Below are 57,671 nucleotides of genomic sequence, written 5' to 3' on the forward strand. Positions count from 1 at the left end.
ACTAATCCTTTTACAAAAGGAACTAAATTTGTCTTATCACTAACACTGACCAATGCACGTTTCACTTTATTGCCTCGTTTCATTCTTGTTTGAATAACTTCACTAACTGCCATTGGAAAAAGCTCATGCTCTGTTTCATGAACCCTCGTCTCTAATGTTTCTTCTGTGTCATCAGGATAAATAGGAACTGCTTTTTGAGCAATAATCGGGCCATGATCAAGACGTGCATCAATAAAATGAACGGTTACTCCCGTCTTATCAATTAACCCCCTTTGATAATCTGCAAAAGCTCTCGCAATGGAATTTAATCCTGGATATTTAGGCAAAAGAGCAGGATGAAGATTCACAATTGAGTCAGGATATTCATTCAAAATAGTTGAACCAACAACTCTTAAATAACCAGAAAGAATAATGAAATCAATCTTGTATTCTTTTAAAACTTTAAGAAGACGAGCTTCATAAGCTTGCTTACTACCGCATTCTTTTACTGAAAATGTTTCATAAGGAATACCTAGTCTTTGTGCTCTTTTAATTACAGGAGCATTAGAATGGTTACAAAACATTAATGCTTCAGTTCCAGGAATTTCTCCTGCTTGAAATTTTTTAGTTAAAACTTCAAAATTGGTTCCATTTCCTGAAGCTAAAATTGCAATTTCCATTTGAAGCTCCCATTAAAAACAATTTTTTTCTCTCCAATTGGTCTCTTTCTTAATTTCCCAATTTCATAATATTGTTCATTTTTTTGTTTTAGTTGCTCTTTTACTTGTAAGACATTTGCTTTTGGTACAAGCAACACTAAACCGATACCCATATTGAAGGTATTTAAACAATCCTGCTCTTTAAGCTGCCCTTTATTTTGTAAATATCTAAAAATTGCTTGCACTGGCCAAGCTCCTAAATTCACTTCAGCTTGTAAGTCATCATTATATGTCCTAGGTAAATTTTCAATTAGACCACCACCGGTAATATGAGCAATACCATGTAATAAATGCCTTTTAACTAATGATAAAACTGCTTGAACATATATCTTAGTTGGAGTTAGTAATATTTCTCCGATGCTTTTACCTTCTAATGCTTCTGGACGATCTGTTACTTTTAAGTGATGATCCTTAAATAAAACCTGTCTAATTAAGCTAAAACCATTAGAATGTACTCCTGTTGAAGGTAACCCAATTAATATATCGCCTTCCTTAGCCAAATCTTGGGTAAGAATATCTTCCTTATTAGCAATTCCAGTTGAAAAACCAGCTAAATCGTATTCATTTTTAGGATACATGTCTGGCATTTCTGCAGTTTCTCCACCAATTAAGGCAGAACCACTTTGCCTGCATCCTTCAGCTACACCATGAACCACTTGTGCCAACTTAGCAGGATCATTGTGACCAGTCGCAATATAATCTAAGAAAAACAACGGTTCAGCACCTTGAGCTAGAACATCATTCACGCACATGGCTACACAATCGATGCCAATCGTATCATTAATTCCCATCTCTTGTGCAATCATTAACTTTGTACCAACTCCATCTGTTCCAGAAACTAAAACTGGATGTTGGTAGCCAAGTTTTTCCAAATCAAACATGCCACCAAAACTGCCAATAGTTCCACTGGTTTCTGGACGACTAGTAGCTGCAATATCCTTTTTTATTCTTTTAACCAAATCATAGCCGGCTTCAACGTCAACTCCAGCATCTTTATATCGATTCATTTTATTTTTATCCTAGTTCTAACTTCTATTGTTCATTTAATGAGGCTAGGTAACCCTGTTCATAATCATCCAGTTTAGTTGGATATTGACCATTGAAATAGGCTACAGTTAAACCACCATAAGGTGATTCACCAGCATCTGGAATATCAATTGCTTTGATCAAACTTTCTACACTTAAAAATCTCAAACTATCGACACCTAATATTTTTTGCATTTCTTCAACTGAATGATGAGCTGCAATTAATTCTGTTCTCGTAGAAATATCAATCCCATAAAAACAAGGAAACCTAAATGGTGGACTAGCAATTCGTAGATGTATTTCTTTAGCACCAGCTTTTTTTAACATCCTACAAATTTGTTTAGATGTTGTTCCGCGCACAATTGAATCATCAACTACAGCGATTTTTTTACCTTGTACTACACCGCGAACTGCAGAAAGTTTTAATTTAACCGCATTTTCCCGTAATTCTTTAGTTGGCTCAATAAAAGTACGTGCCACATATTGATTTTTAACTAATCCCATCTCATAAGGAAGACCTAGCTCTTCAGCATAACCAGATGCCGCAGATAAAGATGAATTTGGCACGCCAATAACGATATCTACATCTGCTGGCTGCTCCTGAGCCAATAATTTACCCATCCGTTTTCTAGCATTATGAACGGTTACGCCATGAATAATAGAATCTGGTCTAGCAAAATAAATATATTCCATCGAACATACAGCTAACTGTGTTTGGGTGGTGAAATGATCAATATGCATTCCTTCTTGATCAAAAATTATCAATTCTCCTGGCTGTACATCCCTTACAAATTCAGCTTGAACAATATCTAATGCACATGTTTCACTGGCTACAACATAAGCACCATTTGTTAATCTACCAATACATAAAGGTCTAATCCCATTCGGATCAAGTGCCGCAATCATGCGATCTTTTTGTAAAAGTAAGAAAGCAAAACCGCCATGTACCTCGTTCAAACTCTTTTTTAAGGCAGGAATAAAACCATCTTTAATATGATTACGAATTAAATGAATCAAAATTTCTGTATCAGAATCAGATTGAAAAATAGCTCCATGCTTTTCTAAGCGATTCCTTAAAGAACGAGCATTTACCAAATTACCATTATGCGCTAGTGCAACATCCCCATCTAGAAAGTGGTACAAAAATGGTTGAACATTCTGAATTGAATTACGGCCAGTCGTACTATAACGCACATGTCCAATTGCACTATCACCAATCAATTTTTTTAAATCATTTGGATCTGCAAATGCTTCTGAAAGCAAACCACGATCTCGATGTTGGTACAGCTGTCGTCCATCGCTAGACACGATTCCAGCTCCCTCTTGACCACGATGCTGTAAATTATGAAGACCTAAATAAGTTAACTGACTAGCATTTTCTGAATTATATATTCCAAAAATTCCGCATTCTTCATTTAAGCTTTTGATTTCATTAAACAAGAAATACTCTCCTTCCAGATTTTTTCTAAACTAGCCACGTCAGTATTTAATTCATCGTTAGCTAATTTAATAGACAATTTTCTCTGATCAGTAACTCGACCAATTTCTTGAACAGCAGATCCTAAAAGACTTTCAAAAGCACTCTTATTTTCTGGCTTAACTGAAACAATCAATCTTCCTGGTGTTTCACTAAAAAGCAGAGTTTTGTCGAATTCACTTAAATTAATATTCAGACCAAATTCAGTGTCAAAAACACTTTCAGCGAGGCTAACAGCTAAGCCACCTTCACTTAAATCGTGCGCGCTTGTTACAAGTCCTTGAGTCATAGCTTTATGCAAGTTCTTTAAATAATCATGAATCACCTCTAAATTAGGTGCTTCTGGTAAACCGCTAATCTTACCTTGCAACATTTTTTGAACTTCAGATCCAGCAAAATCCGCAGTGGTTTTACCTACTAAGTAAACAATGTCGTCAGCTTCTTGCACGTGCATCGGAATAACATAATCAGTATTCTTAATTAAACCAACCATCCCGATCATTGGTGAAGGATAAATAGCTTGACCATCGTTTTCGTTATAAAGGGATACGTTCCCTGACACGACGGGCGTCTCAAATATGCGACAAGCATCTGCAATTCCTTGACAAGATTCACGCAAACCCCAAAAAATTTCTGGATCATTGGGATCACCATAGTTAAGACAGTCAGTAATAGCTAAGGGTTTTGCACCACTAGCCACGATATTGCATACACTTTCAATAACTGATCTCTGGCCGCCAATTTTGGGATTTAAATAAACAAAACGTCCATTAGTGTCAGTGCACATTGCAACAGCTTTTTTAGTATGTCGAATTCGCAACACACCTGCATCTGAACCAGGTTTAACAATTGTATTAGTTCTAACTTGAGAATCATATTGTTGGGTGATAAATTGATCATTAGCAATCGTTGGTTGATTTAATAATCGCTTCAAAGTTTCACCAGATGATTCAAAACTAGGTCGCCATGCTGGCATCTTTTCCGCATCAATAATATATTGTGGCTTAATTTCTTTGCTAGGTTCTTCGAGCACATCCTCAGTTAATGATCGAACCGGAATATCACAAACTTGTTCTCCTTCATGATAAAGAACATAGTTTTCACCTTCAATAACGCGACCAATGGTTACTGCGTCAAGATTGTAGTCCTTAAAGATTTTCTTAACATCTTCTTCATGTCCTTTTTTAACGCAGAGCAACATTCTTTCCTGTGATTCACTCAACATGATCTCATAAGCTGACATATTAGGTTCTCTTTGTGGGACTAAATCCAGATTGAGTTTCATTCCTGCATTGCCTTCAGTCGCCATTTCAGCACTTGAAGATACGATACCAGCTGCTCCCATGTCTTGAATACCAACTAACCAATCGCGGTGTTTTAAAATTAGTTTTAAACATGCCTCCATTAATAATTTTTCCATAAATGGGTCGCCCACTTGAACCGCTGAGCGCTGAGTTTCATGTTCTTTTGAAAAGTCAGCTGAAGCGAAAGTTGCCCCATGAATACCATCACGTCCAGTTTTGGCACCAACGTACATGATTGAATTACCTAATCCAACGGCTTTACCATGTTCCATATCCTTAATGTTCATTAAGCCAACACACATAGCATTAAGCAAAATATTTCCATTGTAGCAAGAATCAAAAGTGGTTTCACCACCCAAATTAGGAATTCCCATACAGTTACCATAATCTCCAACTCCACGAATGGTTTCTTCCATCTTGTAGCGCATGGTTGGATTATTTTTTAATTCACCAAAATGAAGAGAATCAAGAATTGCGACTGGGCGAGCTCCCATACTAAAAACATCACGCAGAATACCGCCAACTCCGGTAGCTGCTCCTTGATATGGTTCAACAGTTGTAGGATGATTGTGGCTTTCTGCTTTAAACACAACTGCTTGCCCGTCATCAATGTCAACTACCCCTGCACCTTCACCAGGACCTTGAACAACGCGCTTTCCTTTTGTCGGAAATAGTCGTAAAACTGGCTTTGATTTTTTATAAGAACAATGTTCGCTCCACATTGCTGAAAAAAGACCAATTTCAGTGTAATTGGGTAATCTCTTTAATAACTTGTCACAAATATAATCATATTCATGTTCAGTTAAGCTCCAATCAAGATATGGCTTTTCTTCTTTAATTTCTTCTGGCGTCATTGCTTGTTTCATGCAAGTACTCCTGATTTCAAAAATGATTTAAATAATGGCAATCCATCAGTTCCACCTAGAACTTCTTCAACAGCTCTTTCTGGGTGAGGCATCATCCCTAAAACATTGCCTTCTTTGTTACAAATACCAGCAATATTTTTGACGCTCCCATTAGGATTGTGTTGGTAGTATTCAAAAACGATTTGATTATTTTTCTCTAATTCGGCTAAAGTAGCATCATCTGCATAATAATTGCCTTCACCATGAGCAATTGGAATATCAATAATTTGATCTTGATCATATTCAGTGGTAAAAGGTATTTGATTGTTTTTAACCTGCAACTTTACTGTCTCACAAATAAATTGCAAGCTATTATTTTGCTTTAAAGCTCCAGGTAAAAGCCCCATTTCAGTTAAAATTTGAAATCCATTGCAGACGCCAAGAACTAGTTTGCCATCCTGCGCCATCTTTCTAATAGCTGGAATCACTGGAGCAAACTGTGCAATTGCACCAGCTCTTAAGTAATCACCATAAGAAAATCCACCAGGTAAAATTACTGCATCAAAGCCATCTAATTTCTTTGTCCGATATGAAACATATTCTGCTTCAGCATGACATACTGTATTGAGCGCTTCATACATGTCAATATCACAATTAGATCCGGGGAAAACAACAATTGCAATTTTCATTAATTTTCCTCCAAAACTTTAAGGCGATATGTTTCCATATTGAAGTTAACCAACAAGGCTTCTGCAATTTCTTTTACGTCTTGCTTAGCCTTGTCTTGATCGTCCTCATCAAGTTTAATATCAAAGAATTTACCAACAACGATATTTTTAACTTCTTGATGACCTAATGAATTAACAGAATCAGTAATTGCAGCACCTTGTGGATCAAAAACAGATGGCTTGTAGGTAACGTAGATTCTAATAGTCGTCATTAATCTTCCTCCAAGACTTCTTCAATTCTTGCCAGTACTTTTTTATAGACGGCAGTTAAGTCACCAATATCGCGACGATATACATCTTTGTCCATATGAGATTTTGTTTTCTTATCCCACAAGCGACAGTTATCTGGTGAAAATTCATCAGCTAAGACTATTTGACCATTATGGAGTTTTCCAAATTCAAGTTTAAAATCAACTAGATCCATGCCAGCTTCGTCAAATAAATTAATCAATAATTGGTTGACTTGACGGGACAAGCTCCACATCTGTTCTTGCTCTGACTTGGTCGCAACATTTAAAGCAACAGCATCAGATGAGTTCAAAATTGGATCATCTAGTTCATCGCTTTTGAAAAATAATTCTTCAACTGGGATGGCGAATCTCATCCCTTCATCCAAGCCATATCTACTTGAAAAATGCCCAGCAGCAATATTTCTGGTAACAACTTCAAGCGGAAACATTTCACACTTTTTAACCAACTCTTCTTTGTCGGAAATTTTTTTAATGAAGTGAGTTGGAACGCCATTCTTTTCCAAATACTGAAAAATCAAAGTAGAAATTTGATTGTTTAATTCTGCCTTGTCTTTGAAATTGTCTTTCTTTTTTCCATTACCGGCAGTTGCCTGATCGGTATAAACAACTCGTAAAACTTCAGGGTCATTAGTTGACCACATTTGCTTAACTTTACCGGTATATAAGAGCTTGTCCATTTTGTTTCTCCTCATTTGCTAAAAGACGAACAATTATTAACTCACTAGTAATATTTGTTCACTGATTGAGTATAATTATAGCAAGCAATGTTCAGTAATGTCAACATATTCTTAAAAAATACTTCAAAATTACTAGCTTTTAGCCAGTGAAAGACGAACAATACTAAAAAGAGCAGACTGATTGTCTGCCCTTCTATCATCTATCCCAAATGTGCGTTGCATTAATATCGCTAATCGTTTTAGCAATATTATCAGTTAAAATTGTTACATGACCCATTTTTCGATTATGACGTATTTCAGCTTTACCATAATCATGGAAATGCCAGTCACGCTTTTCCGCAATAATTTTATGAATCCCAGCAACATGCTGCCCTAAGACGTTTACCATCACAACTTTAGACATGAGTTTGATTTTTGGCAAAGGCCAATTACAAATAGCACGATCATGTAAATCAAATTGACTGAAATTGCATGCTTCAATCGAATAGTGTCCTGAATTATGAGGTCGTGGTGCTAATTCATTAATATAAATTTCACCATTATTCAGTACGAACATCTCTACGCCCAAAATACCTCGCAAATCAATCGCTTCAGCAATCTGCACAGCGATTTTTTGTGCTTTTTGATATACATCAGGTGAAATTCTTGCTGGTACGATACTCATATGTAAAATTTCATCTTTATTATAATTTTCACTAACAGGAAAGACCGATACTTCCCCCATTGCATTACGAGCAACCATCACAGAAGCTTCAACCTTAAACGGCACCCAGCCTTCTAAAATACAGTCACCTGTTGACAGAATTTGTTTAATGTGGTCATTGGTCAGATCAGCATCTGAATGCAAAACTTCTTGACCATGGCCATCATAGCCGCCTTCACAAGTTTTAAGAACACAGTTGTAGCCTATTGTCTTTACAGCTGCTTGTAAATCTGACTTATTTTTAACCGGAATATATGGCGCAGTTTGACAGCCAGCAGAACGCAAAAAGTTCTTTTCTCTAATTCGATGCTTAGTAATATAAAGCAGCTTAGTTCCTTGAGGAATAGCAACTTTATCTTTAACATCTTCTAGAGCTTTTAAATCAACATTTTCAAATTCATAGGTTAATACATCACTACGTTCTGCTAGCTCCTCAATTGCGGAAGTATCAGAATAATTAGCTACAATCTGATCATCAGCTACTTGACCACAAGGGCAATTAGGTGTGGGATCTAATGTAATTACCTTCATGCCTGAGTATTTAGCTGAAATAGCCATCATTTGCCCTAATTGACCACCGCCGATAATACCAATTGTTTTTCCTTGTCCAATAAAGTCCGTTCTACTCAAGTTCGCTACTGCTTTCTTTTGCTAAATCATGCAATTTTTGACGATAATTCTTCAGGCGACCACGTAATTTTTCATCATTCGTGCCTAAAATTTCTAATGCAAGTAAAGCTGCATTGCTTGCACCAGCATTTCCTATTGCCGTCGTTGCCACAGGAATGCCCGTTGGCATTTGTACAATGGACAATAGTGAATCCATACCACCTAAGGCTTTAGTTTGTCCCGGTACACCAATCACTGGTAAAACTGTATTTGCGGCTGTCATCCCAGGTAAATGTGCGGCCATCCCAGCACCAGCAATAATAACCCTAATTCCGCGTTCTTCTGCTTTTTGAGCAAAATCATACATTTCTGTTGGCATTCGATGAGCAGAAATCACATGTTTTTCATAACCAACATTAAATTGATCAAGCAAATCACACGCATGTTTCATCGTTGGCCAATCAGACTTACTTCCCATAATTACTGCAATCTTGACGGTCATTTTTTACTCCTTAAAATAAGCCACTAATTTGGCCATTATCATCAATATCCATATTTTCTGCTGCAGGATGCTTAGCCAACCCTGGCATGGTCATAATGGTACCGGATAAAGCAACGATAAAGCCTGCTCCAAGTTTTGGAACTAAATCACGAATATGAAAATCAAAATCCGTTGGAGCACCTAACTTAGTTTGGTCGTCTGTAAATGAATATTGGGTTTTAGCGATACATACTGGTAATTTTTCCCAGCCAAATTTAGCAAATTGTTTCATTTGCTTTCTTGCTTTTTTAGAAAAAACAACACGTTTAGCACCATAAATTTTGGTAGCTATAGTAGTAATTTTTTCTTCTATTGAATCATTTTCATCATATAAGGGAATAAAATCATACGTTTTTTTAGTTAAGGCAATAACTTCTTTAGCTAAATCTTGTGTGCCGTTGCCGCCCTTAGCCCAAGCATCAACTCTAATACCCTTTATATCCATTTCTTGACAAGCATCTTTAATAGTTTGAATTTCGGCTTCAGTATCAGAATCAAAATGATTAATTGCCACAACAACTGGAATGCCATACTTTTGGATGTTGTGAACATGGCGAGCTAAATTCGCCATCCCTTTCTTCAAAGCAGAAATGTTTTCTTTAGTTAGATCTTTTTTATCTACGCCACCGTTATATTTCAAAGCTCTTGCCGTTGCTACAATGACCGCTGCATCGGGTATTTTCTTTAGCACCCTGCATTTAATATCTAAAAATTTTTCTGCACCAAGATCTGCGCCAAAACCTGATTCAGTAACGGTATAATCCGATCTAGCCATTGCAATTTGTGTTGCTAAAACAGAGTTACAACCATGAGCAATATTAGCAAATGGCCCACCATGAATAATCGCCGGGGTATGCCCAAGAGATTGGACTAAATTAGGTTTAATGGCATCTTTTAATAAGAGTGTAATTGCACCAGTAAAACCTAATTCATTAACAGTAACTGGCTTTTTTTCATAAGAATAGCCAACAACAATCCGCCCAATTCTTTGCTTCAAATCATGAAGACTTTCAGATAAACAAAGAATTGCCATCATTTCTGAAGCTGCAGTAATATCAAAGCCGGTCTCTCTAGGAACTCCTTGGCTCAAACCACCTAATCCTGTAACAACAGTCCTTAAAGCACGATCATTCACATCTTCAACCCTACGCCAAATAATCCTACGAGGATCAAGTCCCAACTTATTATCGCGCATAATGTAATTGTCAATTAGCGCAGCCAAAGTATTGTTGGCAGAGGTCAAAGCGTGTAAGTCGCCAGTAAAATGAAGGTTTATGTCCTCCATTGGGATAATCTGACTATAACCGCCACCAGTTGCACCGCCTTTAATTCCAAAAACAGGTCCCATCGATGGCTCACGCATAGCAATTGTAGTTTGATGGCCTAATTGATTCATCGCATCCCCTAAGCCAACTAGAACCGTGGACTTTCCTTCTCCAGCCGGAGTTGGATTAATTCCTGTTACTAAAATCAATTTATGTTTTTTACCTGAAATTTCTTTAACAGGGAAATTAATCTTAGCCTTATACTTACCGTATTGTTCAAAATCATCTTTTTTTAAGGCAAGTTTAGCAGCGATTTCAGTAATAGGTTGCATTTTGGCAGCATCAGCAATTTCAATGTCTGTCGACATGATTTTCTCCTTTATTAATATTAACAATAATTATCATATTTATGATAATTATTCCTATTTTTTACTTGTATTTATAGAATACTGGGTATTTTAGTAAAAGTAAATAGATAGAATACGAACTATATAAATAAAAGTCATTGCAACACTTAATTAAAAATATCGCAATGACTTTATGAAAAGGCAAGCAGAAAGATCTATTTACACAAAATATTTGATAATGTCAACGCAATGCATGATGATTCAATAAGAGCAAAGAAACCAATTAAAGCATAGAAAGTTTCTAGTAAAAAACTATTTGTGACCAAATATTAATCTGTTTAAAAAAGAAGCATCCCTGAATGAGAAAAAATTATTGGGATGCTTCTAATTCATAATGTTATTAACCTAGTAAAAACTCTAGGATGTATTTTATAGTTCTAATTTTGATAGTTAAAGATCTTACTAATCCAAATTCTTCTTAAAAAACGATTTTACTCGTTTATTTTTCAGCTTATTAATACCCTCATCCTTTTGTTCTATTGAATTACTCAAATAATACTGAATTTCTTTAGAGGTTGGCAAAGTATCTATGATGCGATCTAATGCTATATTTTCCTGCTCTTTCGTAGTAGCTCGATAGAAACGCATTAAGTTAACCATGAAGGCTGCATGTTCAATATTATCAAAAGGTAAAATCAGATAATCTTTCGAACCCCAAGTATTAAGAGCCGTATTGGCGGCAATTAAAGCCGTCCTTTTATTTCCATCTTGAAAAGGTTGCAATTTAGACAGTTCAGCAAATACTCTCCAAGCATCTTTAACAGATTGCTCAGATTACTTGAATTCATTTACTATATCATCTAAATCCTGCGAATAAACATTTTCAGGTGCATAATATGCTCCGTCTGTTGTATCATTAGGATCTGTTACAACTATAACTGCATCATCAGGATTAGAGCTAGCTTTTCTTAAGTGACCTGGAATATTGGGATCTTCATTTTGGTTATGAACGAAAGTCTTATTAATTTCAATAATACTTTTCGTAGAAAAGCCCATTTTTTGAGCAACTGTTATTCCGTCTAATGCGTCCTTTAGTAATCCACCATCATGATGCTGATTTTTAAGCTGGGATAAATTGTGAAAATCTAACGCAAGCTTAGTTTGTAGAACGGTACTACTATAGCCATTCATGCTACCAAAGGAAACTATGAAATTTGCTAAGCTTAAATTGTCATCCATCTTATCTCAACCTTCTTTACTAACTCAATTTTACAACTTGCAATCTGAACCAATTATTCCAGCAAAAATTTATACAGTGGTACTAATTGAATCGTCTTGCCCTCTTTTTCAATTGTTTCTTCCTCACCATGGGTGACAATCACGAGATTTTCCACTTCAGTAAAATTGTCAGCTAATTTGAGTAAATTTCCTATTTCACGCTCTTTCGAGGTGTCATTTACTTCCCATGCAACTTGAATAGCAGTTTTGCTAGCCGGTACATAGAAATCAATGTCAACTCCAGTCTTTTTAGACTTTAGATAAAATAGTTTTTCTTGATATTTGTTATGTAGTTTAATTGCCACTATGTTCTCCAGCAACGCTGGCAACTTATCAATATAAAATAAATTCAAAATACCATTATCTGTAAAATAGTATTTAGGACTGCTTTCACGCTCATTGAATTTTGCAAAATAATTTTTGGTCGAAAAAATTAAATACGCTTCCTTAGCATAATCTATATAATCAATAATCGCATTACGACTGACTGTATTAATCACTGATTTCACATTTTTGTACAAGTTTGCATACGAAACTATATGCATCACAGTATCAGCAATTTTTCTGATCAGTAGTGAGATGGTTTTCTCATTACGAATCTTATTACGCACGATTATGTCAGCCAAAAATACATTTTGATAAATATTAGTCAAATAGTTTCGCTTGTCTGATAACAAAATAGACTCTGGCAGTCCGCCATAGCGCAGGTACTCATTTGCGGCTGCACGAATTTGACCATTATTGACTGTATCCAAAAGAGCTAGCTTGTCATGAGAAATATTTTTAGCGGTTAAATATTCAGAGAAATTAAACGGTGCAATATATTTAGCCATATACCTGCCACCCAATCTCAAAACAATATCGTGACCTAAAACCTTGGAATTACTTCCAGTTAAATATACACTTTCACCTTGATCTGCCAAACGACGAGCAAACTTTTCCCAGCCTTCAATATTTTGAATCTCATCAAACAAAAAATAATGTTTCTTCGTCGTTAATTGATTAGCTGCAATCAAAATATTATTACAATCACTCAATTGAAAACCATCAAGACGTTCATCTTCAAAATTCAAATAAACAATTTGAGACCAATCTACGTTTTGCTTGTTTACCAGATCTTGGGCACGTTTAAATAGCAAAGTTGATTTACCAGATCGACGCAAACCAACTAAAACATAGTTCAAACTATCCTCAAAATGATAGTCTCTAGGTATGATACTAATATTTCTGATATTCTTTTGCCCTTCAATAATAATGGCAGCAAGTAGATCTGGATTCATTTAAGTTATCTCCCATTTTTATTAACACAGTAATTAAATTTATTATATTTTAGCTTATTATATTAATCAATAATTTAATATTTTGTATTATTATGGTGATAATATCACCCATGATTTTTTAAATACCCGATAGCAGATAACAATCTAGTTAGCTTTATAATTTACTAAAAAAACATCCCTGAATGAAAAAACTCATAAGGATGCTTTTAATTACAATATCATATAAAAATATTTTAAAACTTTCTCACTCCGTGTTGATAAACTTGCTTATCATCCTGCTCTACTGCCGAAACATTTTCAAGTGGATTTGCTTTTAATACTAAGAAGTCTGCATACTTCCCTTCTTCTAAAGAACCATATTCATTATCAATTTTCAATAATTCTGCTGAGCCCAATCCTGCTGCATGTAAAGTTTGATAGTTACTTGCGCCTGCTCGAACAAGTTCTGTTAATTCTTTAGCAGTATTTTTAAGTGGGTTCATAAATGTACCAGCATCTGTTCCAAGAGCAAGCTTTACTCCTGATTTAATGGCCTTTGCAACGTGCGCATAGAAGGCATCAACATGTTCGCACATCTTTTGATATGAAAAGTCTGTCATCTTTCCTTTACCGTAAACTGCAAGTTGGTGTCCAGCAATCAATGTTGGTGACAAAAATGTACCTTGTTTTTTCATTAATTCAATATCTTCATCACTTACATAAAAGCCATGTTCTACTGAATCTACATCTGCCACCACCGCATAATGGATTCCTAATCGTCCTTCTGCGTGAGCACATACTGTCATGTGTTTAGAGTGGGCTTCTTCTACAGCCATTTTCATCTCTTCTAGTGACAATTCAGTATCATCGATTTGATCACCTTGAGACATAATCCCCCCTGTAGCCATTAACTTGACGTTTTCAGCACCTTTTTTGAATTGCTCACGTACAGCTTTACGAACATCGTCCGGAGAATTAACTAAGTGAGCCGCATTTAATTCATGGTTTTCACCTAATGGTTGATCAGCGTGACCGCCTAAAATAGAGATTGGCATCCCTGCTGGTCTCATTCCAGGTCCTTCGAAAGGATAAGCATCTCTCATATTTTTGAGTTTTACGTCTACATCAAAGGGAACTCCACAACTTCTGATATATGTTACTCCTCCCTTTAACCCACTTTTCAAATCTTTCAACGCCTTATAAGTCACCAAAGCTTCAGTTTCTGGATAATGATCTTTAGCTGCATTTACTAATCCTACATGAGTATGTGCATTAATTAATCCAGACATTACATATTGGCCATTTAGGTCAACTGTCTGCTCAGCAGTAATAGTAACTTTTCCTGTACCCTTTGCAGTCAACTTGCCTGTCTCATTATCAACTACAAACCATGCGTTCTCTAACAATTCCTCACTATTACCAACAAATAAATTACAATTTACAAAAACTGTCTTAGTCATATTATCTTCCTCCTACTTTGTAACAAATGTATTTCTAAAATCAAAATTACTGTTAAAGACTAGATTATGAACATTTCCTCTAACCATCCAGGCTTGACCATCATGATAAAGTGGTGTTAATGGTTGCTGATTATCTAAAACCTGCTCTGCTTTAACTAAATCAGATAAACGCTTTTTTACATTCATCTCTTTGCTTGAAAGGGTTAGATATTGGTCATATTGCTTATTAGACCATTTACCAAAGTTATAATTTTCACCACTCATCATTACGCTCAACATTGAGTAAGGATCGTTATAATTAGTAGTTAACCCAGTAAAATCAACATCGTACTTTCCATTAAGCATATTGCTTACTCTAGTGGTCTTAGGCATTGATTGAACATGAACTTCAACTTTTTTACCAAAAGTACTCTCAAGTTGACTCTGAACATATTCCATAACCTTCTTGGAAAGGTCATCATCATCTCCACCTAGAGTAAATTCAACTTTAGACTTACCTAGTTCTTTCAAAGCTTTGTTGAATAAAACTCGGCCCTCTTTTTTATTAAAATCTGTGTATTTACTAGTAGCACCTTGTCTATCAAAATATTTATTAAAGTTCATACTATTAACAGTTTCTTGAGGCCCGGTAAAAGTTGTAGCTACCGTATTAGCTCAGCCAACAGTTGATGCAAGTTCTTTTCGGTTTAGAACCATTGAGAATGCTCTTCTTAAGTTAACATTAGCCATATCTCTATTCTTAGAAACGTTATAAGTTAAATATTCTGTCCTATCCGACTTAAATACTCTATAACCGTTTTGATGTTTTAATTGTTTAGATGCTTGAGTATCAAGAAAAGCACCGTCTAATTTTCCAGCTTGATACAAAGTATAGTCTGTAGCTGGGGTCTTCACTACTGTGTAATTAATAGTGTTCAATTTAACATCTTTCTTATCCCAGTAATAATTGTTTTTCTTTAATTTCCAGCTTAAGTTTGAACCCGTCCAACCGGTACTTACGAAAGGACCGTTATAAACCATGTACTTAGATGCAGTACCATATTTCTTGCCATATTTTTTAACAGTATGCTCATTAACCGGATTCCAGCTTGAAGCAGTTAATGTTTTAAAATACGGTACTGGATGGGTTAAATGAACAACTAAAGTATGCTTATCTTTAGCTTCTACACCCAATGAAGTTGGTGATTTCTTACCAGCTACTACTTCCGTAGCATTTTTAACTGCTTGATAATTATTTTGTTGCTGCGATTGCGTCTTAGGATCCATCACTCGCCTTAAAGAATAAACGAAATCATCAGCCGTAACTGGATTACCATTGCTCCACTTGGCATTATTTCTTAACTTAAATGTCCAAGTTAATCCATCTTTGCTTGCAATAGAAACGGTAGCAACACCAGGTTCGATTTTGCCGTTTTTTCCCACGCGATTTAGTCCTTCAAACACATTAGTTGCTTGCTCACTACTAGAAGTATCAACCATTTTGTTTTGATCAAGTGTTTGAATTTCTGATGTTGTCATCCAAGTTAAAGATTTTTCCAACCCTTTAGAATCGGCTTTACTATTAGAGCAAGCTGCTAACACTGTCGCAGCACTTGTCATTACTAATCCACCTGCTAAAACTTTTAACCATTTATTCATAACTTTCTCCTCCATTTATCTCTTTAGCTTGGATAAACAAAAAACGCCCTACCAGATCTACTTGATCTAATAGGGCGTCTATACGCGGTACCACCTATTCTTCGTCAATGACTTAATCATTGACCTCATGCACGTGCGGCCAATCAAGACTGATTAGCGATACGTCGCCGCTGTAAAGGGCGGACCCTGAAAACACTAATATCGTGTTTTCTGCTCAAAGGTGATTTTCGCGTAAAGCTTAATTATCTTCTTGCACCAACCGAAGACTCTCTGAAAATCTTACTTTATGTTACTTTCCTTATCAAAGCTAAAATATTTCTTCTTGTTGGAAATAATAATAGCAGGATTTAATTTTATGTTAATAGTTTTCTTAAATAAATTTAATTTAAAAAATAACATTCTACCTTACTTCAATGCATCAAAGACATAGTTATCAGGATAGAATTTCATCCGATATGCTCGGTAAACGTAGGTCTTATTCTTGGCTGAATTATAAGTTGTCAGATTGAAAACCTGCTGACCTGAAGGATCAACTTCAATGATATTGCTTTGGTTACCATTGTCCTTGTAACCAAAGTCAATCAAAGTATTGCCATTGGCTAATCTCTGAGAATAGCCAATGACATTGGTGAAGTTGGCTTTTCCTAATTGCTTACCATATGACCAAACTTGCTTAATTGACTTGGTTTTAGTATTAATCTCGTATTCAGCACCCTGGCTTGCTCTGCTTCTTATCACCGTTAGTCACGGCTACGTTATTGTCATAAAGCATGATCTTTAAGACATCGCTACTTTGACTCAGTTTGTACACACCGTGTTGACCACCAGTATATTTGGTACCCTTAGTTGGTTTTAACAAATATTTTCGGTAAGACTTAGGCCACTTGCTGGCTGGCTTACTAGTAAAAATCCAATTCAGCTTGTTAGTTCTATAATTCATCGACCACACCATATCTTGATTACGTGAAGACAAGATAACATTGTCAGTCTTAGCATCATAATCAATAGTGTTAAGGTGCATCCAGTCAATTAAACCTAGCCCAGCACTTGCTTTGTCAATTGCCTTCAAATGGCTCTTAGTATACATCGAAGATGGAAAAATTTTCTTAAAGTCAATTACTTTGACAATCTTGCAAGCCTTCGGATCCAATTCAGCAATGGTATCTTCAACATATTTGCTACCGTCATCTACCGTAATTAGCCAATGACCATTTGGCATTTCCGCCACGTCATGGTGCACAATTGAGACACCTTGCGTACCTGCTAGGCTGCCACCAAGCGTTTTATCTAAGCTAATTTGATGATAAACTCGACCCAAATAATCAGTCTCTACGAGCAAATTATACTTTCCATCACTGCTCTTGATCTTGCCATACATTAACAAGTGGCCATTGTGCAATTGTTCAAAAACGTGTTCATTCCAGTGTAAGTAGTACCAACGCACTTGCCCATTGGCATCAACGACATAGGTTTGCTTGGTGGTCCGATTTAAAACCGTAATTCATTTGAACCAATTTGCATTTTACTCTTATCATTTTTGGTAACATTTAATGGCGTAGTTCTAATCCATTTCGGCAATTTACTTGTTTTAATTTTAACGGTCTTAGTTTGAGTATTGCCTGCTTCATCGGTCATCGTTAGCGTTACCGTATTTTCAAAGCCAGCATGCAAGCCGACAATTGGAACTTGATGCTCAGTCTGGTAACCATCGACTTTATTAGAAATAGTTGTGTGATCACTAATTCCTTGCACTTGATAGCTAATCTTAGTTGGTTGATTAGTGTGGAAAATCATCAAAGCCGTTAATGGCGAGTTCTTGTAAGGATTGACCTTCAAGTATAGGTTTTCCCAAGTATATTTTTGCCCTCTAACTATCTCGGCATATTTTTGAGTTAGCTGGTCATTTTCTGGATTAGCAACTGCCTAACTCCCAGATTCTTAATGATTTGACCATCGCTCAATTTAGTCTTTTTAGCGTTGCCATTTCTCTTCTGCGCTAAAACTATTTGCGAATTAGTATTTACTGTTAGTGGTGTAGCTAATGCCAATGCTCCAATAATTAGGGTGATTGATAAGTTCTTTTTCCTCAATATGTGATCCTTTCTACTATCCCATTCGTCATTATAGTCTTCAGATTTTGCAGAATGATGACAGAACACGAATACTAATGGTAAAAAAGAACTACCTAAGTTTATCAATCTCCAACATCACTTACTCAAACAAATCCTTTTTAATTGCATCGAAATCGTAATGCTCCAATGCCGCTGCATTTTTTAACCTTTTTAGAAGATCCAACGCAGTAATAAATTCATCATATTCGTTAATATCAACTAAAGCATACTTAAGCTGACCATCTTGGTTAAGAAAAGTCGGCTTGCCCTTTTTGACCTTATCCAAAACAGTTTGATAGTTTTTCAACTCTGAAACAGGTTTAATTTGTGCCATTATAATCTACCTCCGATAATTACCTTATGGATTACGATAAATATATGTTCGTATTTGCGAGTTATTTACATTATACCCGAACTGATGATCTGCGGCAACATATGTTTTTTAATGATGACTTACTGACAATAAATCCACAGGCTAGCACGTTATGCGAAAACTGTTCAGAAGCCAATCGCAATAAACTAATTAGTACTTTAATAGACAATATTTTTATTCGGAATATAATTAAAACAACTAACATATTTCATGAGGTGAACAAGATGACTAAAGCATTACTAATAATTGATTACACCAATGACTTTGTAGCCGATGATGGTTCCTTGACCTGTGGCAAGCCAGCTCAAGCAATAGAAGACTATTTACTTTCTTTAGCAAATGATTTTTTTGACAATGGAGATTATGTAATCTTTCCGACTGATGGGCATACTGGTGACAAATTCAGTCCTGAATATAAACTTTTTCCGCCACACAACATTGTGGGGACACCAGGTCAAGAACTGTACGGTAAACTCAAAACTTGGTTCCAGGAACATAAGGATAGTAATCGCGTTTACCAGTTTAACAAAAATCGCTATTCTTCTTTCCAAAATACTAATTTAGATAATTATTTACGTGAGCGTAAGATTGATGATCTCTGGCTTACTGGTGTCTGCACTGACATCTGCGTTCTCCATACAGCAATTGCGGCTTATAATTTGAATTACAAAATTACTATTCCTAAAAAAGGTGTGGCTACTTTTACTAAGTATGGCAATGAGTGGGCTTTTGACCATTTTAGAAATTCATTAGGTGCAAAATTAATTTAGAATTAAATTTAAACACCACTGTATTCGATAGAAGATGATACAGCGGTGTTTTATACTAAATAATAGATTTTGATATATTAAGAAAAGCCATCCATTCATTTTATGAATAGTAGCTTACAAAAAATAAATATTTAATACCTATAAAGTTCAATACCAAACTGAAATTGAAAAAGGAGGACATAAATTATGAGTCTAACAGTCAATCTTTACTATACTGGTAAAAATGGTAGTGCACAAAAATTTGCTAAAGAAATAAAAGAAAGTGGTCTGGCTGATCAAATTCGTCAAGAAGCTGGCAATTTGCGCTATGATTATTTTCAACCATTAAGTGATCCCGACACAATTCTATTGATTCCTGGAAAGATCAAAAATCAATTGATCACCATCACCAAACTTCAATGATGGCAGACCTAGCTAAATTGCGTGATAAATATGATTTACATATGAAAATTGAACGCTTTACTTCTAATATAGTCCCAGAAAAAGATCAAAAGTATTTACGTAAATAACTGAAAAAAGTAGAAGTTGAATTCACAGAAAAGATTGTCAAAATAATTGAGCAATTTGTTTTAATATTGCCTAAGTTTATTCAAAAGATACTAAAAGAATTCGCCTAAAAACTAATTTAATAGCAAAACATACTAATTAAAAATAAAATTCACATTTTACATTAATTTATCACCACATGACTCATATTATTGTTAAGCAATATATATTTCACTTTTATTTAACGACAAAACAATTTATAAAATTCATTTTTTTACCCAACACTCTTCTGTATAATCAGCTGCAACTTTTCAGCTACCTTTTTAACCAAATCAGGGGAAGCAGCATTAATACTTATCCCCACGTCTAAATTAATAAGACTCTCTGGTAATTCCATCAAATTATAATTATGCTTATTTCCTAAATAAAGCAAAATATCACCTAATGTAATAGTAATTCCCATACCTTCAATTGCTAATAATCCGGCGCCAATAAAGTCATTGGTTCTAATTATCTTCTTGACCTTTAATCCATCATCTTCAAATACATGATCAACTATAGTTTGATATAAAGAATTGTCCGTCAATGCTACATAGTTACTTTTATTCAATTTAGCAAATAGTTCCGGAGTATAGGCAAGATATTTTTGGGATTGATCATACAAAGGATGATTAAACGGAATAATCACATAAGCTTTTGACCGATATAAGTACTGGGATGTAATTTGATCTTGATGCAAAAATGCACCCCAAAAGATATCAATCTTGTTGCTCTGAAGTAATGCTGGTGCATTCTCCGCTGTAAAAAAACGCTCAATCTGAAATTGTACTTCTGGAAACATAGCTTGTAAATCATGGATTACCTTAGCAGTTAAATTGGAAATCCAAATCGGGGTAATTGCTACGCGAATGACTCTGCCATTTTTAGAAGCAAAAAAAGATAAATCTCGTTTGGTTTTCTCATGCAATTTGATTTCATCATCTAAATCCTGCAACAATTTAATACCTGCTGCCGTTAAAGAAATTGGCTTTTCATTTCGATTCACCAATTTAGTTTCATATTTCTTCTCTGTTTTACTTATAATCTGACTAACATATGGCTGACTCAAATACAGTCCATTAGCTACATTACTAATCGTATTATTGGTAGAAACTGCTGTTAAAATTTTATAAATAAGTTTATTTTCCATCATATTATTACTAATCTACAATAACTTTCTTCTCAAAAAACTATTTTACTTGCTACAACATACTCAATATATTATACATGTAAACAATTACAAAATTCTTAATGATAATAACTAATTAATAATAATCGGAGGGCTAAAATAATGCTACCTAAATAAAATCAATATGATGTAGTAATTGTCGGTGCTGGATTAGCTGGTCAGTCAGCTGCAGCTGAAGCAGCTTCAAAGAATTTAAAAGCCCTAGTTGTCGAAAAAGGACGTACGACTGGTGGTTCAGGCAACTATGTTGAAGGCGTGTTTGCTGTTGGAACTGATATGCAAAAGAAGCAAGGTATCAATATAACTGGTAATGAAATACTCCATGATGAGCAAGAATTCTCTCATTATGAAGCTGATACCTTAATTTGGAAAGATTATATTAAGCAATCAGCCGAAAATGTGTCCTGGCTTAAAAATCTAGGTGTCAAATTCAAGGGTGTCGCTACCTTAGGTTCAGGACTTAATACCTGGCATATGTTTGATGGTTTAGGTCGTCATGCAATTCACGATGCACCTGAGCCTTACGCTAAAAAACACAATGTTGAATATATAACTTCAGCTACGGTAACTAAACTTAATCAAGATAGCTCTGACAAGATCACCGGTATAACTATTCAAGATTTTGAAACTAAAAAGGCGAAGAATATCGCAACTAAAGCAGTTATCCTGGCAACTGGTGGATATTTAAATAACCGTGAGATGCTAACTAAATATTTCAACTCTAATTCTAATCGAATTGTACCAATGAACTCTGGTAAAAGCGGTGGCTCAGGACTTAAACTTGCTTGGGCAACCGGTGCTAAAAAATTTAATTTAGGAATGGCTATGATGTTCGGTGGACAAATTAAAGAAGATAAGATTCCATCTTACAAATATTGGAAGACTGATAGGATCACCTCCACATACGTGGAGAACACCCGTTCTTATCATACATCCACACAATGATGTCAGGATCACCTCCACATACGTGGAGAACACGCCCTGTCCCTAAGGTTACTAAGACCGATGCTGGGATCACCTCCACATACGTGGAGAACACCCGGTACGTTGGACGCTGGGAAAATCAATGTTAGGATCACCTCCACATACGTGGAGAACACAGATGCAGACTAAGGGCTTAATTGCTCAGACTGGATCACCTCCACATACGTGGAGAACACAAAACTACTCGATTAATCATTTTTGAGCCTCCAGGATCACCTCCACATACGTGGAGAACACCTTGATTTATGAAAAATCGGAATGCACTGATTAGGATCACCTCCACATACGTGGAGAACACTCCTACCATGATTTAAACGGTGGAAGTCATTACGGGATCACCTCCACATACGTGGAGAACACTTGAGAAGTCCAGCTGCTGGGCCGCCATCACCGGGATCACCTCCACATACGTGGAGAACACAGGCAGTCCCCATGAAATAATTTTTCTGTCACGGGATCACCTCCACATACGTGGAGAACACTTACGGCCAGTAAGCTCAATTGCCTTAGCCATAGGATCACCTCCACATACGTGGAGAACACCTCATGTGAACTCAAGGAGTGGTGATTACTTAGGGATCACCTCCACATACGTGGAGAACACCATAGCGGGGCTACCTAAAGATAAGGGTCGGGAGGATCACCTCCACATACGTGGAGAACACTTATGAAATCCTTTATTATGCTTATAAAGTGAGGGATCACCTCCACATACGTGGAGAACACCCTTCATTAGTTCGCGACGAGCTGATGGAGGTAGGATCACCTCCACATACGTGGAGAACACTTGACTTCTAAACACTTGTTCTTGGAAATGTAAGGATCACCTCCACATACGTGGAGAACACTTTCTACTTGAAAGGAAAGACCTTAACTTCACGGGATCACCTCCACATACGTGGAGAACACCTTGCTTGTATCGTCTCGTGATACATGCTTTTTAGGATCACCTCCACATACGTGGAGAACACAACCTTCATTAGTTCATCGAGCTGATGGAGGTAGGATCACCTCCACATACGTGGAGAACACTTGGAGAAACTATTGCAAGAGAAATCAAGATTAGGATCACCTCCACATACGTGGAGAACACTTGGATTAAATCTAATTCATCTGGATTCCTTAAGGATCACCTCCACATACGTGGAGAACACGCAGCAACTCCAGTTGAACCACTGCCCATCGTAGGATCACCTCCACATACGTGGAGAACACACTAAAAGGTCCTTGATCCATCAACATTTCTAAATTCTTAGAAGCTCATTTTTATTCAGTTTAGTCAGAATAAAATGAATCCTAGCATTTTCCCCTTTAATTATATCATGCTACCATCATGTACTTAACATCCAAAAAAGGATACCCATCAGGAAAATACATTCCTAATTGAATATCCTTCAATCCTTTTAATTTTTTATCCTGCGAAGCAATTTTATCTAATCAAAGATCCTCACCATTTGAAAGGTAATCCAATAATTTACCTCGTCTTTATAACGAATAAAAATGCAAGAAAAAAGCCTATTGATCTTAGAACTATCAATAGGCAAGCTCAAAAATTTAGTGACTATCTAACCATCCTTTAATACTTTAGCTATGAAATTCAATTTTTGATAAATTGAAGAAACTTTTCCATTTAGAGCAAAAAACATCAAAGTTTAGTTCGATAAATTTTTCTAGCTTTTTTAATTCTTTATCAGAAATATCTGTACGATTGTAGGCTAATTTACATGTTCCATCTTCTAAAAGCCATAATTTTACTGAAGCTTTAGAGGGTCTGCCTTCTGTAATATGCACGTGAATCGGCTCAATACCATCCCCAGCATAAAAATACAGCACGAAATTGTTAAATCTAAAGTAATTAGGCACTAGTTTTTTTCTCTTTAGCACATTCAATAATTAATGGCGCATTTCTTTTCAAGATATCAAGATTTTTCTTTGTTTCCGAAGGCGTGAAGTCATAATTATAAACTTCTTTAAACCCAGGAAGAATATACCTTGCTTCTTTGAATCCAAAATCAGTTGGTTTCTCAAAATGAACGAAAATTTTTTCTCCATTTTTCATCTCAGAATCTTTTATCACTTGTGAATAAGTAATTGAAAGCTCACCTGGAAATTCAGCATACGGATACAGCATGTGGAAGCCCCCTTTTTATATAAAATAAAACTCTATTTAATTATATCATGTCTACTCTTATATAGAAAAAGGGATAGTCATCATCGTAAGTGTCAATATTTTTGCGGTAGGCTATTAACCATTAGTCTGACCTTAATTTCTTAAATATTTATTTGATTTATTTTTCTGCCGAAATCATCCAAATAGCTATGTCCTGCTGTTAAGCTTTCAATGGCGCCGTGATGAATGCCTAGATGAGCTTCATGCGTCTTTCTTAGGCTGGCACGAACTGCACCTTTCAATTCTCCCTGATCACCAATATCGAGCTGTCCACCTGCAAACTCACTGCTAAGCCAGTATTCCAGCTCTTTGTTTTTAATACAAGTCAGCACACGCAGAATTCCTTCGGCACCATCTTCTGACCAGTATTTTCCTTGCCCTTTGACGCGATAAGTATACTTGCGGTGATTGCTTTCACAGCAGCCAATTGCCTTAATTACGGACAAATGACGCATTTTGAACGGCTTAATATCCACCCAGCGACGATGAAGATAGCTGCGCAGCCGCTTTAGGTTTTCATGATTTTCTGGCGTATTCAGCTCATCAACCAGATTGCTTTCAATCGTGTCTAAAATCACATCAGTTAAGTGACGGTCATATTTAAACTCAACTGCACTGATCAATTTGCTTGGCATGGCTGGCATGAAGCTTAGACGATCTTTAATCTTTTTGTTCAAGTGGAAGACATCCAAGAAGTGTTCGTGCTGCCGGCAATAGCCAACTATTTCATCAAAGTCTTTCTTGGCATAGCCAGCACCACCATCGGCATTACTGATGATTAAAGTATTGCTTAAATTAATAATATCCTCGCAGACTTGATAGCGATGAAACTCTAGCCGCTTCTTGGTGCCCTTGATCACAACGCCATCGCCTTCAAGATAAAGCACTGGCACCTTTTTCTTTTGGGTAATGCCATCGTATCTTTCCTCAGACTGCTGCTGTGCTTTAATCTGTTTGCCTGCTTGCACAATCAGCTTGCCAACTTGACTATGGCTAATCTTGAAACAGGAGAGAGTATTAACAGCTAAAGCAGTATTGCGGTAAGTTGCCACGGCGCTAACCTGCAAAATATCCTTCACTGCCAAAACACTGTAACGCTTATATTTGTCATAGCCCATCAGCTTATCCAGTGGATATTGGGCCTTTTTGCCAGGACAAGCATATCTTCTGCGCCAATAGCTGATTTCACCAAAGGCAGTCACAACTGAACGCTTATTTTTCTTCTCGATCTGATAGCCTTGCTTTTTAGTTTCTTCAACTAGACCAGCATCAACTTCTTCTAGTGCTGCTGTCATCAATTCTCTAATCAAATCAAAGAAGTAGCACATTAATGCCTTTTCACGGGCAATAACATTATTTTCAGACTTAATAATTTTTACGATATCAGCTATAATAGATTCCATAAAAGACCAGCTTCTAATGTGTTTTTTGTTCTTAACATCAGACTACTGGTCTTTTTGTTTGAGCTCAAGTCCAAATTCAAAGGACTTGAGCTTTTTTAATTAATTATTCAGTTTACCGCAAAAAATTATACACTTAGCACTTGGTATTAGCCACCATACAAAAAATCCCCATTCAGTCCGAAAACTGATGAGGATCGTCACGCAAAACTTATTAATTTAACCATGATTACTTCTGTTGGCCTTTCAATACCGAATTCCAGAAAAGACGTGAATTCAAATCATCTTTCAAGGTTCCTGAACGGCGATTCTTTCTTTCAGTGGTTCTTGCAAATAAATTCTTCAAAGTCTTTGGCATAAAACATTCCTCCTTGGTCAATTCTATGAAGCTTATCAATCTTCTCTCTACTAAGTAGTATAGCGCTACTGTCGACCAGGGAGATAGTAATATGCTTATAAAATTTACCAAAGCAAAGCCCCGACACGGATGACTTTTTCCGCCTCGGGATGTTGCTTGAAGGATGTTGCAGCTTTTGCTTTCAATGATTTTCAGAAAGTTATTTACGTGTTAACCACCTCGCTTGTTCGGATGAACCCGTATAAATGACAGCTTAGCAGGTCACGGTAAATTTAGTGTAAAAATGGTGTAAAAAGGCTGTACATAATATCCAAAAGGTGATAAATCAGTTCGCAAATTTCACCATTTAAAAACGCCTCAAAATAATACTAGCCACCACACAAGATATGCCGTTTACCACCCTTGGCAACGATGATATACTGTTGGAAGGATTTACTAACCCTTAGAAAGTCGGGATTTTCCATGACACACACCCCAATCAAGATGACGTTTTTTTCGCAGCTTCATCCAGTAGCGCTCACGCTGTACTTTACTGAGCTGATCGTCTGCCTCCTGCTGTTTAATCACGTGGCGGTCGCGGTGGCTGAGTTCATCGCGCTCACGATCACAGCCACCTACTACCTTGGCGGCCGAAAGACGGCGCGCCAACTGAAATACGCCGTTTCATTTCTATTAATGATTCCATTTTTCAATACGCTCCTCAATCAAAAGTTTCCGCCGATTCTTTGGCATTTCAAATGGGGCATTCTGACGTTCAAATTTTCGTATCCGGCATTTCTGTACGGCATTGCGATGGCAATTGTCCTGATCGCAATGCAGTTTGTTTTTTCAGTCCTAAACGCGGTTCTGATCCCCAGCAAGCTGATCTACGTGTTCTCGCCGATTGCGCCCCGGCTGGCAGTACTGGTCACCATTTCGTTTACGCTGGTCACCAGCTTCACCGATAGGCTCAAACGGATTTTGCGCCTGCAAAAAACCCGCAACGTCGACGTGGTTAATGGATCATTGAAGACCCGCACCCAAAAGACGCTCCACATCTTCGAAATTCTTCTGCAGGACGCCCTGTCTTCTGCGATGGAAACCGCCAATTTAATGGACGCCCGCGGATTTGGCGCTGCCAAGCGGACCCACTACCGCTCGTATCACTGGCAGTTTAGTGACCTGCTGTTCATCACGATTGCCACCGTCATGCTAGTTGCAACTATCGGCGTCCGGATTCTTTCAATGGGCACCAGTCGTTCAGTCGCCAATTTCACCACCATTTTTACGCCGGGCGATACTTGGCCCATCGTCGTCACGGCACTCCTATTCTTACTACCATTAATCTCAGAGGGGGTCTATCGTTCATGCAAAAATTAGCTACCGTGACCCATCTCACGTTCACCTATCCCGATCAATCAACCCCCGTTCTGGACGACGTCAACTTCACCATTGACCCCGGCGATTTTATTGTGATTGCCGGTAATACCGGCAGTGGCAAGACGACCCTGCTTAACCATTTGAAAAAGGAGCTCATGCCCAAAGGAGCCCGAACTGGTGACGTTCAAATTGCCGAAACACCGGTTGCTGACATGCCGAAGTTGGTGAGTGCCCAAACCGTCGGCTATGTGGCCCAAGATCCACAAACCCAGTCGGTGATGGCAACGGTGATCGAAGAACTGGCCTTCCCATTAGAAAATATTGGCTGTCCCAGCAATGAAATCGAACGCCGGATTACCGAACTGGCAAATTTCTTAGGTTTTGATCAAAACCTCGATCGCCAAATACATCAATTATCCGGCGGCCAGCTTCAGTTGGTAAACCTGGCTTCGGTTCTCATCTTGCGCCCAAAATTAATTTTACTGGACGAACCCACGTCCCAGTTGGATCCGCTGACCGCTCAGCATTTTCTCACCGTTTTAGGGCGGATTAATCAAGAATTAGGGATTACAATTATGTTGACTGAACACCGGCTGAGCACGGTAGCAGCCATGGCCAACCGGATGATTCTCCTGCAGGATCACCACCTGACCTTTGACGGTGATCCCCACAGCGGCTTGGCAAAAATGGCCACTGATGCCCACTTGACCTATTTCGTACCGTCAATTCCCAAGCTCTTCTTAGATCAACAGATTCGAACCTCCCAATTGCCGATTTCAGTAGCCGATGCCCAGTCGGCGATTCGGACTCACCATCTTCAATTTCAATCAGTGACGACCGGCGGCAAGGTTGCGCAATTACCCCCAGCCGAAAAACCAATTCTAACCGTCAATAACATTTCCTTTAGCTTCGACGGCCAACATAACGTCCTCCATCACCTGAACCTGGCGATTAATCCCGGTACGTGGTTGGCAATTATCGGCAAAAACGGCTCCGGCAAATCAACCCTGTTAACGCTGATTTGTGGACTAATGACGCCGCAGCACGGCAAAATTCGTTTCGTCCACCAGTTAGTTTGGAAAATGGCCATTAACCAGCGAATGGCCAAACTGGCATTTCTGTCGCAAACTCCCCGTCTCCAATTTACAGCCGATACCGTTCGTGAGGAGCTGGAAGTTCAGGCGGCTGAATTACGGTTGCCAGACGCTAAGGCCCAAGTTGACCATATGATTAATCAATTTCATTTGAACCGTATTGAGAAACAAAATCCATTTGACATTAGTGGCGGCCAACAACAGCTGGTTGGATTAGCAATCGCACTGATGGCGACCCCTGATCTGTTGGTTCTGGACGAGCCAACCAAGGGACTGGATCCCTACACCAAAATTCAGGTGGGCAACCTGCTGAAACAGTACCAACAAGCCGGTATGACCATTGTGATTGCCAGCCACGACATGGAATTCTGTGCTAAATTTGCCGACAAATGCACGTTTATGTTTGATGGCCATTTCAACACGCTGCTTGCCACGCAATCATTTTTTGCCGATAACTTTTTCTTCACCACGCCAATTAACCGGATTGCCCGTGATCAGGTTAAGGACGCCCTACTGCCAGTCGATCTGAAGCTGGCGAACCATCCAGAAAGGGGGTGAGTGTTACTTGAAACAATCTTCGTTACTCAACCGGTATCGGTTATTAATTGCGTTACTGTTAATGTTTATTTTTCTGCTATTCATTGTCTTATTGAAGGGAAAGCACTACCTATTATTTAGCTTTATGTGCCTAATCTGTAGCCTTTTACCCGCGTACTGGCGCTTCGAACACGATCCAATCAGCACCCAAACGTTGATGTTTGTCGCCGTTTTGATCGCGTTGGCGGTTGCCACCCGGGTCCCACTGGGCGCCATTCCTGGTGTGCAGGGAGCCAGCTTCGTCGTAATTCTAAGCGGTGTCAGTCTCGGCCCGGAACTGGGCTTTATCACAGGATCTACCACGGCACTGGTTTCCAACATGTTTATGGGTCAAGGACCATGGACGCCTTGGCAGATGGTCGCCTGGGGCTTAATGGGGTTAACCGCTGGCCTCTTCATGAAGGCCCGATTGTCCCATAGTCTGATTTTTATGATCGTGTTTGCCTGCGTCTGGGGCTATTTGTTTGGCTGGATCATGGACCTCTGGTACGCCCTGGCCTACGTATCACCGCTGACCATCAAGAGTTTTATCTTGGCTTTTGCGGCCAGTTTCTTTCCATTTGACACGTTCCACGCAGCATCCAATGCCTTTCTCATCGCGCTATTTTACAAACCATGGGAGAAGCTGTTTCACCGCTTAGTCACCAAATACAATATTTTACCGGATAAAAACCAATAGAAAAAGGATGGATTAATCAATGAAATTAACATCAAAGCTACTCATGATCTCTGCTTCAACCCTATTAGGATTTGGCAGTATCGCACCAGCCTTCACCGCCAATGCAGCCAGCGTTGAGACCGCCAGTCGTGCTTATCAAAATAGCAAGATCAAAGCCAACTACCGTTACGCGAAGAATCTGATGATTAAAAACAAGACCGGATTGTCAGGCAAGACGACCGCTCTGTTTAGTAAAAAAGCCAACCCAACCATCGGTGCCGCTAGCGGTTACGCCGATTTGCTGGTTGGCTTAAAGGGCTGGGGGTACAAATTTACGACCACCCAGAAGAAGCGCATCGCGGCCAATCTGGTGATCAATTCGAAGAGCACTGCTGCCGACTACGCCAACGCAATTCAGGGGCTAAAAGCCGTTGGCCTAAACCCAACCAAGTTTAAGCCAGCCGGCGCCAAGAAGGCCGTCAACCTGGTATCTGGGCTGTACCGCCAGTCAATGAGCAAGCAAACACCAAACGTCAAGAGCCAGGTTCTGCTTGCCCTGACCATGTCATCAACGTTTAAACGCCCATCAAACGCCAAGTTCTCCAAGACCAGTTTGGCAAAATCATTGGTTAAGGACCAGCAAAGTAATAATGGCTGGGCTTACAACAACACCGCTGCCAGCGTTGATAGTGATACCACTTCAATGGCAATCGCCGCGCTGGCCCACAGCAAATCCTCACTGAGTGCCGTTAAAACCGCATTGGTGAAGGGCCAGTCCTACTTGAAGAGTAACATCACCGCTTCAGGTGCTTATGGCTACGTCTTCAATGGCAAGACCGTCGCTAACTCAACAGCCGAAGCAATCATTGCCCTGTCATCAAAGCAAGCAACCGTCAAGTACGCCAATGGCTACTTCACCACCAAGCAAGCCGCCTCCCCACTGCGGGCAATGCTCGGCTACGTTAACAAGACCGGTTCAATTAAGGGTGCTACCAGTCAATTGATCGGCGTCGGTCAGGTGAACCTGGCAACGGCTGCTTATCGGCAGGCTTTGAAGGGGCATTCGGTTTATACGGTTAAATAACGCGAAGTGATAAGTAATTAATTTGGGGGAAAGATCAGTGAAAAAGGCAATGTTTATCGGGGCGATTGGTTGTGGCAAAACCTCCTTTATTCAGAAACTCAATGAACTACAGATGACTTACAACAAAACCCAAACCATTGAGTTTTATAATAATGTTATCGATACGCCCGGTGAATATGTTGAGCATCGTGCAATGTATTCTAACCTGATGACCACCGCCATTGAAGCCGACGTCATCGTCTTGATGCAAAGCGCTACTGATCCGCGAATTGTTTTACCAACAGGCTTCAGCACGATGTTCACTAAGGAAACGATTGGCGTCGTTACAAAAACAGATATCGCCACTAATCAGCAAATCGAGATGGTTACCGAACGGCTAAGGGATGCTGGGGCTGAGAAAATGTTTGAGATTTCGGCTAAAACTGGCGCAAATGTCCAGCAGTTGATCGATTATCTGAGAAATTAAAATAATGGGTACGAAATTCGTTATTGATTAACGATCTCGCACCCATTTTTATGTGCAGTCTAATGCTGTTTGTCTATCGATTCAACCAATTTTCTAATTGACCCATTTAGCTGAGCAGCAACTTGCTCATTTAAAAGTCTGTTCTGGGGATCAAACCGTTGGTGAACATTACTGATAGTGATAAATTCATTCAACACAGTCATCCCAATATACCGTAACAACTGTTGAATATGGATATTTGCATTTGCGCCACCGCGTTCACCAGAAGAATCAGTAATCACTAATGCCGGTTTATAAGCAATGTGAGGCTCTGGTGATGGAACCGACAAAACATCAATGGCATTTTTTAATCCACCTGGAATTGATAAATTATATTCTTGGGTGACAAAGAGTAAAGCGTCCATTTGGTCAATCACACTTCGAAATACTTGCCACTCTAATGGTGGCTCTTTTTCAAAATCAGGATTATACAATGGTAAAATTTCAAAATTCACCTGAACGAACCTTACCGATTGATACTCGTTCATTAAATAATTCGCAATCTTTTGACTGTAGGATCGTTCACTAAGACTTCCAACTAATACGCCAATATTTATCATCACTCACACCTTCCTCGTATTTTGAACTGATTCAATTGCTAAGAATCTATTTATGTACGCGGCTTTACAATCATATTTGCATCGTAAAATATAAAACGCGATGTCATTCCGGAATGCAAAACCACTTTTTGTCCTACCTTTAAAATTATTAAAGGGATAAATGGAATATCATTTACGCTAAGAATTTTTTCCTCATCCTTAATAAAAACGCGTCATCAAAACCTAACCGATCATGAAAATACGAATCAAAACTGCCATACCGGTCATTAATCATCGAAACGGCTTGTTGAAAGTAATCTTCCCGAACTGTCGAGAGATCAAAAATTGATTTTAGATAGGCTAAATTATCACTAACCAACTTGGCTTCATTTAATCGATTGTTGATTCTCACGGCAGAAAACCAGTTGCTGCACAGATAATCCGCCTTTACAACCTCTTCAGGAACCCCCAACATCACTAAAATCAAAATCGAAATAATCCCAGTTCGGTCTTTACCAGTTGAACAGTGAAATAAGATCCCGCCAGAATTGGCGTCAACTAATGTTAAAAAGAATTGCCGGTATGCCCGCTGTACTTCGTCACTGGCAATTAATTGATCGTAAATGCGCATCATCTGATGAAATCCCGCCCATTTATCAGTCAGCCAACCCGCTAAATTTCTAACATTAGTCATACTTTCAGTTAAATCCTGCTTTAGAATTGGAATTTTCAAATATTGCGTTCGACTGTCATAATGGTCAGGGTACTTTCTAACCTCCAGTGGAGATCTAAAATCAATAATTGTTCGAATGCCATAATTATAAAGAGCCTGCTGATCACTATTATCTAAATCAGATAGGTATCCGGATCGAATTAATTGCTTTGGCTGGACCATTAAACCGCTTCTAGTTTGATAGCCGCCCAAATCTCGACAATTAAAAGCGTTCTTCAAATTAATTTCTTGCATGTGGCGCATCGACACACCCCTTCCCGGGATCATAAGACAATATTTTTAGTCGGTTCCAAATAGCAAATTTAATTGAGGATGACGAGTCTTTTACATCAAATTGAAAAAAGAGCCGCGGTCAAAAGCCGAGCCCCTGGGTTGATTTAGGTTCTAGTAATTTTTGGAATGTCAAAACCTAAAAGATCGTGTAATTTACTAACGACGTCCTTTAAGGCCGATTCAACTTCCGCAACTTCACCCACGATTACGACGGAACCGCTAAACCGATCAATAAATCCAAGTGTCACATTACTGGATTTAGTAGCAATATCACCAGCAATAATCGCCGCCTCACTGGGCGTAATGGTCAAAATTCCCAATGCGTCTTTGGGAGTTTGAATTCCTAACTTCTCATAAATATCAGGAGTTGGGTTAGCCACAATGTGTGCTAACGTCACCTGTTTACCTGGAACATACTCTTGGATTGTTCGTTCGATATCACGGCTCATAGAACATCCCTCGCTAACCTAAACGATTCTTAACGTCCTTGGTAATGTCATCCAAAAGAGAAGAACTGTCTACCTCAGAATCTGAAGAACGAGTTTGAATTTTCTCCTGAACAGAGTCCCGCAATTCTCTCAGCAACGGCGAAATATCTCCATCATTTTGGGAAGTCTGCCCCGCTACGACTGGCTTCTGGCTTACATTATTTCCAACTTCTTGAGCAATAATGTTACGAATAACTTCCTCAATTTTTCCTTGATTCATATCCTAATCACACTCCCTCGTAAACATATCAACAGCAATCTCACAAATCGCCTGATCCTGCTTAACGGTCCCGCCACTGACGCCAATGGCACCAATGATATTGCCATCAACTTTAAGTGGGATGCCACCGCCAAAGGAATATATCCCTCCCTTTGGCAGCAGTCGCTTTGTTTGAATCAATATTAGCGGGATCTAATCAGTTAATACCCCTCCGTTGTAAAGTACCAACGAACGTTGTCCCCACTCTTAAGCTTCGTTAAGTTTGAAGCATGGTCAATAAATTTCTTGTTAACACTGAACATCCAACCGGAACCGGCCTTAACATCATTTTCCTTGAGGCCGTTAATGCCGTTCACGTAAACGGAGGGGCCCGGAATATAACTAATCTTCAGGTTCGTTTGCTTTAAAATCGAAAACGCGTTGGCGCCCTTTTTAACGCGCATCCGCTTCGAATAGAAAACTTTTTTGTATCCATCAACCGTTAAATGGATTTGAATTGTATTCTTAGCATTATACGACTTTTTAGCCGCATGATGCGTATCCTGAACCACCTTGGTTTCTGCTTTGTGGTTAATTTTACCCAGCTTATCAAATTTAGGGACATTTGACCGCTTAGTTTTAGCGACCTTGTTAGGACTTGCCTTTGCACTGGATCCAGTTGTCCGATTAGGGCTTGTGCTTGATTGAGAACTAGCAGTTTGGGGCTTGTTGGCTGTTTTTTGAGCCCGCCTATCTGCTTTTGGTTTTGCTTTGCTTGCACCCTTTGCTTTTTGCTGGTGACTTGGCTGTTTAAGATGACTTGAACTGGTCGAACTTGAACTTGAAGAAGTCACTTGTTTAGAAGTTGTCGGCTTAGGGGCTGCGTCTCTCGATGAAATCACCTGTTGGGCACCAAAAGCGATTCCAATTGTGAGAATGAACGCAAGAATGAAGCCAATTGCTTTTTTCATAGCTTTTTTCATAAGAGTTGCTAGACGAGGAAACTCGGTATTTTAATGCCGAGAGGAATCGGCGTCTTGAGCAACGCACCTCTTTTCTAAAATAGATTTGTGATGACTAATATTTCACTAATGCATGAGTATCACTGCCAGCATTGCGGCTATACCAGCAACGATGACCGGATTGGCGCCATGAATATTCAACTCCTTGGCACTAACTGGGTAACGAATAAAGAAACCGCCTTTAATCAATTGCAATTTAATCAAGAATAGCTACTGGATAAACTCTAGTAGTTAAACGGGTGCTGTCAATCACCCGATGATGTAACCACTTTGGTAGGAGTTGTCAGACATTTGCACTACGACCCCGTTAGGGGTGTGAGTTACAAGCTCGGTAATTTATTACCGAGTAATTGACATTGTTTTGTCACCTCTCACTCAAAATTTGGCGATTAATTAATTGTGTAAACTGAACGATTCTTTAAAGCAGCTTTATAAGCGGCAACCGCTAAATTTACCTGACCGACACCATAGAGCTGAGTAGCTGCGTTTTTAATTGAACCGGATTTATTGACATAGGTCAGCATTGCATAAAGCGGCGTCCTAGTTTGACTTGTTTTCATCGCCGTGTTATTCACATATTTCTTCATGCCAAAATCATTTGATAGGGTAATAATTGCTTCAGCGGTTGAATTGGCATTTGGCGTTGTTTTGCCATTAAACGTGTAGCCAAATGCACCACTAGGCTGCACAATACCAGTAAGAAATTTTTGCCCCTTCAGCAAGCTGTCCTTGACGTTAGTTGTATTAACCTTTCCTCGAGCCAGACCGGTTAGAACCATGCTGGTCGTGTCGGCATCCCTAACTCCTTGTTGGTTATTATACGTCCAACCGTGATTATTTAATTGAGCTTTCAATAGCCGAGCACTCAAGCTTGCTTTGCTAAACTTCGCTCCCTTTGGCTGCTTGAACTTTGAGCTCATCGAAATGGCAATCAGCACTTGTGCCTGGGCACTTGTCGTTTGTTTGGAAACACTTGTCCGGTACAACTTGGTTACCAGATTGATTCCCTTTTTGTGGCCATATGGCTTATAATCTCTAGCGTTGAGCCCCATCGCCTGAACGGCCATCACGGCATTGGCCATTGTTCCAGCAGGGGTTGTCTTTTTGATTACCAAGTTTTTTTGCAGCAACGTTTTTTCCTTGGTATTAAATTTATAACCGTTTCCCTTGAGCCCTAACAGAAAGTCAGAGTACCCCGCAGTCGCACCAGTATCAGGATTGAGTTTCTTACTAAAAATAGAACTGCTTTGACCGGAAAGTCCGGTCTTATTTTCTTTAATCATCTTTTTGGCATAGGAATAAGTACGGGCAATTCTGCTGTGAATGGTGCCGGTACTAGCCTTCCTAATTGATGCAGCGTTGGTAGTTGTTGAGAGCGTAAAAGCGGCGATAACCAAAGTTGCAGAAGTCAAGACTGATTTTATATATTTATTCATAGGTGTGATCTCCTTAGATAATGCATAAAAGTGTCTGGGGCCTCATTTTCCCCCAACCACTTTGATATTTGATTGTTAGATGAAGAATTACTTATTGTAGGTCATCGAAATTGAATCACCATCTTTCAAAGTATAAACACCCATCGATGAACCAGGTTCGGTGCCATTAACTGAATAAAGCCATCCAGTCATTGTCCCGGCTGGCCCAGCATTGTAACCATTAATTCCGGTAACGTATGCAGTAGCCCCCGATCCTGTATAAGTTAAAGCCAATCCTTGTTGCTGGGCAAATGCCTGCAAGGCATCCAATGCGCTGGCCCCACTGTTAACCTTGATACTGCCACTTGCGATGGTCGCCCCATCGGCATGAATACTAATAGTGGTTGTGATGGTTTTAGCATCGTTTGATGGCGTAACAGGATTTGTGGGTGCCACTGGCAAAGTTGGCGTGGCACTAGGTGAATTATTAGTAGTTGTGGTTGTCCCTGTGGTTGTGGCCGTAGGTGTGCTTGGCCGAGTATTTTGGGAGCTCTTCTTGATCTTAGTAGCCAAGATGAACTTCTTGTTAGCAGTGATGTAGCGGCCATTTGTAAGTTGCATCCGGTTGGAACGCCCATAGTTAACAACTTTTCTGACGTTTAATGACGCATTCTTTTTAACGTGGCGCTTCTTGCTCGTTAAGTTAACCTTACCATACTCGTTGATTCCCTTAGGATTGATGACTTTAATGCGGGTCACCTTTGCGGAATAGTAGGCGTGGGCAAAATACTTTGAACCAGAAAGCGTATAACCGGTTTTGCCTGAATTTATGTCCTTTACTCGATAGATCGCATGGCCCTGTTTGTTCGTTTGCTGGCTGATAACCAGGAACATTGGGCGGTTAATCCGGGCACGTTTCTTGTATGTCTTCGTCAGATTCGATTTAGTAAAGTTCGAACTTCTATATAGTTTGACAGTTGTCAGTGCATATACGATGGAACGATGAGTTGTCAGTGCATATACGATGGAACGATGACTTGCTTTTTTAACAGGCTTCCCGGAAACAGTCGGCGTACTTATTGGCACACTACTAGATGAAGAAGTGGATGTTGCTGATGATGAACTCGATGCACTGGAAGAGCTGGCCGGATTGTTGACAACCGTTACGTTATTGTTCGTAACAGTTGGTGGCGTTACGGGCGTTGCTGGTGCGGCATGAGAAACGGTTACATGATTAAAAGCCGTAACCCCAGCTGCTCGATCGGCGATTGCAGCACTGCTGGTTGAATCAGCGCTTAACTTCGAAACATACGTCGCTAGTATTTGATCTACCAGGTTAAGGGCGTCACTCTTGGCAGAGGCCGTTGCCTGAGGATCATTGATGATTGACTGCTTTTTGGTAATTGCGGCCGCCTTTATACTGACAATCTCACCAGGTTTCGCCGCATCCGTTTGATTGAAAGCGAAGATGGATCCTTTACCACCATTTCTGGTGAATCGGGCCTGTTCAAATGTCCAGGTTGCCTGTTGAATCAGCATTGCGGAATTCCCAGCGGAAACCGGATGTTGATCGAGAACTCTTTGAACAGGGGCAACATAATCAGTTTTCCCCTTTAATGGTACATAAACATTTACGCTGGCAGAGGCAAGGGCATTAGTCATTGTTACATCATCGTAGGCATTTTCAGCGCCAAACATTGTGTTACCACCAGCAAATCCGCCATTTTCTTGATAAAGATGATTACTTACCGCTTTAACTGCCGTGTTTAAAGCATCTGCAGCCCCTGGTTGATTCGTATTCATCGATAATGCTAATATTGCCCGAGCGGTATAATCAACTTTATCAAACCCGTTCCACAAACCTGTTTTTTGATCTTGCATCCCAATTAACTTCTTGGTTAAAGAAGTTCGGGCAGTTTCGCTTGCCTGACCATAACTACCAGTACTCAAAGCTTCCAAATCATTAACAATTGAATAATCACTGGCAGGATTATTTGCATCCTTTACAATGTCAGCAACTAAATTCTTACCATTCACATTAGTTGGATCTTTGCCGATTGCCACCAAACCATTGACGGCAGAAACATCAGAGATCCCGTTTAACCCTTGACTGCCACCACTGAGAAAGTCGTTATTCTTAAGAATTGATTTGTAAGCATATTGAGCCTGCAAATCAGTAATGCCGTTGTCCCCAAACACTAAACATGTGGCATCCCAAGCATCAATTTGGGACCCTTTTTGTGCGATCTCCGTTAACCCAGTGGAAATTGCCGAATTGACGTCTGATGCTGTATCAGCCCTGGAATCAATTTGGGACCCTTGTTGCGCGATCTCCGTTAACCCAGTGGAAATTGCCGAATTGACGTCTGATGCTGTATCAGCCCTGGATGAATTACCACCACTGAAAAATATCAGAAAAATCTCTAATACAATTGAAAACCAATATAGAAATTGTTTTCTTTTCACTACAAATTGTTTTCTTTTCACTACTGAACGCTCCTCAAAACAAATTTAACGGTCGTTAACCGCTATTAATGCTGGACTGGTTAGACTTTCTGCAACACAAAAAAGCCTAGCTAGAGCCATCTTCTATCATTAATAACTAACGTCCGACATTTTTAGGCAGACTAATCCCGGAAAGTTTATTATTAATTGACAAAGTCGACCCTAAGAAACTTTGCAATCAGTATAATAAGCGTCTCCTGACTTGATCTCATCCCCAAATGTCTTCTTCCCGGCTTTAGCCAGTGAGTTGCGACATTTCAGTCAATCTTACAGTAGCGAAGGGGCTGTAAAGGCTTTTCACCTTTTTCCGGTTCATTATACTTTTTAGCATTAATCATTATAGCATGGCGCGCGTTTGTTTAGAATGGGGCTACGAAGTCCGTAAGTGTCAATATTTTTGCGGTAGGCTATTAACCATTAGTCTGACCTTAATTTCTTAAATATTTATTTGATTTATTTTTCTGCTAAAATCGTTTAAATAGCTATGTCCTGCTGTTAAGCTTTCAATGGCGCCGTGATGAATGCCCAGATGAGCTTCATGCGTCTTTCTTAGGCTGGCACGAACTGCACCTTTCATCTCATTCAGTCTTATCCTTTACGCTGCCCGCGTTGCGGCCAATTAATGCTTAAAAATGGCTTCAAAATAGTTAACGTACTGGGACCAAGTCTACATTACCAACCAACTATTTGGTCGATTCGTAATCAAAAGTATCTTTGTAAACCTTCATCAGCTTGTCCATCAACGATTACGGAGTTGGCTAAGGTCAAGGACATTAAATATCGTCATCACATCAGCCAAGCAATTAAACAACAGGTGATGATACAACTAACTACCAATGAGTCCCAAATTGATATCGCCAAGGAACTGGGAATCTCTGACTGGACTGTTAGACGGGTTATCTTTAACCTGGATCAATTTTTCAAACCAAACTATCATTGGTTACCTCGCCATATTGCCTTTGATGATTTTAAATCTGGTCGCTTTACACCCAGTGGAATGAGTATGATCCTGATGAACATTGAAAATCATCGTACCATTGATATTATTCTGTCACGACGTAATCGCTACTTGCGTAATTACTTTCCGCGCTACGATCGTGCGGCTCGTCTGGCAGTGCGCACGGTTACGGTTGACCTGTATACGCCTTATCGTCATCTTATTCATGAACTATTTCCCCATGCCATAATTATTGCCGACCACTTTCATGTGGTCGCTCAAGCTTACCGGGCTTTGAATAAAATTCGGGTTAAAGCTATGAACCAAGCTGGCAATGGAAGCCATCAATGGCGGGCACTCAAGCATTTCTGGAAATTAATCCTAACGCCAGCGGGGTTACTCAAATATGATAACTATTGGTCACGTCGTAATTTTGGCTATACTCAGTTGACCGACGTTGAAGTTATTCAACGCTTACTGGCTTTCAATGATGATCTTAAACAAGCTTATCGTTATTATCAGGACCTTATTCTCGCGATCAATCATCGTAGTAAGGATGAACTCAATCATTTACTCGCGATTAAATGGACCCAGCTTCCCCAATCACTTCAAAAAGTTCAACGGACTCTCCAGAGGCATCTTAAAGAGATTATCACCAGCTTTAAATATGGTGACTACACGAATGGTCCAGTCGAAGGAACTAATAATAAGATCAAAGCTATTAAACGAACTGCTTATGGCTTTCGTAACTTCTTTAATTTTCGGGCTCGAATCCTGCTTGCCCTTCCTAACTCATACTTTGCCATCAACTGGAAGAATAAAAGAACAGCTCATGTCCAATCTCAGACACGAGCTGTTTGAAAAGTTATTCAAATTTTTCTATCAGTACTTCTTGACGAAGAGCCATAAAAAAGAACTGCTCCATCAAAAGCAGTTCTTCATAATATTAGACAAATTATTGTGGAACAACATTAATCGCTTTAGGTCCTCGACCGCTTTGTTCAACATCGTAACTAACTTTTTGCCCTTCCTCAAGACTCTTAAAACCGTCAGTTTTAATTGATGAAAAGTGTACGAATACATCTTTACCATCTGAACCAGTGATAAACCCAAAGCCCTTATCAGCATTAAACCATTTTACAGTACCATTTTGCATATATATATATATATCCTCCTAGGAATCAAACCAAAGTAACCAAATTGAATTAACATCTAAGAAAATAATAGATAGCAAAGATGAATGATACTTATAACTTCCGTACATGTCAACTTAACTAACTTTAACACTTTAATTCGCTGTATGCAACCCTAAATAATTCAAGGTAAGTGTCAATATTTTTGCGGTAGGCTATTAACCATTAGTCTGACCTTAATTTCTTAAATATTTATTTGATTTATTTTTCTGCCGAAATCATCCAAATAGCTATGACCTGCTGTTAAGCTTTCGATTGCTCCATGATGAATGCCTAGATGAGCTTCATGCGTCTTTCTTAGGCTGGCACGAACTGCACCTTTCAATTCTCCCTGCTCACCAATATCGAGCTGTCCACCTGCAAACTCACTGCTAAGCCAGTATTCCAGCTCTTTGTTTTTGATACAAGTCAGCACACGCAGAATTCCTTCGGCACCATTTTCTGACCAGTATTTTCCCTGCCCTTTGACGCGATAAGTATATTTACGGTGCTTGCTCTCACAGCAGCCAATTGCCTTAATTACGGACAAATGACGCATTTTGAATGGCTTAATATCCACCCAGCGACGATGAAGATAGCTGCGCAGCCGCTTTAGGTTTTCATGATTTTCTGGCGTATTCAGCTCATCAATCAGATTGCTTTCAATCGTGTCTAAAATCACATCAGTTAAGTGACGGTCATATTTAAACTCAACTGCACTGATCAATTTGCTTGGCATAGCCGGCATAAAGTCTAAACGGTCCTTGATCTTTTTATTCAAGTGAAAGACATCCAAGAAGTGTTCGTGCTGCCGGCAATAGCCAACTATTTCATCAAAATCTTTCTTGGCATAACCAGCACCGCCATCGGCATTACTGATGATTAAAGTATCGCTTAAGTCATAGGGATTGGCTAAATAAGCTTTAATTTCTGGTAAAGCATCCCAGCGGCTTAAAGAAACAAACTCTCTGGTAAAGCATCCCAGCGGCTTAAAGAAACAAACTCTTTGGCCTGTACTCTCTTTCTGCGCGTCTTGCTTAAATTAATAATATCCTCGCAGACTTGATAATTCCAGTCGCTTCTTGGTGCCTTTAATCACAACGCCATCGCCTTCAAGATAAAGCACTGGCACCTTTTTCTTTTGAGTAATACCATCGTATCTTTCCTCAGACTGCTGCTGTACTTTAATCTGTTTGCCTGCTTGCACAATCAGCTTGCCAACTTGACTATGGCTAATCTTGAAACAGGAGAGAGTATTAACAGCTAGAGCGGTATTGCGGTAAGTAGCCACAGCACTAACTTGCAAAACATCTTTTACTGCCAAAACGCTGTAACGCTTGTATTTGTCCTAACCCATTAGCTTATCCAGTGGGTATTGGGCCTTTTTGCCTGGACAAGCATATCTTCTGCGCCAATAGCTAATCTCACCAAAGGCAGTCACAACTGAGCGCTTATTTTTCTTTTCAATCTGATAGCCTTGCTTTTTAGTTTCTTCAACTAAGCCGGCATCAACTTCTTCTAGTGCTGCTGTCATCAATTCTCTAATCAGATCAAAGAAATAGCACATTAATGCCTTTTCACGGGCAATAACATTATTTTCAGACTTAATAATTTTTACGATATCAGCTATAATAGATTCCATAAAAGACCAGCTTCTAATGTGTTTTTTGTTCTTAACATCAGACTACTGGTCTTTTTGTTTGAGCTCAAGTCCAAATTCAAAGGACTTGAGCTTTTTTAATTAATTATTCAGCTTACCGCAAAAAATTATACACTTAGTTGACAAAATGGTCTATTCCATTTTATAATGGACTAGACCATTGAATGAGGAGGACTTAAATTATGAAAGTTATTGTTACTGAAAACAAAATTCAAGGTGGAGCAAAGGCATTTGAGATTTTTGAAAAAGGGATTAAGGACGGCGCAAAGACCTTAGGCTTGGCTACCGGTTCCACCCCTAAGACTCTTTACCAAAATTGGGTAAAAAGCGATCTTAACTGCGAGAATCTTACTAGCATCAACCTCGATGAATATGTTGGCTTAACACCAGACAATCCTCAAAGCTACCACTACTTCATGCAAAAACACTTATTTGATAAGAAGCCATTCAAGAAGACTTATGTTCCTGATGGCATGGCTAAGGACGTTGCTGCATATTGCAAGCAATACGACCAAATTATCAAGGAAAATCCGATCGACATTCAATTACTCGGCATCGGCCGCAACGGTCACATTGCCTTCAATGAACCAGGCACGCCATTTGACATTGGTACTCATGAAGTTAAATTAACCAAAAACACGATTAAGGCCAACTCTCGTTTCTTCGACAATGAAGACGAAGTACCAAAGAGTGCTATCTGTATGGGTACTGCCAACATCATGCAATCTAAGAAGATCGTTTTAATGGCCTTTGGTGAAAAGAAAGCTCATGCTGTCAAAGAAATGATTGAAGGCCCAATTACCGAAGATGTTCCTGCATCAATTTTGCAAAAGCACCCAGACGTAACGGTGATCGTCGACAAGGCTGCAGCCCAAGAATTAGATGACAAGTACAAGAACTAAAAACAAAATTTATTTTAACGAAAGAGGTTAAGCAAATTGCTTAGCCTTTTTTGATTTATCCGCTTGACTTTTAGGCGTGAAACAGATTTTAAAAATTGCTTGTGTGCCACAATATATTGTATTAAACTTATTAATTGTCTATATCTGGTATTTAAGAAGGAATGTGATTCAAGTTATTGTTTTAAGTGGGCCAATTGGAGCCGGTAAATCCAGTTTAACCAGTATTTTAGCCGAACATCTAGGTACGCAAGCGTTTTATGAAGGCGTCGATAACAACCCTGTTTTGCCGCTTTATTATAAAGACATGAAGCGTTATACCTTTCTGCTTAATACCTATTTGCTTAACCACCGTTTAGCGCAGATTAACCAAGCTATTCAAGATAAAAACAGTGTTTCTGACCGTTCAATTTATGAAGATGCGCTCTTTTTCAAGATGAACGCCGACAGCAAAGTCGCTGATCCAACCGAATTCAAGATCTACGATGACTTGCTTGAAAATATGATGGAAGATACTCCGGGCAACCCTAGCAAAAAGCCAGACCTGCTTATCTATATTCATGTTTCACTTGATACCATGCTTCACCGCATTAAGAAGCGTGGCCGCTCATTTGAACAGATTAGCACTGATCCGGGTTTGAAAGATTACTATGCCAGATTGCTCAAGTACTACGAGCCATGGTACGACGATTACGATGCTTCACCGAAGATGGAAATCAACGGTGACAAGCTGGATTTCGTCACTAACATGGATGCTCAAAAAGAAGTATTAAAAGAAATCGACGAGAAGCTGCACGAAGTTGGCAACTTATAAGAGAAAATAAAAAGAAGGAACGTGATGACAGTTATTGTTTTAAGCGGGCCAATTGGAGCCGGTAAATCCAGTTTAACAGGTATTTTAGCTAACTATTTAGGAACCAAGCCATTTTACGAAAGTGTCGATGACAATCCTGTCTTGCCACTTTTCTATGCCGATCCTAAAAAATACGCATTCTTATTGCAGGTATATTTCTTAAACACGCGCTTTCACAGCATTAAGGCGGCTTTAACCGAAGATAATAACGTGCTAGATCGTTCTATCTATGAAGATGCACTTTTCTTCCAAATGAACGCCGATATTGGCCGTGCAACCTCCGAAGAAGTCGACACTTATTATGAGCTTTTGCATAATATGATGGGCGAACTAAAACGGATGCCAAAGAAGAATCCTGATTTGTTGGTGCATATCAATGTTTCATATGACACAATGATTAAACGAATTCAAAAACGTGGTCGTCCTTATGAGCAGCTGAGCTATGATTCAACTCTAGAAGACTACTACAAGCGTTTGTTGCGCTACTACAAGCCTTGGTATGATAATTACGATTATTCCCCTAAGATGGAAATTGATGGCGATAAGCTTGATTTCATGGCCAATCCAGATGACAAGCAAGTTGTGCTTGATCAAATTACTGCTAAATTAAAAGAAATGGGCAAATTGCCAGAAGACTGGAACGGTTCTACCAATATCCAAGTCGAAGCATAATTTCCCGGAAAATATTAAAAGCATAGAAATTTCTATGCTTTTTTCTTTATTCTATTTTTGCTAAAACTTGAGCAATCCCGTCATGATTGTTATCGAGCGTGACATGCCCTGCGCCAAATTTCTCTTTTAATTCATCTGGTGCATTGCCCATCAAAAATGGCTGCCCCACTTCTTCTAGCATCTCTTCATCATTGTAGTTATCACCAAAGGCAATGCAGTTTTCTAACGGCACCTTGTATTCCTGGGCTAAAATTTTAACCGCACTCGCTTTGCTTACGCCTTTTAAAACCACTTCAAGCAGCGTCTTAGATGATCTAACAAAACTAAGATCAGGGAACTTTTCAGTCAATTCTTTTTGCATACGATCAAGCTCTTGCGGTTTACCCATAATTAATGCTTTATGTACGCCCTGTAATTTTTCGATTTGATCAATCTTCGCTGGCGTTGCCTTAACATTAACGATTTCTTCTTCATGTTTAATTAAGGAACTCTTCTCTTGTGCACAATACCACACATAGCCGCTATAAATGTTCCAGGCTGAACCATTCTGTTGTTTATCAACATAACGACAAATTTCAGCCGCTTTTTTTGCATCAAAGAAGCGCGTAATTAATGCTCTTCCTGTCTCATCCAGTGCTAGTGCGCCATTATAGGCAATCATCGGACAAACTCCCAGAATCTGTCCCACTGCCGTCATTATACCTTTAGGTAAACGTGCCGAAGCCGGAATAAAAATATTACCTTTGATAATCTGCTGGCGAATTGCATCTCGCGTCTTGGGCATTACCTGCAAATCATCGTTAATCAACGTACCATCGATATCTGAAAAAATAAGTTTTGCGGACATTTTTTCACCTTTATTCTTTTGATAATTAATATTTCTTACATTTTAGGATAATGCTAGTAAATTAATAATGAAAGCCAATTCAATTTTAGTAATTATTTACTTTTATCTGTAATTTAGACTGATTTACCTCCTAATTTTATTTATAATTCGCGTTTACAAATCTGTTTATGAATGATAAATTATAAGAGTTGTTCTAAGGGAGTAAAAACACGAACATTTCTATTGGAGAGAATAATGAATTTTATTAAAAACTATTTTCAACTAGATAAGTATAAGACCAGTGTTAAAGTCGAATTTATTGCTGGTTTAACTACTTTTATCAGTATGTCTTATATTTTATTTGTTAACCCCAGCGTTTTAGGTGCCAGTGGTATGGATACCGGTGCCGTCTTCACCGCCACTGCTTTAGCTAGTGCGTTGGGTACGGCAATCATGGGGATTGTCGCTAACTACCCAATCGGTGAAGCACCAGCTTTAGGGATTAACGCATTCTTCGCTTACACTGTCTGCGTCGGGATGCACGTTAAATGGCAAACCGCTTTAGCCAGCGTTTTCGTTGCTTCAATTATTTTCATTTTGATTACTTTATTCAAATTAAGAGAAAAGATCATTGATTCAATCCCCGCTGACTTGAAGTATGCTATTTCTTCAGGTATTGGTTTGTTCATTGCCTTCTTGGGCTTACAAAACGGTAAAATGATCGTGGCTAACAAATCAACCTTGGTCGGTTTAGGGTCATTGCATAATCCTTTGATTTGGGTAACAATCTTTGGGTTATTAGTCACTGTTATTTTGATGATCTTAAACGTACCTGGTGCTATCTTCATCGGCATGGTGTTAGCAGCCATCTTCGGCATTTGCACCGGTCAAATTGTTTTGCCACACAAGTTTATTTCTACCGCACCAAGTTTGGCTCCAACTTTTGGTCAAGCAGTCTTCCACATTAAAGATATCAATACTGTCCAAATGTGGGTTGTTGTTTTAACCTTCTTATTGGTTACCTTCTTCGATACTGCCGGTACCTTAATCGGTTTAGCTCAACAAGCCGGTTTCATGAAGAACAACAAGATGCCTCGTGTTGGTAAGGCTTTGGCCGCTGACTCAAGTGCAATGGCCGTTGGTTCTATTCTTGGTACCTCACCAGTTGGTGCATTCGTTGAATCTAGTGCTGGTATCGCTGTTGGTGGTCGTACCGGTTTGACTGCTGTCTTTGTAGCAATCTTCTTCTTGATCTCAATGATCTTCAGTCCACTGCTTGGCGTTTTCACTAGCCAAGTTACTGCTCCAGCTTTAATCATTGTTGGTGTCTTGATGGCTCAAAATACTGCACACATTCACTGGAACAAGTTAGAAATTGCGGTACCTGCATTCTTGATCATTTTAGGGATGCCACTTACTTACTCAATTTCTGATGGTTTATCATGGGGAATGATCACTTACCCAATTTGTATGCTTGCTGCTAAGCGTGGCAAGGAAATCACCCCAATGATGTGGGTACTGTTCGTAGTATTCTTGATCTTCTTATGGGTTTTGAATTTCTAAAAAATAAATCTTATAACTAAAAAGAACTAGTTTTGTCGACTAGTTTTTTTTATATTACCCAGGAAATATTAACGAGCAATTTCTAAACAATATGATTTATGATGCCAATTAGGACATTCTAATTTTCTAAACTTAGGCGTATGTGGTGAAAAAATGAATTTCCCTAAGCTAGGAATAAACTTGGTCTCACAGTTAGGACAAATATACTCCACCTGATTGTAGTAAAACTTGGTCACAAAAGCAGTTAGACCAAATACTAAAATTAGCATCACTATAATACTGGCGGTCATTGCGCTTAAGTTATCCAGTTCCTTAAATTGAAGGGCGCTAATAATACCTACCACTTCAATTAAAAGAATTCCTAAGCCAAATAACCACATTTTTCTTCTCAGACTAGTTAACCTTGCTTCTTTTCTCATAATTTGTGCAATGCCGATCATATTATCTGAACCTATTTTTCGCGCAACCACCGTATTGGCTAAACGTTTTAATTGCTTTTGATGTTGGCGCAATGTAGCAATTTCATTTTCATCTGCTCGAATCTGGTCTTGAATTAATAAATGAATTGATTCAGCGCTATTTTGATCGCTAAGCAGTTGTTTAATCTGCTTAATAGAGAAATTCAAGTAACGCAAATAGTTGATCAATTCTAACTTCTGCAGCTGCTTTTCTCCATAATAGCAATAACCATTTTCGCCAATTGAATCCGGATTTACTAGATTCTTTTGCTCATAAAAACGAATTGCACGCGGCGTCATATTCAGCTTTTTAGCTACCTCACCAATAGAATATTTTTCTGGCATTACTTTCACCTCCTACTGTCAATATACGGTTTTACGCAAGGTTAAGGTCAAGTGATTTTTGCAAAAATAAAATGATGCAGTGAATTTTACGCTACATCATTTATTTCCTGGGGAATTATTTTTCACCTGGTAAAATATCATCTATTTTCTTAGCGAAAGTTTCCAAGTTCAGACTTTGAATATATACCTCGCCGGTACCTTTGAAAGTGTTAACCACTCCTTCGCCAGTGCCGATCGATTGAACAAAGCCGCTCTCAAAATGGATATCATACTTCAAGTCAGTTGACCAAGCTACAACGTGATTATTGTCGATTGTAATTTCATCATCATTCAAATCGATTTTCTTAATTGAACCATAGGCGTTACATAGAACAACGCCATCGCCACTAGTCGTCATAACAAAAAAGCCACCCGTACCAGATAAAAGTGCGCGCCCTAGAGTCTGCTTCTTCATTGAATAGCTGGCTGAACCGTCCATAGAATAGCTGGCTGAACCGTCCATAGCTAAAAACTTCCCATCATTGATCCGGTATTGTTTTTCACCTAAATTTAAAGGCAGCACTTCACCTGGCAATCCAGGAGCAATCGCTAAATGTCCTAGTTCCTTATGTGCTTGCGCTTCAGTAATCCAAAAGCTTTCTCCTGATGAAATCGAACGTCCCATAGCGCGAACCAATTTGCCGATTCCTGAACCTGAAGCATTTACCTTAGTATTCAGCTTAATGCTTGGGGAATGATAAACCATGCTGCCACGTTGAATATATACCTTTTCACTTGGTTCAAGCTCAATATCGATCAACGGAAATTGCATTTGTTTGTCAATTGTATAATTCATTCGGTTATCATTCATCACAAAACCTCCATATTCTTTTTCAAGATCAAGACCAATCATATCATTATTCCAAATTTTTAACTAGTTTAACTCATTTTATCAAAAATGAATGCGCATTCATTAATAAAAATCGAACAAATTAACTATTTTCACTTGAAATAGTTAATTATTTCTTTATAATTTAAATTGATTATTCGGTATTTAGTAACTTTATTTCCCAAATTTCCTTAGTTTATAGAATATAAGCGGATATTTAGCGAACATTTATCTCAATCTGGAGGAATACATGAATTCTATCAGCAATTTTTTCCATTTAAATGAGAATAAGACTTCATTTAAGACGGAATTTCTAGCAGGCCTGACTACTTTTGTAAGTATGTCATACATCCTGTTTGTTAACCCCAACGTATTGGGCGCAAGTGGCATGGACAAGGGTGCGTTATTTACGGTCACGGCATTATCAGCAGCCTTTACCTGTATCGTCATGGGGCTAGTGGCCAACTACCCTATTGCTTCTGCACCAACTTTAGGATTGAACGCCTTCTTCACCTACACAGTTTGTCTGGGGATGAAGGTAAAATGGCAAACTGCTTTAGCTGCCGTTTTGGTTGCCTCAGTTTTGTTCATTTTGCTTACTGTATTTAAGGTACGTGAAATGATCATCGATGCCATTCCTGCCGATATCAAATATGCGATCTCAGCCGGGATTGGATTATTCATCGCCTTCATCGGTTTACAAGGTGGACATTTAATTCAAAACAGTGACTCAACCTTGGTTACTATTGGCAGTCTTAATAACCCAACTGTTTGGATCACCATTTTTGGTTTGATTGTCACCATCTTCTTGATGATTGCCCGCGTTCCAGGTGCCATTTTTATTGGTATGATTATTGCTGCGATCTTTGGTGTGGTTATTGGTCAAATTCCAATGCCTAAAGGTATCGTTTCATCTGTGCCAAGCATTGCCCCAACCTTTGGTCAAGCTGTCTTCCACATCAGTGACATCAATACCGTTCAGATGTGGGTGGTTGTCTTTACCTTCTTACTAGTTACCTTCTTTGATACTACCGGTACCTTGATCGGTTTAGTTCAGCAAGCTGGTCTGATGAAAAACAATAAAATGCCTCGTGCGGGTCAAGCCTTAGCTGCCGACTCATCTGGTATGCTGGTTGGTTCTGTTCTTGGTACCTCACCAGTTGGTGCCTTCGTTGAATCAAGCGCCGGCATCGCCGTTGGTGGACGTACCGGTTTAACCGCAGTTTGGGTCGGTATCTTCTTTATTATCTCCACTATCTTTTCACCAATTTTGAGCATCTTTACTACTCAAGTTACCGCTCCTGCCTTAATCATCGTCGGCGTATTGATGGCTGAAAACTTGGCTCATGTTCACTGGACTAACCTTGAAATTGCTATTCCATGTTTCTTAATTGCATTGGGAATGCCTCTTACATACTCCATCTCCGACGGTCTAGGCTGGGGAATTGTAGTTTACCCAATCTCGATGATTGCTGCTAAGAAGTTCAAGCAGATCACGCCAATGATGTGGATTCTGTTTATCGTCTTTGTAATCTACTTCTTTGTCTTGAATTTTAAATAGAATCAATTAAATAATTTATCGATAAGCAAGTAGTCTTAAAGCTACTTACTTTTTTATGTCCATTTGCGTATATGATAAATTTCTGCTAGAATATTTAACAATTAACTTATCTATATATCGTCGAAATAAGGTCGACAGTATCTACCCTGAACCATAAATTCAGGACTATAGGTGTTAGAGGTCATAATTTTAAAGGACATCTTTTACCCATAGTTTTGGGTAAACTGTGTCCTTTTTTCATTTATTAGGTTGGAGGAAAAATTGCAAGTCTTAAACAAATTTTTTCACTTAGAAGAAGCGCACACGAATGTGAAACGCGAATTAATCGCCGCACTGACCACATTCGTTTCACTATCATACATTCTTTTTGTTAACCCAAACATCTTACACGCAGCCGGCATCCCTAAAGGCGCAGCCTTCACCGTTACCGCAATCGCTACTGCAATTGGTTGTTTTTTGATGGGTTTCATCGCTAATTACCCAATCGCTTTAGCACCAACTTTAGGCTCTGGTGCCTTCTTTGCCTATAACGTTTGTGTCGGCATGAGAATTTCCTGGGAAACAGCCTTAGCTGCCGTTCTTGTGGCATCAATTTTATTTATTTTAATCACAATTTTTAAACTGCGTGAAATCGTGGTTGACGCTATTCCCCAGGACATGAAATATGCCATCTCTGCCGGGATCGGTTTGTTCATTGCCTTTATCGGTTTAAAAAATGGTCAGTTAATCGTCAACAGTGATTCCACTTTAGTTACTTTGGGCAAGTTCAGCAATTCAGCTGTTTGGATTACTCTTTTCGGTTTAATTCTTACCGTCATCTTAATGGCTTTGCGAGTACCTGGCTCCATCTTTATCGGCATGATTATCACTGCTATCTTTGGCATGGTCATCGGTCAAATTCCATTGCCACACGGCATCATCTCAGGTGCGCCAAGTATTGCACCAACCTTCGGTCAAGCTGTTTTTCATATTAAAGATATCAATACCGCTCAACTTTGGATGATCGTTTTAACCTTCCTGCTGGTTACCTTCTTTGATACTGCTGGTACCTTGATCGGGATGACTGAACAAGCTGGCATGGTTGATAAAAACGGTAAGATCCCACGGATTGGTCGTGCCTTCTTAGCCGACTCCACTGCCATGGTTGAAGGTGCCATGTTTGGTACTGCTCCTCTTGGTACTTCAGTTGAATCAAGTGCCGGCATCGCTATGGGTGGTCGTACTGGTTTGACTGCTATCTTTGTTGGTATTTTCTTCATTATTAGTATGATTTTCAGTCCATTATTGCAGGTTATTCCAACTACTGTTACGGCTCCAGCCTTGATTATCGTAGGCGTGCTCATGGCCAGCAACTTGAAGAAGATTGATTGGGAGAAGTTTGAGATTGCCTTCCCTGCATTTTTGACTGTGGTAGGGATGCCATTGACCTACTCAATTTCTGATGGTTTGGCATTAGGCTTGATTGCTTACCCAATTACGATGATCGCTTCTAAGCGTTACAAGGAAGTAACGCCGATGATGTACATCCTGTTTGTGGTGTTTATCGTTTTCTTCTTGGTGACGAATTTATAGCATAGAACTATGACTCATTCTTTTAGTTAAGAATGAGTTTTTTTCTTTATAATGAAATATAGGTAGTTTCACATGAAACACACTTTAAGAGGTACAATCATGAAATTAAATAAACAATCCCTTTGGATCATTGGAACTTTAATACTATCTGCTATTACGGGCATATTTTTCTATCTAAATGGACACAGTACATCTAGCACCACTATCGGAATTATCTTAGCTGGATTAACTTTATACTTTCTTTTTCAAACTGGTCAATTGTACAAAAAGATCTGGATTAAAATCCTAGTTTATCTGCTCGATGCTATTTGGATCATGATGGTATTGCTGCTGATTAGTTTGTTTGTCCATTAAATTCAATTCTTTTTCATCAAAATAGCCCAAGTTGACAAAAAGCAAACACCATTTGACAAGATTCAGCCAACATTTGCTCGACATTTTTAACTAAAAAAGCCAAGATTAAATTATGAATTTTCAAACGAGGAGTGAAAATGAATGATAGACATTCAAGCAATTGGTCAACGCATCAAAAGTTATCGTTAAAATGCAAACTTAACGCAGGATAGTCTTGCACAAAAATTAAATGTTTCTCGTCAATCAGTTTCTAAATGGGAAAAAGGCGGTTCTTTACCAGATATCGATCGCTTAGTAACCATGAGTGAGTTATTCGATATCTCTCTAGATAAGTTGATCTTAGGTAAAGAAAAGAATGTTCAGAAAGTTGTTCTAGAGAAATCACCTTCTACTCATCTGAACTTCTGGGACTTTTTAGCAAAATATTGGTGGATCATCCTTATCCTTTTACCATTAATCGGTGATGCTATTTCTAACATTATCGAATCTTTTTACTAGGAGTTAAAAATGAAAAAACGAAGCTTTTTAATCACCTTATTGTTCACAATATTAATTACCCTATCCGGTTGTCGATTCATCCCGCACCACTACACTAATTTAGGGCCAACGATTAAGGAAACCATGACTTGGCAAAACTTCAATAAAATTGATGCCAATGTAAATTTATTAGATTTCAACTTACAGGCAAGCAATCACCCTAAGGTTGTCTACCACGGCGGTAAAAAAATAAAGCCCCTAGTCAAAGTTAGAGACGGCAAACTAATCATTCGTAATCATCATCATTTTTCAATCAATATTAACAGTAGCGAAGATAATTATCTGACCATCTACCTGCCTAAAAAGCAATTAACTAAAATCAAAGTCAACACCGATGATGGAGATATTACTAGTTACGGAAAAGTGAACGCCAAGAAACTAGCCCTTCACAGTGACGATGGAGATATTAATGCTAACAGCTTTAATGTAGTAAATGGTTCTATTAGCTCTGACGATGGGGATGTACAAATCGATCAATTAAGCTCGGTCACCGGATTCAAAGCTACGTCTAGCGATGGAGATATTTCAATCAAAAAATGTAACGCTTCAGGCGTGGATTTGAATTCCGATGATGGAGATGTTACCTATCGCCGTCACAATTATAACGATGATGATGGTGGCTCCTATCAACACAATTTACATAGTAAAAATGTTTTAACTGCAAATAGTGATGATGGAGACATTAGAGTAAATAACTAATAGCCATAATCTCAAAATGAAAAGCATGGATAAAATGATATGAACCCCGAAATTCGGACAAGAATTTCGAGGTTTTTATTTATGTCTAAATTATCCAAACAAGATAAAATTGATATTTACAATAATTGGAAAAATTATAATATATCAGCTAACCAGGCAGCTAAGGAATATGGAGTAAATCGGGCAAACTTGTTTTATCTAATTACGTTAGTAGAACGCCATGGGATAGAGATTCTTGATACTGGTTATACAAACTACTCAGTTGAATTTAAGGAGAAAGCTATCAGAAGAGTTCTTTTTAATCACGAAGTAGCCGATCAAGTATCTTTAGAATTAGGATTGTCTAGTCGGGGCATGATTTATAATTGGATTCGCAAATATAAAGAAGATGGGTATAATGTCATTAATCATAAGAAAGGCAGACCTACCCATGAAGGACAAAGACAAACAGATTCAAGAGCTTCAAAAGCAAATAAAGGACCTCAAACGGAAGAACTTAAGACTTACTGTCGAGAACGAATTTGTAAAAAAATTGAACGCCTTAGTCTCACAAAGAACCAGAGACCAACAGCACAAGAAATAGTTTCTGTGGTTACACAGCTAAGGCAAGAATTATACGTAACCGTTAGTTTTGTGCTTGATACAATTAATTCCAATCCTGATCTGCCGCATTTATCACGCAGTAATTATTACTACACACTAGGCAAGGATGACAAAGATTTAAAGAACGAAAAAATCATGAAGCGGATTAAGAAAATATTCGAAGAGCACAAGCCTCGATATGGTTATCGCAGAATTACTGCTCAATTGCGTCGTGAAGGCATTATAGTCAATCATAAGCGTGTTAAGCGCTTAATGGTCAAAATGCATTTATATGCCATTTCGATTAGACGCAGATTTAAATATTCAAGCTATAAAGGAACTATTGGAAAAATCAAGCCCAATTTAATTAAACGTCATTTTGCGGCGATTATCCCAGATAGGCATTGGTACTCAGATATTACTGAATTTCACCTTAATGGAGAAAAGCTTTATCTATCACCTGTGATGGATGGCTGCAGTCAAGAGATTGTTGCTTATACATTAAGCCGTCATCCAGTATTGAAACAAGTAATGGACATGCTGGATCAAGCTTATCAAAAGCATCCAGCTCTTAATGGCTTAATTTTTCATACTGATCAGGGCTGGCAATATCAGCACGCAGCTTTTCAGGCATGGCTTAAAAATCATGGTGTTTCCCAGTCTATGTCACGCAAGGGCAATTCATTAGATGATGGCTTAATGGAGGGCTTCTTTGGCATTCTTAAACGAGAAATGTTCTATGGCTTTGAAAAGACATTCAAAACCATGAACGAATTAGAACAAGCAATCAAGGAATACATTCATTACTACAACCATGATAGAATTAAAACAGTACTAAAAAACCATACTCCGATAGAATATCGAAATATGGTTTTAAATAAAGCAGTTCAATAATATGTCCCAAATTTGGGGTTCATATCAAAAACATGCTTTTTTTATTGCATCAATGTTTACAAATGTAAATTTAAGTAGTATAGTTACAAATGTAAACGATAGGAGGAAGAAATGGTTAAACTGCAAGAAAAAGAAAGCACGATCTCCGACAGCGAATGGGAAATCATGCGCATTATTTGGACGCTTGAACCTGTCAGTTCTACTAAAATAATTCAAGAACTGCAGGCCAAGAAAGACTGGTCCGAATCAACTATTAAAACTTTATTGCGCCGCTTAGTTAATAAAAACTTGCTTAACACTACTGAGGAAGGTCGGCACTTCGTTTACTCGGCTAAGGTTAACCAAACGCAAGTAATGACCGAGGCAGCACAAGAATTGCTCGATCGCATGTGCAATATGCATAAAGGAGAAGTCATCCTGCAGTTGCTCGCTGACTCCCCTATTTCAAAAAGCGATTTAGCTAAGATGAAAGAGATTATTGCTCAAAAAGAGAAAACAACTCCTGATATGGTGCCATGCAACTGCCTACCAGGAAAAGAGCATCTGTGCTAAAAGGAGAGAAATAAAATGGGTATTTCGCAAATCATCACATTAGTCGTAGCTATTTTACTAATTGGTTTTATCCTTTGGTGGTTCTTTGGTAAACACCAAGAAGCTGTGGGTACTGCTGCTGTTGAACAAGGTTCACAAGAAGCAAATATTGTGGTCAAAGGTGGCTACTCCCCTTCAACCATTGTTTTAAAGCAAGGCGTTCCCGCCAAGGTCAACTTCGATATGAAGGACTCAACTGCATGTTTGTCCCATGTTGTTTTTGAACAACTTGGCGTTAACAAAGATTTAACCAAGCAAAAAGTTACTACAATTGATATTCCAACTGATAAAAAAGGCACCTACAATTTTGCCTGCGGAATGGATATGTTTCATGGAAAGGTTATTGTTAAATAATGAGTGTTTTTTCAAAGAATCAAACTAAAAAAGTTGTTGTTAATGCAGAAAATCATGGCTACAAACCAGATACGGTTACTTTCAAGCAGGGTAAAACTGCCCAATTAAAATTCATTCCCTCAGACAATATGGGCTGCATGAATGAAGTCGTTTCAAAAGACTTGAATTTTGATCAAAAATTAGATGACAAAAAAGAAGTCACCATTGATATCCCAACCGACAAGCCAGGTACTTATACCTACGCTTGCGGAATGGACATGTTCCATGGAAAGGTCGTCGTTAAGTAATGAATCTCTCTAATATTAAACGCTTCTGGATCTCATTTGTTTTAGCGATTCCCATGCTAATTCAGATGTTTGCCATGCCCTTTCACTGGATGATGCCAGGTTATAATTGGATCGCCTTTATCACGACCACAATCATCATGGCTATCTCTGCTGCACCTTATTGGAGCAGTGCCTGGGCCGCTTTTAAGCACCATAACGCTAACATGAATACGCTGGTTGCCGTCGGCACCTCTGTAGCGTACTTCTATAGTATCTTCGCCATGTTCACGGGACGCGAAGTCTACTTTGAAAGTGCTGCTTTCGTAACGGTCTTCGTTTTACTCGGGGATGCGATGGAAGAAAAGATGCACAACAACGCCTCTAACGCCTTAGCTAAATTAATTGACCTACAGGCTAAAGATGCCGAAGTAGAACGCAACGGCAAATTCGTTAAAGTCCCACTTGAACAAGTTAAGGTCGGCGATATCATCCGCGTTAAGCCAGGCGAAAAGGTTCCTGTAGATGGCGTAATTGTCGATGGCTCATCCACTCTTGATGAATCAATGGTTACTGGTGAAAGCATGCCAGTCACTAAGAAAAAAGGTGACGACGTCGTTGGTTCAACGATCAACACCAACGGCACTTTTACCTTTAAAGCAACCAAGGTTGGCAGCGATACAATGCTATCTCAGATTGTCGATCTAGTTAAAAAAGCCCAAACCAGTCATGCGCCAATCCAGAATTTAACTGATAAGATCTCTAATATTTTCGTACCAGCCGTTTTAATCATTGCGATTATCACCTTTGTGCTCTGGTACGTCTTCTTAGGCGCAACAGCCGTTAACGCTATGCTCTTTGCCGTTTCCGTAGTAGTGATCGCTTGTCCTTGTGCTCTTGGACTAGCTACTCCAACCGCTTTAATGGTAGGTACTGCTCGTAGCGCTAAGATGGGCGTTTTAATCAAGAACGGTGAAGTTTTGGAAGAAGTTAGCGACATTGACACAGTCGTTTTCGACAAAACTGGTACCATCACCGTTGGTAAGCCACAGGTTACCGATGTGGTTGGCGATCAAAATAAGGTCTTAACCATTGCGGCTAGCTTGGAAAATAATTCCGAACACCCACTAGCTACTGCCGTAGTTAAAAAGGCTAATGAAAATAATATTTCCCTAGCTAACGTGAAAAACTTTGCTGCAATTGAAGGTAAGGGTGTTAAAGCCAATTATGGTGACCAAGAGGCCTTTGTTGGTAGTGAACGCTTATTAGAAGATATTTCTATTTCCCGGGAAATGAAAGATCAAGCTGCTAAATTGCAAAAAGAAGCGAAGACCGTCGTTTACGTTGGTTTAGGTAAAGAAATTATTGGTTTAATTGCCATTCAAGACGTGCCTAAGCCTAGCTCTAAGGCAGCCATTGCGGAGCTTAAGAAGCGCGGCTTAAAAACTGTTATGCTTACTGGTGATAACGAAAATGTTGCTCAAGCAATCAGCGAAGAGATCGGAATTGATCAAGTAATCGCTGGCGTTTTGCCAACCGAAAAAGCCGCTGAAA

At 38.8% G+C, this 57,671-nt stretch carries 53 protein-coding genes, 10 pseudogenes, 1 CRISPR repeat array, 2 riboswitches and 1 other annotated feature (2 of these 67 cut by a window edge); of the genes and pseudogenes, 24 read left to right on the top strand and 39 right to left on the bottom strand.

Features of this window, described 5'->3' with window-relative positions:
* From purH to ICI50_RS10265, 20 genes and pseudogenes are all read right to left on the bottom strand, one after another.
* Positions 1–65, bottom strand: the 5' end (the start) of a protein-coding gene (gene purH / locus ICI50_RS10190) for a bifunctional phosphoribosylaminoimidazolecarboxamide formyltransferase/IMP cyclohydrolase (protein ID WP_244040315.1). The gene continues 1,477 nt to the left of window position 1, outside the view; the window shows 65 of its 1,542 coding nt (coding positions 1–65); its start codon is at positions 63–65; its stop codon lies off the left edge, out of view.
* A gap of 72 nt (positions 66–137) precedes the next feature.
* Positions 138–659, bottom strand: a pseudogene (purN, locus tag ICI50_RS10900) (phosphoribosylglycinamide formyltransferase); the annotation flags it as partial.
* Positions 641–1,705, bottom strand: a complete 1,065-nt coding sequence (purM, locus tag ICI50_RS10195; protein ID WP_188891667.1) for a phosphoribosylformylglycinamidine cyclo-ligase — start codon at positions 1,703–1,705, stop codon at positions 641–643. The pseudogene purN and the gene purM, both read right to left, overlap by 19 nt.
* Positions 1,706–1,730: 25 nt before the next feature.
* A complete protein-coding gene (gene purF / locus ICI50_RS10200) occupies positions 1,731–3,164 on the bottom strand; it encodes an amidophosphoribosyltransferase (RefSeq protein WP_013854994.1) in 1,434 nt (477 codons plus the stop codon).
* Complete coding sequence (gene purL, locus ICI50_RS10205; RefSeq protein ID WP_013854993.1) at positions 3,140–5,371, bottom strand: phosphoribosylformylglycinamidine synthase subunit PurL; 2,232 nt, start codon at positions 5,369–5,371, stop codon at positions 3,140–3,142. The genes purF and purL overlap by 25 nt, the downstream gene beginning before the upstream one ends.
* Positions 5,368–6,039, bottom strand: a complete 672-nt coding sequence (gene purQ, locus ICI50_RS10210) for a phosphoribosylformylglycinamidine synthase subunit PurQ (protein WP_188891669.1) — start codon at positions 6,037–6,039, stop codon at positions 5,368–5,370. Before purQ ends, purL begins: the two co-directional genes overlap by 4 nt.
* Complete coding sequence (gene purS, locus ICI50_RS10215; RefSeq protein ID WP_003627027.1) at positions 6,039–6,290, bottom strand: phosphoribosylformylglycinamidine synthase subunit PurS; 252 nt, start codon at positions 6,288–6,290, stop codon at positions 6,039–6,041. The genes purQ and purS overlap by 1 nt, the downstream gene beginning before the upstream one ends.
* Entirely contained in the window at positions 6,290–7,006 is a 717-nt protein-coding gene (gene purC / locus ICI50_RS10220; RefSeq protein ID WP_013854991.1) for a phosphoribosylaminoimidazolesuccinocarboxamide synthase, read from the bottom strand. Before purC ends, purS begins: the two co-directional genes overlap by 1 nt.
* 196 nt (positions 7,007–7,202) lie before the next feature.
* Entirely contained in the window at positions 7,203–8,339 is a 1,137-nt protein-coding gene (gene purK / locus ICI50_RS10225; protein ID WP_188891672.1) for a 5-(carboxyamino)imidazole ribonucleotide synthase, read from the bottom strand.
* Positions 8,332–8,820 (bottom strand): 5-(carboxyamino)imidazole ribonucleotide mutase, encoded by a 489-nt coding sequence (purE, locus tag ICI50_RS10230; protein ID WP_054640467.1) that lies wholly within the window; start codon positions 8,818–8,820, stop codon positions 8,332–8,334. The genes purK and purE overlap by 8 nt, the downstream gene beginning before the upstream one ends.
* Positions 8,821–8,830: 10 nt before the next feature.
* Positions 8,831–10,492: a formate--tetrahydrofolate ligase gene (locus ICI50_RS10235; RefSeq protein WP_188891674.1), complete on the bottom strand. Its 1,662-nt coding sequence runs from the start codon at positions 10,490–10,492 to the stop codon at positions 8,831–8,833.
* A gap of 441 nt (positions 10,493–10,933) precedes the next feature.
* Positions 10,934–11,710, bottom strand: a pseudogene (locus tag ICI50_RS10240) (Fic family protein).
* A 53-nt stretch (positions 11,711–11,763) separates the two neighbouring features.
* A complete protein-coding gene (locus tag ICI50_RS10245; RefSeq protein WP_188891676.1) occupies positions 11,764–13,029 on the bottom strand; it encodes an ATP-binding protein in 1,266 nt (421 codons plus the stop codon).
* Positions 13,030–13,262: 233 nt separating this feature from the next.
* Entirely contained in the window at positions 13,263–14,468 is a 1,206-nt protein-coding gene (locus ICI50_RS10250) for a metal-dependent hydrolase family protein (RefSeq protein WP_188891678.1), read from the bottom strand.
* A 12-nt stretch (positions 14,469–14,480) separates the two neighbouring features.
* Positions 14,481–16,106, bottom strand: a pseudogene (locus tag ICI50_RS10255) (peptide ABC transporter substrate-binding protein).
* A gap of 67 nt (positions 16,107–16,173) precedes the next feature.
* Positions 16,174–16,420: a binding site (T-box leader), on the bottom strand.
* 91 nt (positions 16,421–16,511) lie between these two features.
* Complete coding sequence (locus ICI50_RS10980; RefSeq protein ID WP_269079396.1) at positions 16,512–16,844, bottom strand: aryl-sulfate sulfotransferase; 333 nt, start codon at positions 16,842–16,844, stop codon at positions 16,512–16,514.
* Positions 16,813–17,550, bottom strand: a complete 738-nt coding sequence (locus ICI50_RS10905; protein ID WP_269079395.1) for an aryl-sulfate sulfotransferase — start codon at positions 17,548–17,550, stop codon at positions 16,813–16,815. Before ICI50_RS10905 ends, ICI50_RS10980 begins: the two co-directional genes overlap by 32 nt.
* 44 nt (positions 17,551–17,594) lie before the next feature.
* Entirely contained in the window at positions 17,595–17,942 is a 348-nt protein-coding gene (locus ICI50_RS10910) for an aryl-sulfate sulfotransferase N-terminal domain-containing protein (protein ID WP_013854985.1), read from the bottom strand.
* 56 nt (positions 17,943–17,998) lie between these two features.
* Complete coding sequence (locus ICI50_RS10915) at positions 17,999–18,196, bottom strand: hypothetical protein (RefSeq protein WP_013854984.1); 198 nt, start codon at positions 18,194–18,196, stop codon at positions 17,999–18,001.
* 121 nt (positions 18,197–18,317) lie between these two features.
* Positions 18,318–18,551 (bottom strand): prevent-host-death protein, encoded by a 234-nt coding sequence (locus ICI50_RS10265; RefSeq protein ID WP_013854983.1) that lies wholly within the window; start codon positions 18,549–18,551, stop codon positions 18,318–18,320.
* Between the two features lie 263 nt (positions 18,552–18,814).
* Between ICI50_RS10265 and ICI50_RS10270 the strand changes: the two genes are divergently transcribed.
* Entirely contained in the window at positions 18,815–19,360 is a 546-nt protein-coding gene (locus ICI50_RS10270; RefSeq protein ID WP_013854982.1) for a cysteine hydrolase family protein, read from the top strand.
* Positions 19,361–19,546: 186 nt separating this feature from the next.
* Positions 19,547–19,869: pseudogene (locus ICI50_RS10275) on the top strand (putative quinol monooxygenase).
* 251 nt (positions 19,870–20,120) lie between these two features.
* Here the strand turns inward: ICI50_RS10275 and ICI50_RS10280 are convergent.
* A complete protein-coding gene (locus tag ICI50_RS10280) occupies positions 20,121–21,038 on the bottom strand; it encodes a LysR family transcriptional regulator (protein WP_056940952.1) in 918 nt (305 codons plus the stop codon).
* 171 nt (positions 21,039–21,209) lie between these two features.
* Here ICI50_RS10280 and ICI50_RS11080 point away from each other — a divergent pair.
* Positions 21,210–21,872 (top strand): annotated as a pseudogene (locus ICI50_RS11080) (FAD-binding protein); the annotation flags it as partial.
* A 91-nt stretch (positions 21,873–21,963) separates the two neighbouring features.
* Positions 21,964–23,273: a CRISPR direct-repeat array (repeat unit 28 nt; unit sequence GGATCACCTCCACATACGTGGAGAACAC).
* A gap of 369 nt (positions 23,274–23,642) precedes the next feature.
* Here ICI50_RS11080 and ICI50_RS10290 read toward each other — a convergent pair.
* The 4 genes from ICI50_RS10290 to ICI50_RS10985 form a co-directional block, all read right to left on the bottom strand.
* Complete coding sequence (locus ICI50_RS10290; RefSeq protein ID WP_054640469.1) at positions 23,643–23,921, bottom strand: DUF4160 domain-containing protein; 279 nt, start codon at positions 23,919–23,921, stop codon at positions 23,643–23,645.
* Positions 23,914–24,189: a hypothetical protein gene (locus tag ICI50_RS10295; protein ID WP_013854977.1), complete on the bottom strand. Its 276-nt coding sequence runs from the start codon at positions 24,187–24,189 to the stop codon at positions 23,914–23,916. Before ICI50_RS10295 ends, ICI50_RS10290 begins: the two co-directional genes overlap by 8 nt.
* A 140-nt stretch (positions 24,190–24,329) precedes the next feature.
* Positions 24,330–25,631 (bottom strand): UPF0236 family transposase-like protein, encoded by a 1,302-nt coding sequence (locus ICI50_RS10300; protein WP_188891680.1) that lies wholly within the window; start codon positions 25,629–25,631, stop codon positions 24,330–24,332.
* Between the two features lie 226 nt (positions 25,632–25,857).
* Entirely contained in the window at positions 25,858–25,986 is a 129-nt protein-coding gene (locus tag ICI50_RS10985) for a hypothetical protein (protein WP_013854969.1), read from the bottom strand.
* Between the two features lie 462 nt (positions 25,987–26,448).
* Between ICI50_RS10985 and ICI50_RS10305 the strand changes: the two genes are divergently transcribed.
* From ICI50_RS10305 to ICI50_RS10325, 5 genes are read left to right on the top strand one after another with little or no spacing between them, the layout of a single operon-like run.
* The gene (locus ICI50_RS10305; protein ID WP_013854968.1) at positions 26,449–27,345 is read left to right on the top strand and encodes an energy-coupling factor transporter transmembrane component T; all 897 of its coding nucleotides are present in this window, start codon (positions 26,449–26,451) and stop codon (positions 27,343–27,345) included.
* Positions 27,333–28,997, top strand: coding sequence for an ABC transporter ATP-binding protein (locus ICI50_RS10310; RefSeq protein WP_188891682.1), 1,665 nt, complete (start codon positions 27,333–27,335; stop codon positions 28,995–28,997). The genes ICI50_RS10305 and ICI50_RS10310 overlap by 13 nt, the downstream gene beginning before the upstream one ends.
* 7 nt (positions 28,998–29,004) lie before the next feature.
* Positions 29,005–29,715: an ECF transporter S component gene (locus ICI50_RS10315; protein WP_003636323.1), complete on the top strand. Its 711-nt coding sequence runs from the start codon at positions 29,005–29,007 to the stop codon at positions 29,713–29,715.
* A 19-nt stretch (positions 29,716–29,734) separates the two neighbouring features.
* Positions 29,735–30,778, top strand: coding sequence for a hypothetical protein (locus ICI50_RS10320; protein ID WP_013854966.1), 1,044 nt, complete (start codon positions 29,735–29,737; stop codon positions 30,776–30,778).
* Positions 30,779–30,815: 37 nt separating this feature from the next.
* Positions 30,816–31,244, top strand: coding sequence for a EutP/PduV family microcompartment system protein (locus tag ICI50_RS10325; RefSeq protein ID WP_013854965.1), 429 nt, complete (start codon positions 30,816–30,818; stop codon positions 31,242–31,244).
* 59 nt (positions 31,245–31,303) lie between these two features.
* On the opposite strand, the gene ICI50_RS10330 is transcribed toward ICI50_RS10325, so the two are convergent.
* The 6 genes from ICI50_RS10330 to ICI50_RS10355 form a co-directional block, all read right to left on the bottom strand.
* A complete protein-coding gene (locus ICI50_RS10330) occupies positions 31,304–31,843 on the bottom strand; it encodes an NADPH-dependent FMN reductase (protein WP_013854964.1) in 540 nt (179 codons plus the stop codon).
* 172 nt (positions 31,844–32,015) lie between these two features.
* The gene (locus ICI50_RS10335) at positions 32,016–32,798 is read right to left on the bottom strand and encodes a tyrosine-protein phosphatase (protein ID WP_013854963.1); all 783 of its coding nucleotides are present in this window, start codon (positions 32,796–32,798) and stop codon (positions 32,016–32,018) included.
* Positions 32,799–32,932: 134 nt separating this feature from the next.
* Positions 32,933–33,277: a BMC domain-containing protein gene (locus tag ICI50_RS10340; protein WP_013854962.1), complete on the bottom strand. Its 345-nt coding sequence runs from the start codon at positions 33,275–33,277 to the stop codon at positions 32,933–32,935.
* A gap of 13 nt (positions 33,278–33,290) precedes the next feature.
* Complete coding sequence (locus ICI50_RS10345; RefSeq protein WP_013854961.1) at positions 33,291–33,536, bottom strand: hypothetical protein; 246 nt, start codon at positions 33,534–33,536, stop codon at positions 33,291–33,293.
* Positions 33,537–33,539: 3 nt separating this feature from the next.
* On the bottom strand, positions 33,540–33,716 hold the full coding sequence (locus ICI50_RS10350; protein ID WP_013854960.1) for a GlcG/HbpS family heme-binding protein: 177 nt from the start codon (positions 33,714–33,716) through the stop codon (positions 33,540–33,542).
* Between the two features lie 20 nt (positions 33,717–33,736).
* Positions 33,737–34,486 (bottom strand): DUF4430 domain-containing protein, encoded by a 750-nt coding sequence (locus ICI50_RS10355; RefSeq protein WP_025084277.1) that lies wholly within the window; start codon positions 34,484–34,486, stop codon positions 33,737–33,739.
* A gap of 123 nt (positions 34,487–34,609) precedes the next feature.
* On the opposite strand from ICI50_RS10355, the pseudogene ICI50_RS10360 reads away from it, so the two are divergent.
* A pseudogene (locus ICI50_RS10360) lies at positions 34,610–34,747 on the top strand (RNA-guided endonuclease TnpB family protein); the annotation flags it as partial.
* 179 nt (positions 34,748–34,926) lie between these two features.
* Here ICI50_RS10360 and ICI50_RS10365 read toward each other — a convergent pair.
* The 3 genes and pseudogenes from ICI50_RS10365 to ICI50_RS10375 form a co-directional block, all read right to left on the bottom strand.
* Positions 34,927–35,973, bottom strand: coding sequence for a prenyltransferase/squalene oxidase repeat-containing protein (locus tag ICI50_RS10365; protein WP_188891684.1), 1,047 nt, complete (start codon positions 35,971–35,973; stop codon positions 34,927–34,929).
* An 87-nt stretch (positions 35,974–36,060) separates the two neighbouring features.
* Positions 36,061–38,418: a DUF5776 domain-containing protein gene (locus ICI50_RS10370; RefSeq protein ID WP_188892125.1), complete on the bottom strand. Its 2,358-nt coding sequence runs from the start codon at positions 38,416–38,418 to the stop codon at positions 36,061–36,063.
* A 209-nt stretch (positions 38,419–38,627) separates the two neighbouring features.
* Positions 38,628–38,812, bottom strand: a riboswitch (cobalamin riboswitch).
* A gap of 81 nt (positions 38,813–38,893) precedes the next feature.
* Positions 38,894–39,037, bottom strand: a pseudogene (locus ICI50_RS10375) (ISLre2 family transposase); the annotation flags it as partial.
* Here ICI50_RS10375 and ICI50_RS10380 point away from each other — a divergent pair.
* Positions 39,032–40,255: pseudogene (locus ICI50_RS10380) on the top strand (ISL3 family transposase); the annotation flags it as partial. The pseudogenes ICI50_RS10375 and ICI50_RS10380 overlap by 6 nt on opposite strands.
* Positions 40,256–40,349: 94 nt before the next feature.
* Here the strand turns inward: ICI50_RS10380 and ICI50_RS10385 are convergent.
* Together ICI50_RS10385 and ICI50_RS10390 are read right to left on the bottom strand one after the other, a co-directional pair.
* Positions 40,350–40,550, bottom strand: coding sequence for a cold-shock protein (locus tag ICI50_RS10385; protein WP_188891685.1), 201 nt, complete (start codon positions 40,548–40,550; stop codon positions 40,350–40,352).
* Between the two features lie 221 nt (positions 40,551–40,771).
* Positions 40,772–42,208, bottom strand: a pseudogene (locus ICI50_RS10390) (ISLre2 family transposase).
* A gap of 200 nt (positions 42,209–42,408) precedes the next feature.
* Between ICI50_RS10390 and nagB the strand changes: the two are divergent.
* The 3 genes from nagB to ICI50_RS10405 all read left to right on the top strand — a co-directional run bounded on the left by nagB (position 42,409) and on the right by ICI50_RS10405 (position 44,650).
* Positions 42,409–43,128, top strand: a complete 720-nt coding sequence (nagB, locus tag ICI50_RS10395; RefSeq protein WP_188891687.1) for a glucosamine-6-phosphate deaminase — start codon at positions 42,409–42,411, stop codon at positions 43,126–43,128.
* A 163-nt stretch (positions 43,129–43,291) separates the two neighbouring features.
* Positions 43,292–43,939, top strand: coding sequence for a deoxynucleoside kinase (locus ICI50_RS10400; RefSeq protein WP_013854953.1), 648 nt, complete (start codon positions 43,292–43,294; stop codon positions 43,937–43,939).
* Between the two features lie 24 nt (positions 43,940–43,963).
* Positions 43,964–44,650 carry a deoxynucleoside kinase gene (locus tag ICI50_RS10405; RefSeq protein ID WP_013854952.1) on the top strand — a complete coding sequence of 229 codons (687 nt, stop codon included), beginning with the start codon at positions 43,964–43,966 and terminating at the stop codon, positions 44,648–44,650.
* Positions 44,651–44,696: 46 nt separating this feature from the next.
* Here ICI50_RS10405 and ICI50_RS10410 read toward each other — a convergent pair whose 3' ends face one another.
* A complete protein-coding gene (locus ICI50_RS10410; RefSeq protein WP_013854951.1) occupies positions 44,697–45,497 on the bottom strand; it encodes a Cof-type HAD-IIB family hydrolase in 801 nt (266 codons plus the stop codon).
* Positions 45,498–45,731: 234 nt separating this feature from the next.
* Between ICI50_RS10410 and ICI50_RS10415 the strand changes: the two genes are divergently transcribed.
* Positions 45,732–47,039, top strand: coding sequence for an NCS2 family permease (locus ICI50_RS10415; protein ID WP_095342460.1), 1,308 nt, complete (start codon positions 45,732–45,734; stop codon positions 47,037–47,039).
* 68 nt (positions 47,040–47,107) lie between these two features.
* Here the strand turns inward: ICI50_RS10415 and ICI50_RS10420 are convergent, their stop codons facing one another.
* Together ICI50_RS10420 and ICI50_RS10425 are read right to left on the bottom strand one after the other, a co-directional pair.
* Positions 47,108–47,842 carry a MerR family transcriptional regulator gene (locus ICI50_RS10420; protein ID WP_095342461.1) on the bottom strand — a complete coding sequence of 245 codons (735 nt, stop codon included), beginning with the start codon at positions 47,840–47,842 and terminating at the stop codon, positions 47,108–47,110.
* A gap of 115 nt (positions 47,843–47,957) precedes the next feature.
* Positions 47,958–48,692 (bottom strand): TIGR00266 family protein, encoded by a 735-nt coding sequence (locus ICI50_RS10425; protein ID WP_188891689.1) that lies wholly within the window; start codon positions 48,690–48,692, stop codon positions 47,958–47,960.
* Positions 48,693–48,960: 268 nt separating this feature from the next.
* Here ICI50_RS10425 and ICI50_RS10430 point away from each other — a divergent pair, with 268 nt between their 5' ends.
* From ICI50_RS10430 to ICI50_RS10475, 10 genes and pseudogenes are all read left to right on the top strand, one after another.
* The gene (locus ICI50_RS10430) at positions 48,961–50,271 is read left to right on the top strand and encodes an NCS2 family permease (protein WP_054640611.1); all 1,311 of its coding nucleotides are present in this window, start codon (positions 48,961–48,963) and stop codon (positions 50,269–50,271) included.
* A 90-nt stretch (positions 50,272–50,361) separates the two neighbouring features.
* Positions 50,362–50,459, top strand: a riboswitch (purine riboswitch).
* A gap of 73 nt (positions 50,460–50,532) precedes the next feature.
* Positions 50,533–51,843: an NCS2 family permease gene (locus ICI50_RS10435; RefSeq protein WP_013854946.1), complete on the top strand. Its 1,311-nt coding sequence runs from the start codon at positions 50,533–50,535 to the stop codon at positions 51,841–51,843.
* A 99-nt stretch (positions 51,844–51,942) separates the two neighbouring features.
* Entirely contained in the window at positions 51,943–52,197 is a 255-nt protein-coding gene (locus tag ICI50_RS10440) for a hypothetical protein (protein WP_025084295.1), read from the top strand.
* A 201-nt stretch (positions 52,198–52,398) separates the two neighbouring features.
* Positions 52,399–52,695, top strand: a pseudogene (locus ICI50_RS10445) (helix-turn-helix domain-containing protein); the annotation flags it as partial.
* 9 nt (positions 52,696–52,704) lie between these two features.
* A complete protein-coding gene (locus ICI50_RS10450; protein WP_188891690.1) occupies positions 52,705–53,433 on the top strand; it encodes a DUF4097 family beta strand repeat-containing protein in 729 nt (242 codons plus the stop codon).
* An 81-nt stretch (positions 53,434–53,514) separates the two neighbouring features.
* Positions 53,515–54,909: an IS3 family transposase gene (locus ICI50_RS10455; protein WP_244964961.1), complete on the top strand. Its 1,395-nt coding sequence runs from the start codon at positions 53,515–53,517 to the stop codon at positions 54,907–54,909.
* Positions 54,910–55,020: 111 nt separating this feature from the next.
* Positions 55,021–55,461 (top strand): CopY/TcrY family copper transport repressor, encoded by a 441-nt coding sequence (locus ICI50_RS10460; protein WP_188891691.1) that lies wholly within the window; start codon positions 55,021–55,023, stop codon positions 55,459–55,461.
* Positions 55,462–55,476: 15 nt separating this feature from the next.
* The gene (locus tag ICI50_RS10465) at positions 55,477–55,854 is read left to right on the top strand and encodes a cupredoxin domain-containing protein (RefSeq protein ID WP_025084217.1); all 378 of its coding nucleotides are present in this window, start codon (positions 55,477–55,479) and stop codon (positions 55,852–55,854) included.
* Entirely contained in the window at positions 55,854–56,141 is a 288-nt protein-coding gene (locus ICI50_RS10470; RefSeq protein WP_013854940.1) for a cupredoxin domain-containing protein, read from the top strand. The genes ICI50_RS10465 and ICI50_RS10470 overlap by 1 nt, the downstream gene beginning before the upstream one ends.
* Positions 56,141–57,671 carry the 5' portion of a copper-translocating P-type ATPase gene (locus ICI50_RS10475; protein WP_188891692.1) on the top strand. The gene runs 398 nt beyond the window's last position, so only the first 1,531 of its 1,929 coding nucleotides appear in the window; the start codon lies at positions 56,141–56,143; its stop codon lies beyond the right edge, outside the window. Before ICI50_RS10470 ends, ICI50_RS10475 begins: the two co-directional genes overlap by 1 nt.

This window comes from Lactobacillus kefiranofaciens (assembly GCF_014656585.1).
In the GTDB taxonomy this organism is placed as follows: domain Bacteria; phylum Bacillota; class Bacilli; order Lactobacillales; family Lactobacillaceae; genus Lactobacillus; species Lactobacillus kefiranofaciens.

Coding starts and splice junctions, on each gene's coding strand:
- ICI50_RS10465 (WP_025084217.1), top strand. CDS start 55,477: ATGGGTATTTCGCAAATCATCACATTAGTCGTAGCTATTTTACTAATT.
- ICI50_RS10330 (WP_013854964.1), bottom strand. CDS start 31,843: ATGATAAATATTGGCGTATTAGTTGGAAGTCTTAGTGAACGATCCTAC.
- ICI50_RS10455 (WP_244964961.1), top strand. CDS start 53,515: ATGTCTAAATTATCCAAACAAGATAAAATTGATATTTACAATAATTGG.
- ICI50_RS10295 (WP_013854977.1), bottom strand. CDS start 24,189: ATGCTGTATCCGTATGCTGAATTTCCAGGTGAGCTTTCAATTACTTAT.
- ICI50_RS10310 (WP_188891682.1), top strand. CDS start 27,333: ATGCAAAAATTAGCTACCGTGACCCATCTCACGTTCACCTATCCCGAT.
- ICI50_RS10440 (WP_025084295.1), top strand. CDS start 51,943: ATGAAATTAAATAAACAATCCCTTTGGATCATTGGAACTTTAATACTA.
- ICI50_RS10245 (WP_188891676.1), bottom strand. CDS start 13,029: ATGAATCCAGATCTACTTGCTGCCATTATTATTGAAGGGCAAAAGAAT.
- ICI50_RS10270 (WP_013854982.1), top strand. CDS start 18,815: ATGACTAAAGCATTACTAATAATTGATTACACCAATGACTTTGTAGCC.
- ICI50_RS10320 (WP_013854966.1), top strand. CDS start 29,735: ATGAAATTAACATCAAAGCTACTCATGATCTCTGCTTCAACCCTATTA.
- purQ (WP_188891669.1), bottom strand. CDS start 6,039: ATGAAAATTGCAATTGTTGTTTTCCCCGGATCTAATTGTGATATTGAC.
- purE (WP_054640467.1), bottom strand. CDS start 8,820: ATGACCGTCAAGATTGCAGTAATTATGGGAAGTAAGTCTGATTGGCCA.
- ICI50_RS10235 (WP_188891674.1), bottom strand. CDS start 10,492: ATGTCGACAGACATTGAAATTGCTGATGCTGCCAAAATGCAACCTATT.
- ICI50_RS10470 (WP_013854940.1), top strand. CDS start 55,854: ATGAGTGTTTTTTCAAAGAATCAAACTAAAAAAGTTGTTGTTAATGCA.
- ICI50_RS10340 (WP_013854962.1), bottom strand. CDS start 33,277: ATGAGCCGTGATATCGAACGAACAATCCAAGAGTATGTTCCAGGTAAA.
- ICI50_RS10265 (WP_013854983.1), bottom strand. CDS start 18,551: ATGGCACAAATTAAACCTGTTTCAGAGTTGAAAAACTATCAAACTGTT.
- ICI50_RS10420 (WP_095342461.1), bottom strand. CDS start 47,842: ATGCCAGAAAAATATTCTATTGGTGAGGTAGCTAAAAAGCTGAATATG.
- ICI50_RS10345 (WP_013854961.1), bottom strand. CDS start 33,536: ATGAATCAAGGAAAAATTGAGGAAGTTATTCGTAACATTATTGCTCAA.
- nagB (WP_188891687.1), top strand. CDS start 42,409: ATGAAAGTTATTGTTACTGAAAACAAAATTCAAGGTGGAGCAAAGGCA.
- ICI50_RS10335 (WP_013854963.1), bottom strand. CDS start 32,798: ATGCGCCACATGCAAGAAATTAATTTGAAGAACGCTTTTAATTGTCGA.
- purL (WP_013854993.1), bottom strand. CDS start 5,371: ATGAAACAAGCAATGACGCCAGAAGAAATTAAAGAAGAAAAGCCATAT.
- ICI50_RS10365 (WP_188891684.1), bottom strand. CDS start 35,973: ATGAATAAATATATAAAATCAGTCTTGACTTCTGCAACTTTGGTTATC.
- ICI50_RS10425 (WP_188891689.1), bottom strand. CDS start 48,692: ATGAATGATAACCGAATGAATTATACAATTGACAAACAAATGCAATTT.
- ICI50_RS10355 (WP_025084277.1), bottom strand. CDS start 34,486: ATGAAAAAAGCAATTGGCTTCATTCTTGCGTTCATTCTCACAATTGGA.
- ICI50_RS10460 (WP_188891691.1), top strand. CDS start 55,021: ATGGTTAAACTGCAAGAAAAAGAAAGCACGATCTCCGACAGCGAATGG.
- purS (WP_003627027.1), bottom strand. CDS start 6,290: ATGACGACTATTAGAATCTACGTTACCTACAAGCCATCTGTTTTTGAT.
- ICI50_RS10410 (WP_013854951.1), bottom strand. CDS start 45,497: ATGTCCGCAAAACTTATTTTTTCAGATATCGATGGTACGTTGATTAAC.
- ICI50_RS10985 (WP_013854969.1), bottom strand. CDS start 25,986: ATGCCAAAGACTTTGAAGAATTTATTTGCAAGAACCACTGAAAGAAAG.
- ICI50_RS10405 (WP_013854952.1), top strand. CDS start 43,964: ATGACAGTTATTGTTTTAAGCGGGCCAATTGGAGCCGGTAAATCCAGT.
- ICI50_RS10450 (WP_188891690.1), top strand. CDS start 52,705: ATGAAAAAACGAAGCTTTTTAATCACCTTATTGTTCACAATATTAATT.
- ICI50_RS10300 (WP_188891680.1), bottom strand. CDS start 25,631: ATGGAATCTATTATAGCTGATATCGTAAAAATTATTAAGTCTGAAAAT.
- ICI50_RS10385 (WP_188891685.1), bottom strand. CDS start 40,550: ATGCAAAATGGTACTGTAAAATGGTTTAATGCTGATAAGGGCTTTGGG.
- ICI50_RS10305 (WP_013854968.1), top strand. CDS start 26,449: ATGACACACACCCCAATCAAGATGACGTTTTTTTCGCAGCTTCATCCA.
- purC (WP_013854991.1), bottom strand. CDS start 7,006: ATGGACAAGCTCTTATATACCGGTAAAGTTAAGCAAATGTGGTCAACT.
- ICI50_RS10430 (WP_054640611.1), top strand. CDS start 48,961: ATGAATTCTATCAGCAATTTTTTCCATTTAAATGAGAATAAGACTTCA.
- ICI50_RS10415 (WP_095342460.1), top strand. CDS start 45,732: ATGAATTTTATTAAAAACTATTTTCAACTAGATAAGTATAAGACCAGT.
- ICI50_RS10250 (WP_188891678.1), bottom strand. CDS start 14,468: ATGACTAAGACAGTTTTTGTAAATTGTAATTTATTTGTTGGTAATAGT.
- ICI50_RS10280 (WP_056940952.1), bottom strand. CDS start 21,038: ATGATGGAAAATAAACTTATTTATAAAATTTTAACAGCAGTTTCTACC.
- purM (WP_188891667.1), bottom strand. CDS start 1,705: ATGAATCGATATAAAGATGCTGGAGTTGACGTTGAAGCCGGCTATGAT.